Below are 54,522 nucleotides of genomic sequence, written 5' to 3' on the forward strand. Positions count from 1 at the left end.
CCCCCGGCGACAAGGCCTGACCCCCAGGTGCGGGCCCACACCCGCACCCACCCCGGGGACGTAGCTCAATTGGCAGAGCACTGCCTTTGCAAGGCAGGGGTTAGGGGTTCGATTCCCCTCGTCTCCACCTAACCGTGGTTGTGCTTGGTTCGAGACTGCCGTTCCGGGGCGTCTGGTTGACTGGTGGTCGTTATGAGACGAGCTGTGATCTTCGTGGCCCTGGTGGTGGGGTTGGTTGGGTGTGCGGGGCCGCAGGTGGTGGTGGGGACGCCGGGGGCGGTTGCGGGGGACGGGGGGTCCAGCGGGGCGGTGACGCCGACGAGTGTTGGGCCGCCGGCCAGTCCGGAGCCGGTGCGGGATGGTGCCTGTCCGTATCTGGAGAAGGCGTTCGTCGAGGATGCGAACGGGCAGCGGGTGGGGAAGGTGCGGGTGTCGGTGGATGAGCCGAACCCGGCGTGCTTCTTCTATCGGAGTGACGGGCGGGTGCAGCTGACCACCCAGGTGTACGTGGGGGATGAGGGGGTTGCGAAGGCGTTGGTGGACCGCGCGGCACCGGTGGACACCGCGAACCCGGCGGAGCTGCCGGCCGGGTGGACCGGGGGGTCGCAGTCGACCGATGCCGGTGCCGTGTTCGCGGTGGCCAAGGGTGGCGCGGCGGTGGTGATCACGACCAATCAGGCGCAGACCATCAAGGCCAAGCGGGTGGCCGAGAAGACCATCGCCGCGCTCGGGCTATAGGGCGAGACCGGAGCCGTCAGTTGCTCTTGGGGGAGGCCTTCGGTTTGGACTGCCCGTTGCGGTGGCCGTCGCCCGTGTCAGCTTCGGCCGGTTTGTCGGCCTTTTCTGCCGCCTTGGGGGCGGAGGTGGCAGAGGTTCCGGCCGGCTTGGTGGCCGCCGCCGGCTTGGGGGGAGCCGACGGAGTACCGGACGGGGTGGCCGGGCGGGGTGGTGCGGACTGGGGGGCCGGCTCGTGGTGGCGGGCGCGGCGCAGGTAGGCGACGCCGGCGCCGAGGCCGACGACGAGCACCACAAAGGGCCAGCGGCGGCGATGTTTGCGGCCACCGGCCGATTTGAGGTCCTTCTTGGCGGCCTTCAACTCTTTCTTCGCGGCCTGCGCGGCGGCCTTGAGGTCCGCCTTGGTGGCGGCGACGGCCTGGACACCCGCGGCGGTCTTGGCGGCGGTCTTGGCGCGGATCGCCTCGGCCTGCTTGGTCATGCCGCGGCGGGCCCGCTTGGCTTCCTGCTTGGCGCGCTTGAGCTCGGCCTTGGTCACGCGGACCGGCTTGGAGTTCTTGGCCTGCTTGCGGGCCTGCTTGGCCGCCTTGGCCAGTTCCTTGCGGGTGTGCTTGGCCGTGCGGGCGAGCTTGCGCCGGGTCCGCCGGGTGGTCTTGGCCATTTCGTCGCGGGCGACCTGGGTGCCCTCGGCGATCGCCGCGCCCAACTGCTGGGGCCCTACGCCGTGCTCGGTCAGCTTCTGCTCGGCGGCCGCGGCCGCCTTCGCGGTCGCGTCGGCGCCGGCCTGGCCGGCTCGGCGGACCACGTCCAGGCTCGCCACAACGGCCTTTCCGACCGCTTCTCCGGCCCGAGTCATCGCCTTCACCTCGTCCATCGTGTGTGCTCCAGACAACTCAGTGACATATCCATCCTGCCCCCATCGGTCGGATCTTGCCCAAGATGGCACGATGACCTGGTGGCAGAGAGCTTTGTAGGTAAGAAAGTGGTCGCGACCCTGCACACCTCGCAAGGAGACATCAAGGTCAACCTCCTACCGGACCACGCCCCGAAGACCGTGGCCAACTTCGTCGGTCTGGCCGAGGGCACTCAGGAGTACTCCCCGGCCAACGCCAAGGGCGAGCCGACCGGACCGTACTACGACGGATCGATCTTCCATCGAGTGATCGACGGGTTCATGATCCAGGGCGGCGACCCCACCGGGACCGGCCGTGGCGGCCCCGGTTACAACTTCAAGGACGAGTTCCACCCAGAGCTCCAGTTCAATCGTCCTTACCTGCTCGCAATGGCCAACCCGGGCCGGCCGAACATGAACGGCTCGCAGTTCTTCATCACGGTGGCGCCAACGACGTGGCTCAACTTCAAGCACACGATCTTCGGTGAGGTCGCCGACCAGCAGTCCCGTGGCGTGGTGGACGCGATCGCGCGGGCCAAGACGTCGGGTGGTGACCGCCCGGTCGACGACGTGGTGATCGAGCGCGTCACCATCGATCGCGGCCAAGGCTGAGCCCGCGTGGGCACCCCGCCCGAACCGCCGCAACAGTGGGGGACGCAGGCGGCGATGCCCGCCTGCGTCCGCCACCCGGACCGGCCGACCGGCCTGCGCTGTACCCGGTGCGACCGGCCGGCCTGCCCGGAGTGCCTGCGTGAGGCGTCGGTCGGTTACCAGTGCGTCGACTGCGTGAACGAGGGCCGGCGCACCATCCGGCACGGCACCACGATCGCCGGCGCGCCGTCCGCCCAGCGCCCGGTGGTGATGCCGGTCCTGGTCGTGCTCAACCTCGGGGTGTTCGCCATCACCGCGGCGCAGGCCGGCAGCATCGTCCGCAACCAGCTCAGCGAGCTGTTCGTGGACTGGATGCTGGTGCCGGCGCTGGTCTCCCAGGGCGAGTGGTGGCGGCTGATCACCGCCGGGTTCCTGCACTACGGCCCGGTGCACATCGCGCTGAACATGATCGCGCTGTACCTGCTCGGCCGGGACCTGGAGCCGGTGCTCGGCCGGGTCCGGTTCACCGCGGTGTACCTGGTGTCGCTGCTCGGCGGCAGCGTCGCGGTGTTCCTGTTCGGAGGTCTGCTCACCCCGGTCGCCGGGGCGTCCGGCGCGGTGTTCGGCCTGATGGGTGGGCTGGCCGTGGTGGTACTGCGGCTGCGCATCCCGCCCGGCCCGGTGCTCGGCATCATCGCGCTGAACGTGTTCATCAGCGTGACCGTGCCGGGTATCTCGCTGCTCGGGCACCTCGGCGGGCTGGTGGTCGGCGCGATCGCCACGGCCGCGATGGTCTACGCCCCGCGGCAGTCGCGCACCGCCTGGCAGGTGGGCACGATCGCCACGCTGGTGGTCGTGCTGGTCTCGCTGATCTTCATCCGGGACGCCGCGCTCGGCCAGCTGGTCTGCGACTTCCGCAGCGGGGTCTGCTTCGAGGTGGACGGCTGAGTCAGGTCCGTAACGCCCGGATGGCCTCGACCACGTCCTCCGGATCGGCGCCCAGGTCCAGCCGGCCGAGCACGACCAGGTCCTCCTCGGCGTCCACCTCGACCGTGGACACCTCCCGGCCGAACCGGCGGGTGCGCACCAGCCGCACGTTGACCTCGGACCAGGGCCAGTGCCGGCGCCCGGTCAGGCCGCGCACGGTGACCCCGTGGTGGTCGGCGACCAGCCGCGGCCGGGCAACCGTGCCGAACAGCCCGGCAAGGCCCAGCCCGCCGGCGAGCACGACGAGCAGCACCCGGCCGGGCGCGTCGCCGATCAGGAACACCGCGGCCAGCGCGGCGACGGCGGCCACCCAGGCCACGCCGACCAGGGGCGGATCGGGGGCCCAGGAGCGGGTTTCCCGCAGGTCAGGGTTGTCCACAGCAGTTGTCCACACTGGGGATGAGTTACAGCGGTGTGGTTCGGCGACGATCAGCGCAACGGAAGGTGAACGACGGTCAACGCCACCGCATGGTCATCAGCAGACCGCCGATCATGAGCGCGAACCCGATCGCGAAGTTCCAGTTCCCCAGCTCGCTCATGAGCGGGATCTTGTCCCCGGCGATGTAGTTGACCACCAGCCAGGCCAGGCCCAGCAGCATCACGCCGAGCATCACGGCCACGTAGATCGGGTGCGAAGGCCCCGCGGACTTCACCTTCACCGGCGTGCGACGGTCGGCCGGAGCGGTGTACGGAGTCTTCTTCCGGACCTTGGACTTGGGCATCGAGCGTCCTCATCTGATGTGGAGCATTTCTCCTGGGCGGAGGTATGCACTCAGCACCGCCGACCCGACACGTTAACGTAACCGAGCAGCTTGCCGAACCACTAGAGCATAGGGTCAACAATCCGGGGAGGACGCGTGGGCACTGTCGAAGACGCCCGCCGGGGCGCAGGGCGTATCTACGGGGCACTGACCGGCCCCGAGGTGCCTTCGCCGCGCCCGCGGTCCCGTTCGGCCGGACCGGACCGGGTCCGCACGATCGTGCGAACCGCTGGTGAGATCCTCATCACGCTGGGTGTCGTCGTGTTGCTGTTCGTGGTCTACGAGGTCTACGTGACCGACGTGATCTCCGCGGGCAAACAGCAGGACGCCACCGAGGCGCTGGACGACCAGTGGCAGACGACGGAGCCGGACCAGGAGCGGGTGGACCACTTCGATGGCCTCCAGCCGGGCGAGGGCTTCGCCAAGATGTACATCCCGGCGTTCGGCACCGACTTCCACTTCACGATCGTCGAGGGCACCTCGGACAAGGCGCTGGAGATCGGGCCCGGGCACTACCTGGACACCCCGTACCCCGGTCAGCCGGGCAACTTTGCGGTGGCCGGGCACCGGGTGGGCAAGGGCGCGCCGTTCAACGACCTGGACCTGCTCACCTCCTGCGACGCGATCATCGTGGAGAGCAGGAACGCCTGGTACATCTACCGAGTCCTGCCCATGAAGGACGAGGCCGGCCGCTGGGAGCAGGTCAAGCAGGACAAGCCGCGGTGCAACGTCACCGGCTCGCAGGGCCGGGCGCAGCAGGTGGAGCCGCTGAAGGGCGAGTACACGGACACGCACGGCATGGAGATCGTCCGGCCGTCCGAGGGCGCGGTGATCGCCGACGTGCCGCACAAGCCCAACGCCAAGGTGAACAAGGCCGACCAGGTCGCGCTGCTCACGCTGACCACGTGCCACCCCAAGTTCTCCGACCGGCAGCGGCTGATCGTGCACGCCACCCTGGTCGACCAGTGGGCCAAGAACCCGGATCAGCCGGACAGCCGGCCGGCCGAGCTGAAGGAGGGCTGATGTACGCCTGGATCTGGCGGCACCTGCCCGGCCCGGTCGCGGTGCGGGTGGGCATCGCGGCGGTGCTCGTCGCGGGCGCGGTAGCGCTGCTGATGTTCGTGGTCTTCCCCTGGCTGGAGCCGGTGCTGCCGTTCAACAACGTCACCGCCGAGTGAGCGCCACCGCCCGTCCGGCCAGCCCAACGGCGAACACCCCGAGGCCGGCGAGCACGGCCGGCAGCGGCAGCGTGGCGGCCAGCAGCAGGCAGCCGGCCAGCCCCGCGACGTTGAGCCAGCGCGGCCACCGGCGGTCCGCCGCCGGCTGGGTCCAGGCACTGGCGTTGGCGATGGCGTAGTAGACCAGCACGCCGAACGAGGAGAACCCGATCACCTCGCGCAGGTCGGCGACCAGCACCAGCCCGCAGACCAGCGCGGCCACCAGCCATTCGGCCCGGTGCGGTACCGCGAACCGGGGGTGCACGGCGGCCAGCCCGCCGGGCAGGTCGCGGTTGCGGGCCATGGCCAGCGCCGTGCGGCCCACCCCGGCGAGCAGCGCGAGCAGCGCGCCGAGGCTGGCCGCGGCGGCGCCGACCCGGGCCAGCGGCGCCAGGCCGGGCAGCCCGGCCGCGGTGAGCGCGTCGGCGAGCGGCGCACCGGCGGCGGCCAGCCGGTCCGGGCCGAGCACCAGCAGCAGGGCCACACCGACCAGCAGGTAGATCAGCAGCGCGGTGCCGAGCGCGGCGAAGATGGCCCGCGGGATGGTGCGCCGGGGGTCGCGCACCTCCTCGCCGAGGGTGGCGATCCGGGCGTAGCCGGCGAAGGCGAAGAACAGCAACCCGGCCGCCTGGAGCACGCCGAACACGCCGTGCTCCAGCCAGGATTCGGTCAGGCCGGCCGGGTCGGGGTTGGCCAGGCAGACGGCGATCACGATGCCGAGCACGGCGAGCACGGCGGCGAGCAGGATCCGGGTCAGCAGCGCGGTCCGGGTGATCCCCCGGTAGTTCACCGCGGTCAGCGCCAGTACGGCGGCAACGGCGGCGGGCCGCTGGTAGCCGGGGACGGCGTAACCGGCGAACGTCATCGCCATGGCCGCACAGCTTGCGGTCTTGCCGACGACGAAGCCCCACCCGGCGGTGAAGCCCCACCACGGGCCCAGCCGCTTGCGGCCGTAGACGTAGGTGGCGCCGGACTCCGGGTACACCGCGGCGAGCTGCGCCGAGGCGGCGGCGTTGCAGTAGGCCACGAAACCGGCCAGCGCCAAGGCGAGCAGCAGTGCGGAGCCGGCGCTGGCCGCGGCCGGGGCGAACACCGCGAACACCCCGGCGCCGAGCATCGAGCCGAGGCCGAGGAGCGTCGCGTCGAACGGGCCGAGCCGCCGCGCCAGGTCGCCGGTCACCCGGGCCGGATCACCGCCCCGGTCGGTCCACCAGTTTCAGGGCGAGCATCGGGCACAGCGTGACCGCGCGCTTGGCGTGCTTGGTCAGGTGCCGGGGGACGGGGTCCGCCGAGACCACCGGGTAGCCCCACTCGTCCAGTCCAATCAGTTCGGGCACCAGTTCGGCGCACATCCCGTGGCCGTCGCATTCAATCATGTTCACGTGCAAGGTCTGGTTGCTCTGCTGGGTCTTCACTTCCATCCCTCGCTCGGACTCGGCGGCGCCGGCACCGGCAGCATCGGCGGGCGGTACAGGCCGGGGCAGCCCTGGCCGTGCAGGTGCCGGTCGACGCACGCGCCGAACACCCGCAGTGCGGTGCTGGCCAGCTTGACCACGCCGTCCGGATGCGCGCAGGCGCCCCGCCCGTTGACCATGTTCATCCGGAACCGCAGCCGATCCAGCGCGGTCCGGTCCCTGGCCCAGGTCACCCGGGCCAGATCGTCGGCGATCGCCGGCAGGCCGTTGAAACACGGGCCGCACTGCCGGGCGTTCTGCGAGGCGAGCCAGGCGGCCACCCGGACGGTCTCCACCAGCCCGCAGGCGCCGACCGGCAGCGCGACCACCACGCCGGCCCCGGGCGAGGCGGACAACGGGGCCAGCGCCTCGGGGGTGAACGGGGCGGCCAGCGCGCCGGGAGACATCCACGAACCGCCGTAGCCGCCCACCAGTACCGCCTGCAGCGGTTCGGTGGCGCCGCCGGCGACCCGCAGGATCTCGTTGCCGGTCACGCCGACCGGCAACTCGTACACACCGCGCGCGCGGACCGCCCCGCTCACCGTGAACAGGGCCGTGCCGGGGGCCTCACCGGTGCCGGCCATCCGGAACCAGTCCGGCCCGTGCCGGGCGATCAGCCCGAGATGGGCGAGGGTTTCGGTGTTGGACACCAGCGTGGGTTTGCCGCCTACGCCCTCGCGGTAGGCGGACACGTCCCGCGGCTTGCCCTCGCCGCCACCGACGAAGTTGGCCAGTGCCGTCGACTCGCTGGACACGTACCAGCGCGGCGGCTCCAACACCGCCAGCGACAGCCCGATCGAGGCGCCGCCCCAGCCGGCCGCCGCCCGCTCGGCGATGGCCGCCTCGACGGTGCGGGCCAGGCCGGTGCCGCGGTGCACGCAGACGGTGACCTTCGTGGCCCCGACCGCGAGCGCGGCCAGCTCGGCACCGTCCAGCACCAGGTGCGGCGTCGCGCCGAGGAGCAGCTTGTCCTTACCCGCGGCCGGTTCGCTCTCCGCGCCGTTCACGACCACGTGGCTGCCGCCGGCCGCCCGGCCGTTGCGGGCGACGGTCTTCAGCTTGCGGCCGGTGGGAAACCAGGCACCACCTCGCCCGCGCAGCCCGGCGGACGTCACGGTCTCGGGCAGCCGGCGCACCGCGCCGAGCGGCAGCGGTCCGTTGACCCTGGTGTGCTCGGCGAGCGACGCGGCCCGGCCGGTGGCCAGCCAGCCGCCGAGCAGCCGGGGCCGGCCGTCGTAGCGGAGCAGTGGTGGGGCGCTCATATCGGCCTCCTGACCGCGACCCGGCGCCAGCCGGCCACCCGGTACACCCCGGCCGCGATAACCATGAACACGGACAGCGCGACCACCCCGAGCACCCACAGCCGGTCGGTGCCGATGCCGATGGTGTGCGCCAGCGCCACCGGCCAGCAGAGGTAGGCCAGCCAGTGCACGGCCCGCCAGGCGGCGCGGGACAGCCGGGTGCGCAACAGGCTGGTGATGATCAGCGCCAGCAGCACGTCGAACGCGATCGCGCCGAGGCCGAGCCAGAACGGCAGGTATGACGAGACGAACGGGACGACCGCGTCGATCGGGTCGATCTTCACGTAGTCGTCCAGCAGGATCGCCAGCACGTGCACGAACACCAGGCCGACCGCGGTCAGCGACATGCTGCGGTGCAGGCTCTCGGTGACGAACCGCGGCCAGCGCGGGGACCACACCCGGCCGGCGGTGAGCAGGCCGAGCGCGAACGCGACGGAGAGCAGGACGAGGGAGACGAAACCGCTGGCCCTGGTGAGGTACCAGTAGGTGCTCTCGGTGAGCAGCGGGGCGGCCAGGCCGGTCATCACGCAACCTCCATTGTGGACACCATGGCCTCGGCCGGCCAGCCGGCGACCGCGGTCACCGTGCCGTCCGGAGCGACCAGCCGGGCGGCCAGGTCGCGCTCGGCCAGCCAGTCCGGCGCCCGGTCGCCGAGCACCAGTGCGGCGGTGCTGGCGGTGTTGGCGGTGACGCAGTCGGCCGCGGCCACCGAGACGTAGTGCCAGAACCGCTTGGCCGGCAGGCCGGTGGCCGGGTCCAGCACGTGGTGCAGCACCTGGTCGGCCCGCCGCCAGGTGCGCACCGTGGTGCTCGAGGTGGCCAGCCCGCCGCGGCGCAGGGCGATCACCTGTCCGCCGGTGCTCACCGCGTGGTCGGCGGTGACCCGAACCCGCCAGCCGCCGTCCGGGGCGGGGCCGGCGATGGCCAGGTCGCCGCCGAGGTTGACCAGCACGCCGCAGCCGAGCCGCTCGGCGATCTGCGTGGCGGCGACGTCCGCGGCCCAGGCCTTGGCGGTCGCGCCCAGGTCGAGCTGCACGCCCCGGGGCAGGGTGACCGACCGAGTGGCCGGGTCGAGCACGATCTCCCGCCAGGCCGCGCCGGACCGCACCGGGCGCACCCGGGTGGCCGAACTCGGTGGCACGTCGGCGAAACTGCGGTCGTAGCCGATGGCGATCATGGACCGGCCCAGGGTCGGGTCGACCAGGCCACCGGTCTCCTCGGCGGCCCGCACCGCCACCCGCAGCGCGGCGAACAGCACCGGGTCCACATCGGACGCCCGGCCGGAGCTGTTCACAGTGGACAGTGCGGAGTCGGTGCGGAACCGGCTGCACGCCCGGTCCAGATCGGACAGAAAGGCGCGCAACATGGTGTCGGCCTCGGCCAGCGCGGCCGGGTCGGTCACCAGCAGGTGCGCGGTGGTGCCGATGGCGGGAAAGCTGGTGTTCTTCATGATCCACCCGACGTGGTCTCTTCGTCGCCGGTGGAGCTCTCCGGCTTGTCGTCGGCCGGCGGGGGCGGCGGCTGCTCCTGCTGGCGCGGCTGTTCCTGTTGCGGCTGCTGGGGTTGCGCCACGGGTGCGTCGGCAGGCGCCGCCGGTGCCTTGGTCGGGCTGCCGGCCGGCGCCTTCTTGGACTTCTGCCCGTAGTCGGTCTTGTTGTTGGGCTTCGGCGGCGGCGCGGCGTAGGCGATCCCCGCGCCGACCGCCAGCGTCGCGGCCACGCTCGCGGCGATCACGCCGCCGGTGATCCGGTTCACCTTGCGCTGCGCGGCATCGCGGGCGTTCGGATGCAACTGCCTGACCATCACGACCTCCGGTCCAGAGCCGCGCGGGCGCTCCGAGCGGCGGCGATTCCCTCCATGGCGGCCTGCCTCGCGGCCTCGAACTGCGCGTCGGTGGTCGCGCCGAGCAGGATCGCCTCGGCCTCCCCGTGCCGGGCCGCCGCGGTGTTCCGTGCCTCGGCCAGCGCGCCGTCGCCGCCGGCCGGCAGCTCGGCCAACTCCCCGGCGAGCCGGCCGACCAGTGCCGCCGCCTCGTCCCGGTGCGCCGTGGCCGCGCCCCGGGTACGCATCCTGGTCACCAGCACCAGCGCGCCGGCGGCCAGCGCGATCAGGCCGATCCCGCCGAGCACCCAGGGCAGCACGGCGGCGGTGTCGTCGACTCCGGCGATCGCCTCGCGGCCGCCCGGCTCGTCGGCGTAGCGGTCCCCCCGGGTGCCCTCGCTCGGGCAGGCCGGCGCGGCCTTGACCGCGGCCACGAAGTCGGTCAGCGGCCGGGTGATGTCGCTCGGCGAGTCGGCGGCGGGGTTGGCGTCCAGCGCGGCCTCGTTGGCGTTGACCGCGTCGGTCGCCGCCCGGCCGGCATAGCCCTTGCAGATCACCTCGGAGCCGGCATAGAAGTACCGGCCGGAGATCACCGCGATGGTGTTGCCGGGCAGCAGCCCGGCCAGCCGGCGGGGCAATCCCGCCACCTCGGCGACACTGTCGATCCGGGGCAGTACGGCGATCTTGATCGGCGCTTCGCCGATGGCCTGCCGCACCGCGGACTCGTCCAGGTTCCGGTTCGCCCCGGGCGCGAGGTAGAGCGAGTCACCGCGCAGCGCCTCGGCCGCGTCCTCGACCGGCCCGGCGGCCGAGGCCGCCTGGGCCGGCGCGGTACCGAGCAGCAGGCACCCGGCGATCGCGGGCAGCACGAACAGCTTGTGCAACTCGACCCCTCCTGCGATTGTTTGTCAGCCTTCACACGATCGCGGCGCCAACCTGGTTCATTAAGGCCCGGGTAGGTTGGGGCACATGCGCGTTCTCGTGGTCGACAACTACGACAGCTTCGTCTACAACCTGGTCCAGTACCTGGCCCAACTCGACGCCGAGTGCGTGGTGCGGCGCAACGACGACCCGGAGCTGACCGCGCCGGACGCCCTGGCCGGGTTCGGCGGCGTCCTGGTCAGCCCCGGCCCGAGCACCCCCGAGCGGGCCGGCGCCAGCATCGAGGTGATCAAGCGGTGCGCCCGGCAGGAGCTGCCGGTACTCGGCGTCTGCCTCGGCCATCAAGCGATCGGCGTGGCCTGGGGGGCCACCGTGGACCGGGCGCCGGAGCTGCGGCACGGCAAGGTCAGCCAGGTGCACCACGACGGCGCCGGAGTGCTCGCCGGGCTGCCCGACCCGTTCACCGCGACCCGCTACCACTCGCTGACCGTGCTGCCCGAAACCATCCCGACCGATGTGTTCGAGGTCACCGGCCGGACCTCCTCCGGCGTGGTGATGGCCATGCGGCACCGGCAGCTGCCGGTGGAGGGCGTGCAGTTCCACCCGGAGTCGGTGCTCACCGACGGCGGCCACCGGATGCTGGCCAACTGGCTGCGGGTGTGCGGTCACCAGGTCGACGAGCCGAGAGTGGCGGAGCTGGAGTCGGCGATGCGCGCGCTGGCCGAGGCCGCCGCGCACGCCTGACCGGGATCAGCCGCCCTGGGTCACGGTCAGCGTGATGTCCTGGTTGCGGTCGATGTCGGAGTTGGGCTGCGGGTTCTGCCCGACCACGAGGGCGTTGTCCGGCGGATCGTTGAACGGCCGGAAGTTCAGATCGCCGTCCCAGCCGAGGCTCTGCAGGATGTTCCGCGCGTCGGCGACGCTGCGGCCGACCAGATCCGGCATCTTGATCTGCTGCTGATCGCCTCTGGACACGCTGAGGGTGATCGTGGTGCCCTTGCGGGCCTTGCCACTCTTGGGACTCTGGTCGACGACCGTGCCCTCGGGCTCGGCCGACGACACGTCCTTGCGCTCGACCTTGAAGCCCAGCCCTTCCAGGTTGGTCTTCGCCGTGTCGAACTTCTGGCCGGTCAGGTCCGGAACGTTGACCGTGTCCGGGGCCTTGCCGAGGCTCAACGTGACCTGGGTACCGGCCTGGGCGGTCTGCCCGCCCGGCGGGTTCTGCTCGGCCACCTTGCCGACCAGCTTCGGATCCTCGGTCTCGACCTGCCCCGGGTTGGGCGCCACGGTCAGCTGCGCGTCCTGCAGCAGCTTGGTCGCCTCCTCGACGGTCTTGCCGGTCACGTCCGGCACGTTGACCTTCTGCGGCGGCGCGCCGACCGTCAACAGGATCTTGTCGCTCTTCTTGACCTGGGCGTTCGGGCTCGGCTCGGTGCTCAGCACCTTGCCGATGTTGTCCGGCCCGCACGGCCCGACCGACCCGTCCGGGTTGGGCTGGCAGGGCACCGACTCGGTGGAGATGTCGGTGAACCCCTGGTCGCGCAGCACTCGACTGGCCTCGGCCTGGGTCTGGTTGACCACGTTGGGCATGGTGATCGAGTCGTTGGGCGCCTCGGTCTTGCCGAACACCAGCGTGGCCAGCCACGCGATGACCCCGATGAGGGCGAGGGCCAGCACCGTGATCAACGTCACAGTCCAGGCCTTGCGGCGCTTTCGGCGGCGCTCGTCCTCCTCTTCCTCGTACGGGTCGCGGCTGTCGTAGTCGTCGGCCATCACCACCGGGCGGTGCCGGCCGGCCGGTGCCGGATGCCGGTTGGCCATCACGGAGGTGCGGTCGTCCTCGGTCATCACCATCGGGGCCAGCGGCCGCTGCCCCTGCAGCACCCGGACCAGGTCGGTGCGCATCTCGGCGGCGGACTGGTAGCGGTTGGCCGGGCCTTTGGCCATCGCCTTGAGCACCACGGCGTCCAGCGCCGGGCTGACCCGCCCGTTGAGCGCCGACGGCGGCTTGGGGTCCTCCCGGACGTGCTGGTAGGCCACCGCGACCGGGGAGTCGCCGGTGAACGGCGGCTCGCCGGTGAGCAACTCGAACAGCACGCAGCCGGCGGCGTAGACGTCGCTGCGCGCGTCCACCGCCTCGCCGCGGGCCTGCTCGGGGGACAGGTACTGGGCGGTGCCGATCACCGCGGCGGTCTGGGTGACCGCGGCCTGGCCGTCGGCGACCGCACGGGCGATGCCGAAATCCATCACCTTGACCGCACCGTTGCGGGTGATCATGGCGTTGGCCGGCTTCACGTCCCGGTGCACGATGCCGTGCCGGTGGCTGAAGTCCAGCGCGGCGCAGACATCGGCCATGATCTCCATGGCGCGCTGACCGGGCAGCGGACCCTCGGTCTTCACGATGTCACGCAGCGTGCGACCGTCCACGAACTCCATGACGATGTAGGGCAGCGGGCCGTAGTTGGTCCTGGTCTCCCCCGTGTCGTACACCGCGACGATCGCCGGATGGTTCAGCGCGGCGGCGTTCTGCGCCTCGCGGCGGAACCGCTCCTGGAACTGCGGGTCGCGGGCCAGGTCGGCGCGAAGCACCTTCACGGCGACTTCCCGCCCCAGGCGGACGTCGCGGCCCCGGTGAACCTCGGACATGCCGCCGTAGCCGAGCGTTTCGCCCAGCTCGTAGCGATTCGAAAGCAGTCGCGGTGTGGTCATCGGTGGGCCGTCTCAGCTCCTCGTATCGACGTGCGGTCCCATCATGCCTGGTTTCCGGTCCCCATAAGCCCAGGTTCAGCCAGGCGGCGCGTTCGGTCGGCACCAGATCGTCACCTCGGACCCGGCCGGCCTGTCGCCGGTCGGGTCCACCTGCGTGACCATGCACGTCTGCATGTCCTTCGGTGCCTCTCCGATGATCGTCACCACCCGCGTGGTCAACCCGGCTTCATGCAGGTCGGCCACTGCGAACGATGCCGAGCGAGCCAGGTAACGCGCCGGGTCGACGTTGATCAGGCGCGCCGGCTTCGCACCCGGTTCCCGGGGGAATCCGGACCTGCCGGGCGGTCCCCCCGGCTCGGCATCCTGCTCGGCGTCTCGGCCCCCCGGACTGTTCACTGAGGTATCCGGTCCGGGGCTCTGCTGATTATCCGTCTGGCCTCCGGACCGTAACAGTGCGGGGATGCCAAACGCGGCGAGCACTATCAAAGCGGCCAGTAGGACAACGAGCAAGACCCACAGCCAGGTACGGCCGCGACGGGGGCCGGGCGGCCGGCCCATCGGGAACGACCCGCTGCCCGGCACCCCCGGTGGCATGCTCGGCGGGCCGAGCGGCATGACCCGGGGCTGCGTGCCGGTGTGCGGGCCCGGGTTCGCCCTGGCCAGGTTGGCCGGCGCCAGCGCGCGTCCGGTGGGCACCGGCAGCGGCAGGCCGGCCCGCACCGCGGCCACGGCGGCGGCGAACTCGGCACCGCCGCCGTAGCGCTGCCGGGGGTCCTTGACCAGGGTCGCCTCGATCACCGCCCGGGCATACGGCGGCACGTCGGCCGGCAGCGGCGGCGGCAGGTCCCGGATGTGCATCATGGCGACCGTCACCGCGTTCTCGGACAGGAACGGGCGGTGTCCGGCCAGGCACTCGTAGCCCACCACGGCCAGCGAGTACACGTCGCTCGCCGGCTCCGCCTCGTGCCCGAGCGCCTGCTCGGGGGCGATGTAGTGGGCGGTGCCCATCACCATGCCGGACCGGGTGACCGGGGCCGCGTCGGCGGCTTTGGCGATGCCGAAGTCGGTGAGCTTCACGTGGCCGGTCGGGGTGATCAGGATGTTGCCCGGCTTGACGTCGCGGTGCACGAAACCGCGCTCGTGCGCGGCCTGCAGCGCGTTGCCCGCCTGCTCGAGGATGTCCAGCGTGCGATCGGCGGCGATGCGCCGCTCCCGGGCAAGGACCGCAGCCAGCGGCTCGCCCTCGACCAGCTCCATCACCAGGTAGGCGGTGTCCTTGGGCCCGTCGACCACCCCGGCGGTCTCGCCGTAGTCGTGCACCGCCGCGATGCCCGGGTGGTTCAGCGACGCCGTGGTTCTGGCCTCGGTGCGAAACCGGTGCAGGAACTCGGCGTCCCCGCACAGCTCCGGCTTGAGCACCTTCACCGCCACCCGGCGGTCCAGCCGGGTGTCCGCGGCCTCCCAGACCTCACCCATGCCGCCCACGGCGATGCGCCTGGCCAACCGGTACCGGTCGGCCAGGAGCTGCCCCGAGGTCAGCATCGTCAGTTCCCCCCGGCCAGTGCTGCCCGGATCGTGGCCCGGCCGATCGCGGCCGCATCCCGGCCGCCGGTGGCGGCCACGTCCCGGCTCTCCACCAGCACCGCGACTGCGACCTGCGGGTTCTCGGCCGGGGCGAACGCCACGTACCAGGCGAACGGGGGCGTGTTCTTCGGGTCGTTGCCGGTCTCGGCGGTCCCGGTCTTGGAGGCGATGGCCAACCCGGGCTGCTTGCCGGCGCCGCCGGTGTGCTCCTCGGACTTGATCATCATGTCGCGCAACGCCTCGGCACTGCGCCGGGACATGGCCGTGCCCATCCGGTCCGGCTCGAAGTCGGAGATCGTGTCCAGGTCCGGCGCCTGCACCTGCTTGATCAGCTGCGGGCGCATCCGCACGCCGCCGTTGGCGATGGTCGCGGCGATCACGGCGTTCTGCATCGGGGTCAACCGCACGTCCCGCTGGCCGATCCCGCTCTGGTAGAGCGCCGGACCGTCCACGATGTTCATGCAGTTGCCCTCCGACCGCGGCCCGATGCAGGACTGGGCCACCGGCATCGGCACGGTCAGGTCCGCCTCGCCGATGCCGAACAGCGCCGCCTGGCGGGTCAGCTTGTCCTCGCCGAGGTCGTGCGCCAGCTGGGCGAAGGCTGTGTTGCAGGACAGTTCCAGCGCGGTCTCCATGGACGCGGTCTGCCCCGAACCGCAGCTGCGGTTGTTGTAGTTCGACAGGTCCGTGTTGGCGTTGATCTTGATGCTGGACTGCGCCGGAAGCTGGGTGTTCTTGTCCTTGCCGTCCTCGAGCGCGGCCGCGGCCACCACCAGCTTGAACGTCGAGCCGGGGAAGTAGTTCTCGGCCACCGCCCGGTTCAGCAGCGGCTTGCGGGCGTTGTTCTGGTCCCGGATCTGGTTGTACGCCTGCTCCTGGGCCAGGGCGTCGTGCGCGGCGAGCTGGTTCGGGTCGAACGCCGGGGTGCTCACCATCGCCAGGATCTCGCCGGTCTGCGGGCGCAGGGCCACCACCGCGCCGTTGAAGTCCCGCGCGCTCAACCCCTCGAACGCGGCCTGCTGGGCCTCCGGCTTGATCGTCACCACCACGTTGCCGCCGCGCGGGTCCCGGCCGGTGATCAGGTCGGACAGCCTGCGGACGAACAGCCGGTCGTCCGAGCCGTTGAGGATCGCGTCCTCGGTGCGCTCCAACCCGGTGGCGCCGTAGCGAACCGAGTAGAACCCGGTCACCGGGGCGTAGAGCGGGCCGTTCATGTACGTCCGCAGGTAGCGCAGCCGGTCGTTGGTCGGCGTCACCGTGGCCAGGATGACCCCGTCGAACTGGGACTGGATCCGGCCGCGCTGGCGGGCGTACTCGTCGAAGAGCACCCGCCGGTTGCGGCTGTCCGCCCGGTAGTCGTCGGCCTTGACGATCTGGATGTAGGTGGCGTTTGCCAGCAGCAGCACGACCATGGCGAGCATGGCCAATCCGACCCGGCGCAGTGGTGTGTTCATGACTGGGGCCGTTCGACCATGACGGTGTGCGCCTCCGCCAGCGGGGCCTGGGCGGCCGGCTTCGGCCGGGCGCCGGTCTGCGGCCGCCGGGCCGCATCCGATATTCGGAGCAGCAGCGCCACCAGGATGTAGTTGGCCAGCAGCGATGAGCCGCCGGCGGACAGGAACGGCGCGGTGATGCCGGTCAGCGGGATCAGCGCCGTCACCCCGCCGACCACCACGAACACCTGCATGATCAGCGCGAAGGCCAGGCCGCCGCCGAGCAGCTTGCCGAACGTGTCCCGCACCGCGAGCGCGCTGCGCATCCCGCGCATCGCCAGCATCGTGTACACCAGCAGCAGCGCGGCCAGCCCGATCAGGCCCAGCTCCTCGCCGATCGCCGCGGTGATGAAGTCGCTGTTGGCCAGCGGCACCATGTCCGGCCGGCCGGCGCCGAGCCCGGTCCCGCCGACCCCGCCGGTGGCGAACCCGAACAGCGCCTGGGCGATCTGGAAGCCACCCCGGTCGTAGTCGGCGAACGGGTCGAGCCAGGTCTGCACCCGCTGGGCCACGTGGCCGAACACGTTGTAGGCGACCACGCAGCCGGCCACGAACAGGCCGAGCCCGACGACCACCCAGATCAGCCGCTCGGTGGCCACGTACAGCATCACCAGCAGGATGCCGAAGAACAGCAGCGAGGTGCCGAGATCCTTTTCGAAGATCAGTACGCCGACCGAGACCGCCCAGGCCACCAGGATCGGCCCGAGGTCCCGGCCGCGCGGCAGGTCGACCCCGAGCACCCGCCGGCCGGCGGCCATGAACAGGTCCCGTTTGGACACCAGGAACGCGGCGAAGAAGATCAGCAGCAGGATCTTGGCGAACTCGCCCGGCTGGATCGAGAAGACGCCGATCCGCAGCCAGATCTTCGCCCCGTTGATGGTCGGCGCGATCAGGTCGGGCAGCACCGCCGGCAGCGCCAGCAGCACCAGACCGACCAGCCCGAACATGTACCCGTACCGGGTCAGCGTGCGGTGGTCCTTGACCACCTTCAGCACCGCGAGGAACAGCCCGAGCGCGATCACGGTCCACAGGATCTGCTTGGGAACCTGGTTGTTGACCTCAGTGGCGGTCTGCACCGCCCGCTCGGCGTAGGCCAGGTCCAGCCGGTAGATCACCACCAGGCCGATCCCGTTGAGCAGCGCGACGCACGGCAGGATCAGCGGGTCGGCGTAGGGCGCCCAGGCCCGCACCGCGAGGTGCGCCACCGCGAACACGGCCAGGTAGGCCAGGCCGTACCAGAGCAGCCGCAGCGTCAGCTGCTCCTCCTGGTTCACCTCGACCAGCATCAGGGCCCCGGTCACCAGAACGGCCGCGAACGACAGCATGAACAGCTCGGTGCCGCGCCTGGTCGGAGCCGACCTGTCCGGCGCGGCACTGCTCACCTGCCCCGCAACCGCAACCGGTGCCGCCGGCTCTGCCATCAGCCACCACCCTTGTCCCCGGGGTGCGGCTTGCGGCAGTTGAGCCCGGGAACCGGCTCGGCCTTGCCCGGCGGCAGCACGTCGGCGGTGGTGGACGGGGTCTGGCCGGGCGTGGCGCCCTGGCCGGGTGCTGGCACGCCCGTCGGCGGGATGGTCGACGGGGTCGACGACGTCGTCTGGGTGCGCTCCTGCCTGCGGACGAAGTCGTCGCAGCTGGGCAGGCCGTACTTGCTGCGCAGGTCCTGGATGAACTCGCGGGCGTCCTGGATGCTCTCGAAGCTCTCCGTGCCCGAGCGCACCGAGTCCTGGCCGGCCGCCTGCAGGTCCTCGACGTAACGTTTGTCACAGGTCGCGTCCGGGTCGCAGGAGCCCTGCACCTGGTGGTTCAGCGAGATGCCCATGATGCTGCCGCGCACCCCTTGGAAGATCGCGATCTCGCCGCCATCGCCCTCGCCGACGAAGTACTGCCGGTTGACCGCGATGATCCCGGCGATCGCGCCCGCCGCGATCAGCATGACCAGCACCAGCAGGATCACCACGAGCCGGATTCGTTTGCGCCGCTTGATCCGCGGGTCCGGCGGCTCCTCCGGCGGCTCCACCCGCACCGGCTGGATCCGCGGCGAGGTGATCGCCCCGGCCCGCGCGGCCGGCGAGTCCGGCGGCGGCGGCTCGTCGTGGTTGCCGCCCGCGGCTCCGCCCACGATCGGCGCGTCCTCACCGAAGTCGATGTCCACCACGTCGGCGATGATCACCGTGACGTTGTCCGGACCGCCGCCCTTGAGCGCCAGCTCGATCATCCGGTCCGCGCACGACTGCGGATCCGCGATCTGGATCGCCTCGCTGAGCGTCTCGTGGCTGACCACGCTGGACAGGCCGTCCGAGCAGAGCAGGTACCGGTCGCCCGGCCGGGCCTCCCGGATCGTCAGGTTCGGCTCGATCTCGTGCCCGGTCAGCGCCTTGAGCAGCAGCGAGCGCTGCGGGTGGGTGGCCGCCTCGTCGTCGGTGATCCGGCCCTCGTCGATCAGCGACTGGACGAACGTGTCGTCGTGGGTGATCTGCGCGAACGTGCCGTTGCGCCGCAGGTAGGCCCGTGAGTCGCCGATGTGCACCAGGCCGATCCGGCTGCCCGCGAACAGGATCGCGGTGAGCGTGGTGCCCATGCCGTCCAGCTCCGGATCGCTGGCCACCAGCTCGGCGATCGCACTGTTGCCGGCCAGCGTCGCGTCCCGCAGCTGGCTGAGCAGGTCGTCGCTGGGCTCGTCGTCGTCCAGCGGGGCCAGCGCGGCGATGACCACCTTGCTGGCCACCTCGCCGGCGGCGTGCCCGCCCATCCCGTCGGCAAGCGAGAGCAGCCGGGGACCCGCGTACACGGAGTCCTGGTTGTTGGAGCGGACCAGGCCCCGGTCGCTGCGGGCGGCGTAGCGAAGAACGAGGGTCATGAGCGCAGCTCGATCACCGTCTTACCGATTCGGATCGGGGCGCCAAGCGGCACCCGGATGGGTGCCGTGACCTTAGCTCTATCGAGAAACGTGCCGTTCGTCGAGCCCAGATCTTCCACGTACCAATCGGTTCCCCGCAGCGAGATCCGAGCGTGCCTGGTAGACGCGAAGTCGTCGTCCAGTACCAGAGTGGAGTCGTCCGCCCGGCCGATCATGATCGGCCGGCCGTCCAGGGCGATCCGGGTGCCCGCCAGAGCACCGTGCGTCACCACCAGCTGCCGGGGTGTCTTGCCGCGCTTCATCGCCGAGCGCCGGAAACCGGGCACCCCCACGCGCAGCCCCGCGGCCGCGTAGAGGTCCGAGCGGACCACCCGAAGGGCGGCCAGCACGAACAACCAGAGCAGGGCGAGAAACCCTGCTCTGGTCAGCTGCATGATGAGCTCAGGCACTGCTAACGAACGCTCCCAGCCGATGTGTCACCCATTTTAGGATGCGGCCAAGCGGGCGGACCTACTGCCCGCCCGCTCCAGCCGCTATGTCCCCGCCGATCAGCCCTGGGTGCGGAACACCAGCGACGAATGCCCAATCCGCACCACGTCGCCGTCCGCGAGCTGCCAGGTCTGCACCGGCGTCCCGTTCACCGTCGTCCCGTTGGTCGAGCCCAGGTCGGCGAGGGTCGCGCTCTGCCCGTCCCAGGTGATCTCCAGGTGCCGGCGGGAGACCCCGGTGTCCGGCAGCCGGAAGTCCGCGTCCTGACCGCGGCCGACCACGTTCCCACCCTGCTTGAGCGAGTAGGTGCGGTTCGAGCCGTCGTCAAGCTGCAGGCTCGCCTGGAGCTGGCGTGGACCGGTCTGCACCGCCGGCGGCGCGTAGCCCTGCTGGGCGTACGGGTCGCCCCCCGGCGGGGGGTAACCGCCCTGCTGGCCGTAGCCCTGCTGGCCGTAGCCCTGGTCGTAGCCACCGCCCTGCTGGCCGTAACCCTGGTCGTAGCCGGGCTGCGGAGCGTAGCCCTGCTGGCCGTAGCCCTGGTCGTAGCCGGGCTGCGGTGCGTAGCCACCACCGCCACCGGGCTGCGGTGCGTACCCCTGGCCGTAGCCGCCCTGCTGCTGGCCATAGCCCTGGTCGTACCCGCCGCCCTGCTGGCCGTACCCGTAGTTGGGATCGTTGCCGTACTGGCCTTGGCCGTATCCGTACTGCCCGTACGGATCGCCATCTGGCGCGTGGCCTGGAGGCTGGCTCATGGATCGGTCTCCTGCGTTGCGAGGTAGTGCTGACGGCGTGCGCGCCGGTTGGCCCGCACCCCTGGCGCTGGTTGCCTTCACGTCAGGGTCGACGGTCGAGCGGATTCGAAACTGTCCGGTGTGCAGCGCGTCGGAGCGCTCCAGGGAGACTACGACGTCACCATAAGTGTCCCAACCGTGCTCGGCGAGATGCTCCGCCACACAGTCCGCGAGCAGCGCCGTGATGCGGGCCTCGTCGTCGGCGAAGTTCTGGTGGTCGTTCGGCCCCAACTGCACAATGTAGTAGTTCGGGGCCAGCAGCCGACCGCCGGCGAGTTCGCGAACGTTGCCCTCACCCTCGCGCTGCAGCGCCTGTGCCACTTCTTGGGGCACGACGTTGCCACCGAACACACGAGCGAAAGAGTTCCCGACCAGGTTCTCCAGCTTCCGGTTCAACCGTTGGCCGATGCCCATGGGACCTCCCTCCATCGTGTGTTCCTCGGTCGATCGTATCCGGGTGAGGGCCGAGTGACAGAAGGATGTACAAACCGGCCTGATCTGCCCGTGCTACGCTTCCTCGGTCGCTCGGGCGAGTGGCGGAATGGCAGACGCGCACGGTTCAGGTCCGTGTGTCCGTAAGGACGTGGGGGTTCAACTCCCCCCTCGCCCACGATCTCCCCCAACCTTGTGTCCGCGGAAAGCGCGGACCGGTGGTGCGATCGATCATTTTGGGGGGCCGAGCCCCCCAAACCCCCCCACGGTGCTGTTCGTCCGGACCCGGCGCTGGGCCCGTTGGGGGGGTGACCAGCGTGTCTGGGGCGGACGCCTTGGTCTTCGCTCTTCTCTACTCGCCGCTCGGTGTTGCGCGGGGCGGGTTCGTGTGGGCTGTCGCTGGGCCGGGTGGGGTTGACCAGCAGGTCGGAGGGCGGCTTGGACGCTTTGCCTCCTTTCCTTCCTGGGCTGGGTCTTCCTGAGGAGCATCTCCTTTCTTTCCACCCCTCAATGCTGTGTGCGGGGTTGGCTTGTTGGCCGGAGCAGGGTCTTTGGGGGTTGACCGGCGTGTCTGGGGCGGACGCCTTGCTGCTTGGCACCTGCTGTGGTTGGTCTTCTTGGGGATGAACCTCCTTGTCTGCTCATTCCTCCATGTTGGGGCGCAGTGGGTCTTGTGGCGGCTTGGACGCCTGGCTGCTTCCAACGGTGGGTTGGGTCTTCCTGAGCCGGTGGTTGGGTCGGTTGGAGGTTGGTCGGGGTGGGGTGCTTCGGAGTCCTTCTTTTGTTCGGGGTAGCCGCGTTGGTCGGGGGGTTTGGGGGGCTTGGGCGGGGGTTACGGGGGGCTTTGGGGTGGGTACTTTGCGTGATGGGGGTGGGGTTGGAAATGCGTTGGGAGTGGGCGGATCGGGTTTTTGATTGCCCTTGGGGGTGTTTGCGTGGTGGTGGGGTTGGGCTGGGGCGGTGAATGTCATTGTTGTAATTAGGGCGTTTTGGGGAGTGCCGGTCGTCGGGGGGATGGGCTGGATGGCAGCACAGTCGGGGCGAAGTTTTGTGGTTGGTTGTCGACCGGTTATCGACGCCTTCGCGCCGGTGGTCGCAGCGGGGGTGCTCGCGTCTCCGAATGAGACCGGGGTTCCTGGTACGCCGGATACGTAAGGGTTCAAAACCGGGGGCCCGGTCGGTGGGCGCGCGGTGGGCGGTAGACGAGAGGGCAGGTCCGTGAGCGGCACATCTGGGCGCACCGCAGTACCGGAGCACCTCAAGGGACTGCCGGCGCCCCTCGTTCCTCCGGTGGAGCTGCCGGCGCCGATCGACGAGCTGGCGGTGGCCGCCGCCAAGGAGTTGGGCTGGCCGGGCATCGTGCTCCCGGAGATGCGGCTGCTCGGGCGACGGATCTGCCTCGTCGTCGAGCTGATGACCGAGGCGCACGCGGAGCGGATCTGCCTCGGTCAGCTGCCGGTCACCGACCGGGAGAGCGTGGCCACCTGGGTGTGGCCGGAGTTCGCCGGCCGGGTGCCCGAGCCGGCCGTGCGGGTGGTGGGCGCGATCGCGGTGGCCCGGCACTGGCGGACCGGGCTGGCCAACGTCGTTCCGTTCCTGCGCTACGGCGACGCCGCGGTGGTGCTGCCCACCTCCGTCGTGCTCACCAACGACTATCTGGTGAACTGCCTGCCGCGGGCGCGCGGGTACGGCGTCGCCGTTGTGCGCACCGAGCCGGACGCCACCGTCGACCTCGATCTCCCCGGGCGGGCCGAGCGGGCGCACGCCGGAATCGACAGCACCCACCGGTGGATCAGCGAGCTGGCCTACGACAAGGTGCTCAGCTCGGCGACGCGGTAGATCATGCGGGTGGTGACGGCCGGCGGGCACGGACAGATCGCGCTGCTGTTCCAACGGTTGCTGGCCGAACGCGGTGACCAGGCGGTCGGCATCGTGCGCAATCCCGACCACACTGACGACCTCCGGGCGATCGGCGCGGAGCCGGTGTTGCTCGATCTGGAACGGTCCGATGTGGACGCCGTCGCCAACGTCCTTGCCGGCGCGGACGCCGCGGTGTTCGCCGCCGGAGCCGGACCGGGCAGCGGCGCCGCCCGCAAGGACACGGTGGACCGGGCCGCCGCCGTGCGGTTCGCCGCCGCGGCCGAACAGGCCGGAGTGCGCCGGCACATCCAGATCAGCGCGATGGGACTGGACCGCGCCGGTGAGTCCGAAATGGACGACGTGTTCCGCGCCTACCTGGTGGCCAAGGACGCCGCCGAACGCGATCTGCGGACCAGGGATCTGGACTGGACCATCCTGCGGCCGGGGCGGCTCACCGACGAACCGGCCACCGGCCGGGTGCGGCTGGCCGCGTCCGTCCCGTACGGACTCGTCAGCCGGGCCGACGTGGCGGCGACAGTCGTTGCGCTGCTTGATGATCCGTCAACCGTGCGGCAGACTCTCGAACTGGTCTCAGCCGATTGACGGACCGAGAACCCGTTCCGTGTAAGGGTTCGCGAACCGGCCATCCCGATCGACCTCGGCCCGCACCCGGGCGAAGTCGTCGAACTTCGGGTACCGGGACCGCAGCGTCGCCGCGTCGAGGGAGTGCATCTTCCCCCAGTGCGGCCGCCCGCCGACCGCGCCGACGATCGACTCGAACACGTCGAAGTAGGCCCGGAACGGCATCCCCACGTACTGGTGGACGGCGATGTAGGCGGTGTCCCGGCCGTACGCGGTGGACAGCCAGATGTCGTCCGCGGCCGCGACCCGCACCTCGATCGGGAACATCACCGGGTCGGCAAGGGCCGCAATGGCCGGGCGCAACTCGTTGATCACGTCCCGAAGCGATTCCCGTGGGATCGCGTACTCGGACTCCACGAAATGCACCCGGCGGCTGGTCACGAACACCCGGTGCGAAACGTCGCTGTAGGTCCGGGCGGACAGCACCGACGAGGACAACCGGCCGAACGGGCGGACCAGTGCCGGAATCCGGCGACCGAGCTTGCAGGCCGTGCCGAGCGCGTAGTTCTCGATCACCTCGTACTCGTAGAACCGCCGCACCGGGCCGAGCGGCTTGGCCGTCGCGCCGGCCATCAGCCGGTTGTTGCGCTTGGTCAGGGCGTTGCGGCCGTACGGGAACCAGTAGAACTCGAAATGGTCGTTGGCCTCCCAGTGCCGCTCGAGCGCATCCAACACCGAGTCCAGCGGCTCCGGCCGTTCCTCGGCGGCGAGCACGTAGGACGGCTCGGTCCGCAGCGTCACCGTGCTGATCACGCCGAGGGCGCCGAGACCGACCCGGGCCGCGGCGAACAGCTCGGGTCGTTCGGTGGCCGAGCAGGTCACCACCGAACCGTCGGCCAACACCAGCTCCAGCCCGATCACCTGAGTGGCCAGTCCGCCGAACGTGGCGCCGGTGCCGTGGGTGCCGGTGGAGATCGCGCCGGAGATGGTCTGCGCGTCGATGTCACCCAGGTTGATCATGGCCAGCCCGAGCCGGTCCAGCGAGGCGTTCAGCGCGCGCAGCGTGGTTCCGGAGCGGACGGTCACCTCGCGGGTGCCCACGTCCGCGGACACGATGCCGGTCCACCCGGACAGGTCGAGCGCCACCCCGTGGGCCGCCCCGACCGCGGTGAACGAGTGGCCGCTGCCTCTCGCCCGGATCGTGTGGCCGGCCTCGGCCGCGCCGGTGACCGCCTTGCTGATCTCGGTGACGTCCCGTGGCCGCACCACGTCCCTCGCGACCGCGGACTCGGTCCCGGCCCAGTTGCGCCATGCCGTCGACATGTGACCTCCGACGCAGACCATAAGTGAAACAACTTCACATTTCAAGGAAGTTGACGTACCGTTTGACTCGTGTCCCGTTCCGCTCTCCGCTCGCGGCTCGACACGGCCACCAAGGATCTCGATCCGCCGCTGGCCGTGGTCGACCTCGACGCATTCGACCAGAATGCCGCGGATCTCGCGCGCCGGGCGGCCGGACTACCGATCCGGGTGGCCAGCAAGTCGATCCGCTGCCGCCACCTGCTCGAGCGGGTGCTGCGCCGGCCCGGCTACGCGGGCGTGATGAGCTACGCGCTGCCCGAGGCGCTCTGGCTGCACTCCGCCTGGGCCGGCACCGACCTGGCCGGCACCGACATCCTGGTCGCCTACCCGACCGCCGACCACGCCGCGTTGCGCGCGCTGGCCGCGGCCGACGCCGCCCGGGCGGCCGTCTCGGTCGTGATCGACTCCGTCGAACATCTCGACCTGATCGACGCGGCGCTGGGCGCCCACCACCCCGACATCCGGATCTGCCTCGAGCTGGATGTGTCCTGGCGGCCGGTGCGCGGGCGCGACCTGCTGCACGTGGGCACCCGCCGGTCCCCGGTCTTCACCCCGGACCAGGCGGTGGAGCTGACCAGGACGGTGCTGCGCCGGCCCGGCTTCCGGCTGGTCGGCGTCATGGGCTACGAGGGCCAGATCGCCGGCGTCGGCGACGCACCGGCCGGCCGGCCGCTGACCGGCGCCGTCGTGCGCTGGATGCAGGGCCGGTCCGCGGGCGAGCTGGCCGAGCGGCGCGCCGCCGCGGTGCGGGCCGTCACCGCGCACGCCGAGCTCGAGTTCGTCAACGGCGGCGGCACCGGCAGCATCGAGACCACCGGCACCGACCGATCGGTGACCGAGGTGGCCGCCGGCTCCGGCCTGATCGGGCCCACCCTGTTCGACAACTACCGCCGGTTCAGCCCGCGGCCGGCCGTGCTGTTCGCGCTGCCGGTGGTGCGCAGGCCAGGGCGTCGGATGGCCACCGTGTTCAGCGGCGGCTACATCGCGTCCGGCCCGCCCGGCGCCGACCGGGTGCCCAGCCCGTTCCTGCCGGACGGCCTGCGGCTGCGGGCCATGGAGGGCGCCGGCGAGGTGCAGACCCCGGTGGTCGGCCGGGCGGCCGACGAGCTGCGGGTGGGTGACCGGGTCTGGTGGCGGCACACCAAGGCCGGCGAGCTGGCCGAGCGGTTCACCGCGTACCACGTGATCGAGGGCGACCAGGTCGCCCGCACCGTGCCGACCTACCGCGGCGAGGGGCAGTGCTTCGGCTGACCCGTCAGGGCAGCTCCCCGTTCAGCCGGCCGGACAGGTAGGCCCGCACCACCGAGCGGGCCTCGGCGATCACCGTCTCGGTCGGGAACAGCTTGCGGCGGAAGGCCAGGTTGAGGATCCCGTCGGCGATCTCGATGGCCACCGCGATCGGCAGCCGCACCTGCTCGAGCGGCAGACCGAACCGGCTGCCGATCAGCTCGGCCAGCCCGTCGGCGATCACCGTGTTGTTGTCCCGCTCGTCCGCGATCAGTCGCAGGTCGACCACGTCACCGAACCGGATCCGGCTGAACCCGGGCACCTCGCGGTACATCCGCACATAGATGTCGAAGGCGATGTCCGCGCCGTCCCACCAGTGCTCGAGCGGCGACTCGTCGAGCCTGCGCTCCATCTCGGCCATGAAGTGCTCGAGGTTGCGCTGGGTCAGCGCCTGCACCACGGCGCGCTTGTCCGGGAAGAACTGGTAGAGCGAGCCGACCGCGACCTCGGCGCGTTCGGCGATCAGAGTCGTGGTCACACCGTCGTAGCCGAGCTCGTCGATCAGCGCCGCGCACGCCTCGAGCATCTGCTCGACCCGCTTGGCACTGCGCTGCTGCACCGGCCGGCGTCGTAAGGGAACTGGAGTGGCCACCACGATCTCCTAGGGGATTACGTGTCCCAAGCCTAGCGGGGTGCCCGTCCGGGCGGTCTACGCTCCGCACATGAGCCTTCCGTTCCCCACCGGCCCGTCCAGCTCATCGGCCAGCATCGAGAACGGAGCGCTCGGCAGCCCGCTCGGCCGTGCCGCCAGCCTGATGGTGACATTCCTGGCCGTGCTGTGGGCGGTCGAGCTGGTCAACCTGGCCACCGGCCGGGAGCTGGCCCGGGCCGGCGGCATCCGGCCGCGGGACCCGGAGAGCCTGATCGACGTCGCCACCTCGCCGTTCCTGCACGGCAGCCTCGAGCACCTGGCCAGCAACGCCCTCCCGCTGTTCAGCCTGGGGTTCATCGCCGCGCTGACCGGCCTGAAGCGGTTCCTGCTGATGACCCTGACGATCATCGTGGTGAGCGGCGTCGGGGTGTGGCTGTTCTCCCCGGAGAACAGCATCTCGGTCGGCGCCAGCGGCATCGTGTTCGGCTACTTCGGCTACCTGCTGATGCGCGGCCTTGTCGACCGCCGCCCGGTGGACATCGTGGTCTCCCTCGGCGTCGCCCTCGCCTTCGGCTACGTCATGTGGAACTCGATCGGCTTCGGCGCCACCGGCATCTCCTGGCAGGGCCACGTCTGCGGCTTCATCGGCGGCATGGTCGCCGCCCTCCTCTTCCGCGAGCGCCGCCCCCGCCCCCAACCCGGCGACCACGAGCGGATCGAGCCGCAAACCCCGTAAAAGATCACGACCCCTGCTCGCCTCTTCGTCGGGCAGGGGTCGGAGCTGGAGCCGCAGGCCGATACCGGTCGGGGGGAGGGGGAGTGCTGCAGCACCGGCCCGCGGGGTCTGGGATTCAGTTGTGTGGACCGGTGGTCCGATTCGTCGCGCTCGGGGGTACGGGCGAACCGGACCACCGGTCCCTAGTGACGACCTCTCGGCCGGACTCCGTCCGGGGTAACGGGGGCCGAGGTCGTCGGTTTCACCTGGCGCCAGCCAATCGGCTGGTGGGACGGCCGGTGTTGACCGCGTGCCGCGCGGTCGGCTGAGGTGCCAGCCCGCCGGCCACCAGATGTTCGTATGCGGCGCGCCAGACCGAGCAGGGCGCCTTCTGCTGCCGCCAGCGGGACGAGCAGACCCGGCAGTTGCCCCGGTCGTCGGGTTCGTGCGCGGCGAGCAGGGACCGCCAGCCCTCGGTCAGCCGGGGCAGCTCGGAGCGCGCCACCGACAGCAGGGACGGCGCGTCGGCGTGGGTGGCCAGCTCGGAGAGCATGTCTAGGCGCTCCCACACCGCGTCGCGCAGGACCTGTCCGAGTATTTCGTCCACCTGAACGTCACCGTCACCTTTCCGCCTGTTCGGCGGCTTCCCGTAGCGCTGCCCGCAGTTGGCCGAGCTGGCCGGCGGTGAGGACCGCGGTCTCGCCAGGCGGGCCCATGAGCACCACCTGGTTGCGATCGGCGAGCACGGTGAGGCACCGCTCACGGTTGATCACGTCGCCGCAGTTGACCCGCCACACCCGGCGGCCGGCGAACGTACCCTGCAACTCGAGGGGCGCCGCTGCCGAACGGACCAGTTTCACGGCCTCGTTTCCCTCCGTGCTCGTATCCTTACAACCAACTACATTGGTGGGCGAGAAACGAGAATGGACAGGTACAGCGCCGATCGGCGGTTGCCCGACGATAAGCGGTCACCGAAGTTCGGCCGGGCCGATCAGGTTCACCGATCGACCCTTCTCGGGGCTCGTGAAGTGCGCATACTCTGCGGTTGACGCCCAGCGGACTGTGAGGGGGCGGCATGAACTCCACAGGATCTCAGGGCTCTCCAATTCCCCAGGAGGAGTGGGAGAAGCCTGAGATGCGGACCGCGCTCGCCGCGCGGGAGGTCAGCACCGTATATCGGCTGTTGCGGCGCACCGGCGTCTCTCAGCGTCAGATCGCCGCGATGACGGGCCAATCGCAGTCCGAAGTGTCGGAGATCCTCAAGGGACGTCAGGTCATGGCCTACGACGTGCTCGCGAGGATCGCCGACGGCCTGGGTGTCCCAAGGGGATACATGGGCCTCGCTTACGACGAGGTCACGGCGGTACGCGTCGCCGGGACCAAGGAGGCCTCCGGCACGGAGGAGGACGAGTCGGTGAAGCGTCGGAAGTTCCTGGCGCATGCCGCCGCGGTTGCGGTCGGCGCGCATGTGCTCGGCGACGCGGACTCGGGATCATGGGTGTCCAACCCGGTGTTGACCCCCGCGCCTGGACGGATCGGGATGACCGATGTCCGCCAGGTCGAGGCTGCGACGCGAGCACTTCGTTCGCTCGACTACCAGTACGGCGGCGGCTTCTGCCGTGACGCCGTAGTAGCCCAGTTGTCCTGGGGACAGCAGATGCTCGGTGCCTCCGGTGCCGAACATGTCAAGAAGAGACTTCACATCGCCCTCGCCGACCTGCACAACCTCGCCGGATGGACCTCGTTCGACATCGGGCTGGTCGACTCGGCGCGCAACCACTTCGGCCGCGCCCTCGAGCTGGCCAAGGCGGGCGAGAGCGACCAGCTGGTGGCCAACATCCTGTACCGGATGGGCCGGGTCTACCTGCACAACTCCGCGCCGGACGACGCGCTGAAGATGTTCCAGCTCGGCCAGATCGCCGCCCAGGAGTCGGGCTCCGAGCTGGCCGTCGCGGTGATCTGTGCGAACCAGGCCTGGGCCTACGCGATGATGGGCCACGAAGAGCAGACCATGAAGCTGATCGGCCGGACCCGCGACGAGTGGTCCCGGGCGAACATGTCCGAGGCCGAGGATTGGGTCCGGTTCTTCAACGAGACCGACGTCTACTCGATGATCGGCACGGTGCACACGGTGCTGGCCCGCGGCGGCCTGCTCAAGCACACCCAGTTCGCGATTCCGGCCCTGACCAGGGCCATCGAGAACTACGGCGACGACATGGCCAGGAACAAGGCGTTCAACCTGAGCTCGCTGGCCCTCAACCATCTGCTCGACGGCGACATCGACCACGGTTCCAAGGTCGGCAACCAGGCCGTCGACCTCGCCGAGCACCTCAAGTCCTCCCGGGTCCGGGACCGGTTGAACCCGCTCAAGGACGAGGCGGACAAGCGGCGCAACAACACCCACGCCCGGGAGCTTTCGGAAAACATCAGCAGGCTGTACGTCTCCTGATCGGTCATGTCATGAGCGCGGAGCCGACCCAGGGCCTGTCCGCGGTGGGGGATGGGCACTTCACCAGCGACAAGCTGGCGGAGGCGCTGGTTGACGTCTGTGCCACGGTCGGGCTGGACCCGACCGGGGCCGAGCTGCTGCGGGTCACCAACAACGCGGTGTACCGGCTGGCCCGTCACCCGGTCGTGGTGCGCATCGTCGCCTCCCGCGGCCTGCGGCACCGGGTGGCCAAGGTGGTGCAGGTGGCCAGGTGGTTCGCCGAGCACGACGTGCCGGCCGTCCGCCTGCTCGGCGGCGTCGAGCAGCCGGTGCGGGTGGGCCAGCACCTGGCCACGCTGTGGGAGACCGTGCCGGACGGCGGGGTGCGCCCGCGCGGCCGGGACCTGGCCCGGCTGCTGCGCCGGGTGCACGCGCTGCCCGCGCCGCCGTACCCGCTGGCCACCTGGCAGCCGCTGGACGACGTGCGCAGGCGGATCGACGAGGCCGAAGGGCTCGACGACCGCTATCTGGAGTTCCTGCTCCGCCGGTGCGCCGAGGTGGAGGGCCGGGTCCAGGACCTGGACTTCGTGCTGCCGCCCAGCCTGATCCACGGCGACGCGCATCTGGGCAACCTGATCGCGAGTCCGGCCGGCCCGGTGCTGTGCGACTTCGACTCGAGCTGCATCGGGCCGCCGGAGTGGGATCTGACCCCGCTCGCGGTCGGCGTGGTCCGGTTCGGCACGCCGGCCGGCCGGTACCGCGAGCTGGCCCGGACCTACGGCCTTGACGTCACCCGCTGGTCGGGCTTCCCGGTGTTGCGCGAGGTCCGCGAGCTGAAGCTGATCACCAGCGTGCTGCCGATCATGGTCAGCAACCCCGGGGTCCGGCCGGAGCTGCTGCGCCGGCTGGAGGACTCCCGCCGGGGGGACACGTCCGCGCGCTGGGTCCGCTACACCTGACGGTGTAACGGGTTGGGCCGGGCAGACGAATGTCCGGACGATGGAACCCATAGGTGATCGACTCGCCGGGGGTGTCGGCTACCCTCCGTGCGTGATCCCGAAGATCGGCAGGCGCGGCCGGCGGGTCCGGCGTGCGCTCGAGTCGGCGCGGGTCATCGATCAGGTGGTGAACAACCAGCTCGCGCTGGTGCCCCGGTTGACCGAGGAGGGCCGGCGCCGGGCCGCCGAGTACCTCGCCGAGCTGGTCATGCTCGCCCAGGCCTACCGGCACTTCGCCGCGGGTTGGATCACCCGCCGGGAGCTGGAACGGCGCGGGCTGCGGACGGTGCGCCGGCTCGGTGCGCTCCGCCAGCGACGGGGCCGGTCCGCGGCGCATTTCACCGAGCGGGAATGACCGCTCGGCGTTAGGCCGATCCGAGGAGACCGGCCATCCGAACGGGTGAAGGTCGGCGTGGTGTTCGCCGACGAACGGTCGCCCGGCGACGCCGCTACGTCACCGGCGCGCGGGTCAGGATCACCGCGAACCCGAATGCCAGGCCCATCACGCCCAACTCGAGCGTGGCCCAGCCGGCCAACGCGGTGCGCTGGTGGCGCAGCACGCCCGGCAGCAGCCGCCAGCGGATGGTGCCGCCGACCGCCGCGAGCGTCGCCAGGCAGCCGACCTTGAGCAGCACCAGGGTGCCGTACGGGGTGCCGAACAGGGTGCCGAGAAAGCCGTGCGCCGGGCCGAGCGCCAGCTCGACGGCGGCGTTGAGCACCCCGGTGGCGGTGACCACCAGCAGGCAGACGGTGGCCAGCACGGAGAACCGGGGCAGCGCCGTGACCAGCAGCCGCCGGTTGGCCGCGAGCAGCACCGCGACCGCGCCGAGCCCACCGGTCCAGGCCGCGGCCGCCATCACGTGCAGCTCCATCGCGATCATGGTCAGGTCGTGCCAGCGCCAGGTGGTCGAGTGTCCGGTGACCGGCAGCGGGAGCAGCCCGAACAGGGCGACGGCCGTGCACAGCTCCGCCGGCACCGACTCGCCGACCCGCATGCCGGCCAGCGCCAGCCCGAACGACACCAGGGCCAGCGCGGCCACCAACAGCAGGGCCTTGCCGGCGCCGACCGCCGTCACGTAGCCGGCCACCGCGCCGACCGAGACGGTGCCGCCCGGCCGGAGCTCGGCGGTCTGCAGCACCAGCGCGGCCAGCGCGCAGCACAGCCAGACCAGCGAGCTGGCCGCCGCACCGGTGCGGGCGGCGGCCAGCACCGGCCCGGCGGTGCGCCTGCGGTCCGGACCGATCAGGATCGGCAGCAGGCACAACCCGACCGTGGTCACCGCCGCGATGTCGAGCAGCACCCGGACGACCGGCAGCCCGTACCGGACCACCGCCTCCGGCGCGGCCACCCCGGGGATCGGCCCGGTCGCCACGATCGCGAGGCCGGCGAGCACGCCGACGACGGACGCGGCGACCGGGACGGCCACCAGGTGGTACCGGGCCGGTGCGGCGGTGGTCCGGGTCTGGGTCACTTCGCGGCCTTGCCACCCATCCGCACGGCCAGCGTCACGCCGGCGGCGGCCAGCAGCACGGCCGCGCCGATCCACACCCAGACGGGCAGCCCGGAACCGGAGTCCGGTGCGGCCGGGGCCGTCTGGGCCTGTGATGGCGGTGCCGGCGTGCCGGTGCCGGCCGTGGTCAGGGTGAAGGTCAGGTCACCCAGCACCGGATGGCCGTCCGCGGACAGGATCCGATACCCGATCTTGTACAGGCCCGCCGGGCCGAGTGGCCGGACCGGCGCGGTGACCTCGTTGCTGGCCACCGAGGCCGGGCCGGCCTCCCAGTGGTCGTCACCCGGTCCGACCACGGAGACGGTGTTCAGCCCGGCCCCGCTCTGTACCGGCTGGTCGAAGCGCAGCTCGATCTCGGTCGGCCCGACCGAGAGCTGGGCTCCGTTGGCCGGGTTGCTGCCGATCAGCGAGTTGTGCACGGCGCCGGCCGGCGCCGTCGAGCCGAGCAGGGCAAGCAGGACCACGACCAGTAACCCGGTGGTGCGCATGATGATCACGACCCGTCGGTCGGCTTCGCGGCCGGGGTGGTGCGCCGGGTCCGGATCAGCACGCCGGCGGCGACGCCGAGGCCGAGCGCGCCGACCGCGAGGCCGAGGCCGGCCAGCCAGCGGGCCGTGGTGTCGGTCTCGCCGGACGCCGTGCTGGAGCTGCTGGCCGCGTTGGTCACGTCGGTCTGAGCGTTCTGGTCACCCGCCGGGGCAGCGCCATGCTCCGAGCCGCTGGCCGCGGACAGCGCGAGGACCGGGGCCGGGTGCTCCGGCTCCTCGGCGCCCTCGGCCGGCGGCGGGGCATCCCAGCTGACCACCTTGCCGCTGTCGTAGGTCTGCACTGCGGGCATGACCAGCTTGTCCGCGTGGGGCAGCGGACCGCCGGAGACCTCGAACTCCTGGAACTCACCGGGGTTGATCCGCACACCGGGCGCGGCGGTCCAGGTGATCGTGCTGACCGCCTCGGTGATCTCGGCCTCCTCGGTCTTGACCGGGGTGGGCAGCGGGGCCCGGGTGATCACCGCGGTCCAGCCGGGCACCGGTTTGGTGCGCAGCGACGCGATCGGGGTGTCCGGCGGGAACTTCACCGCCAGCATGACCGTGCCGGCGGTGTTGTCCTCGTTGGGCACCCGGAAGGTGATCTTCGTGAAGCCGCCCTGCGCGGCCGGTTCGCCGATCACCCGGGCGGTGACGTGCGCGGCCGCGCTGCCGGTGCCGAGCAGCAGAGCCAGCCCGGCCGCGGTGAGCACGGCGCCTGCCCGGGCGAACCGCCATGAAAGTCGTTTTGTCGACATAGCGTTGTATCTCCTGACATGAACGTGGAACCGGGGCGCCGGAGGGCCGCTCGCCGGTGGAGTGGGTGCGATCGGGTCAGGAGTGCACCGGCGGACCGCGCCGGGCCCGCACCCGGCGCAGCAGCACCTCAAGCAGCGGTCCCGGCCGGGCCGGGACCATGGCCGTGGGGCCGATCGTGGTCGGCGCCGGGACCGGCGGACGGCGCAGCGGGACCAGCTGGCCGCGGAGCCAGTCGATCGCCGAGGTGATCAACGCCAGTGGGCCGGCCGCCCGGGCCAGCAGCGCCGCGGCGAGCAGGGTGGCCACCGCATGACCGGCGAGCATGGCGGCACCGTTCGGCGCGGCCGGGGCGATCCCGGTGTGCGCGTGCGCGCTCTGCCCGAGCAGCAGGTGCAGGCCGAGTTGGAGGACGCCGAGCACCGGGACCAGCACCGCCATCCGGCGCAGCCGGTCCGCCAGCACCCCGGCAGACCAGGCGATCAGCACGGTGACCGGAACGATCAGCAGGCTGCCCGGGATCCCGCCGCCGGCCCAGCCGTGCGCGGTGATCGCGAGCCCGGTCGAGGACAGCGCGAGCAGCCAGCCGCACACCGCCTGATCAGGCGGCCTGACTCGCCGTGTCCTCACGAATTACCAGCGTATTCGGTGCCGCAACCACTAGGTGTTTCACACCCCCAGGCGGCGCAGCAGGTCCTGCTCGATCCGGGTCAGGTCGGCGGCCACCGCGCGATGCGCGGCCCGCCGGCGGGCAGACGGCATCCGCTCGGCCACCCGGACCGCGGCGGTGAGCTGGGCCAGCCGGGCGTCGGTCGCGTCCAGGAACGCGAGGTCCGGATTCGGCCGGCCGCGCTGCTCGGCGAGGGCGACGGCCACCCCGGCCAGCCGGGCGTGCAGCGCCCCGCCCCGGCCGGAGTACCTGGCCAACTCCTCGACGGCGATGCCGAGGCGCCGGGCCCGCCGCCGGTCCCACCGGTCCCGCACCGTGCCCGCGGTCCTGGTCATGATCGGCGCCAGCACCGGCAGCACCGCCGGGGCGAGCACCTTCGCCACCGCGACGGCGTTCTTCGCCTTGGCCGGCGTGATCCGTGCGGCGCCGGCCGCCCCGCTCTTCCGTGTCGCCACCGCGTCCCACCTCCGTGCTCACCCTGGCAAAGAACCTACTGCGCGGGGCGCCGTGCTGTCGGTGCTCCCCTTTAAGCTGCACACTGTGAACAACCTGGTGCTCCTTGACGCCGGCGTGGTCAGCCGCTGCCGGCGTCGAGTGCACCTCGAACATGATCCCACGATGCGAGAGGCCGCGGAGGCGCCCAACGACCCGGCCGGCGAGCAGCGCAAGGCCGACGCCGAGGCGCACCGCCGGTCCATCGCCGAGGAGATGGCCGGCCTGCTCGGGCCGGACTGGACCTGGATCCCCAGCGGTGGCGAGTTGCGCAGCGCCGACCGGGAGGCGGCCACCTCGGCCGCCATGGCCGCAGGCGCGCCCTACATCTGGGGCGCACAGTTCCCCCGCGACCTGGCCGGCGGCCGGCGCGGCAGCATCCACCTGCTGGTCCGCACCCGCACCGGCTACGTGCCGGTGCTGGTGGTGCGGCACAAGGTCTCCGATCCCGGCTCCGGCGCGCGCACCTCGCCGCTGCACCGCCCGGTGCCCGACGCCGGCCAGCCCGACCCGGCCCGCAAGGTCCGGCCGCAGCCCCGCGACCAGCTCCGGCTGGCGCACGCCCGGCGGATGCTGGAGGCCTGCGGGCGGGCCGACGGCGGCCACCCGGTCGGCGGCGTGATCGGGCTGGACGGCGACGTGGTGGTCTGGCACGACCTGGAGGCGCCGACCTGGCCGGGCGGGCGCACCGCGCTGGCCGAGTACGACGCCCGGTTCGCCGACCGGCTGGCGATCGCCACCACCGCCGCCGCCGGCGGTGCGCCGCTGGCCGCGCCGTCCCGGATCGTGGAGTGCCGGACCTGCCCGTGGTGGACCCTGTGCCGGGCCGAGCTGCGCGCCGCCCGCGACGTGAGCCTGGTCGTGCGCGGCGAGGAGGGCGCCATGCTGCGGGCCGCCGGGGTGCGCACGGTGGACGACCTGGCCGCGCTCGACCCGCACGACGAGGACACCCTGCCGCCGGCCGGCATGCCGCTGTCCGACGCGGTCGGTCTGGCCAAGGCGTGGCTGGCCAACCTCACCGTGGTGCGCCGGGAGCGGGAGATCTGGGTGCCGCGCGCCGAGGTCGAGGTCGACGTGGACATGGAGAGCTTCGGCGACGCCGGCGCGTACATGTGGGGGGTGCTGCTGTCCGGAGTGGACATCGGCGAACCGCAGGGCTACCGCGCGTTCGCCACCTGGGAACCGCTGCCCACCGACGACGAGGCCCGCTCGTTCGCCGAGTTCTGGCAATGGTTGTCGATGATCCGGCTGCGGGCCAAGGCGCACGGGCTCAGCTTCCGCGCCTACTGCTACAACGAGCTGGCCGAGAACCGCTGGCTGCTCGCCTCGGCCCGGCGGTTCGCCGGCAAGCCCGGCATCCCCAGCCTCGAAGAGGTGCAGTCGTTCATCGACTCGGACGCCTGGTTCGACCTGTTCGGCAGCGTCCGCGAGTACTTTCTGTGCTCACACGGCAAGGGGCTCAAGACGATCGCCCCGGCGGCCGGGTTCACCTGGCGCGACCCGCACGCCAGCGGGGAGAACTCGATGCGCTGGTACCGCGACGCGGTCGGAATGGACGGCTCCGGTTCGGACCCGAGCCAGCGGGTCCGGCTGCTGCACTACAACGAGGACGACGTGAGCGCCACGAGGGCGCTGCGGCAGTGGATGTCCTCCCCCGCCGTGCACGCCATCCCCTACGTCGGCGATCTCTAGCTACCGCGGTGCCATGCGTAGGGCGCCGTCCAGGCGGATCACCTCGCCGTTGAGGTAGTCCTGCTCGATGATCGACACGGCCAGCCGGGCGTACTCGTCGGGTCGGCCGAGCCGCTTGGGGAACGGCACCCCGCCGGCCAACCCGGCCCGGAACTCGTCGGTGACGCCGGCCAGCATCGGGGTGTCGATGATGCCCGGCGCGATGGTCAGCACCCGGATGCCGAACGAGGCCAGGTCGCGCGCGGCGGACAGGGTCAGGCCGACCACCCCGCCCTTGGACGCGGCGTAGGCCACCTGGCCGATCTGGCCGTCGAACGCGGCGATCGACGCGGTGTTGATCACCACGCCGCGCGCCCCGGCGTCCAGCGGCTCGGTCGCCGCCATCGCGACCGCGGCCAGCCGGATCACGTTGAACGTGCCGATCAGGTTGACCTCGACCACCTTGCGGAACAGCTCGAGGTCGTGCGGTCCCTTCTTGCTGAGCACCCGCCCGGCCCAGCCCACCCCCGCGCAGTTGACCACGATGCGCAGCGGCAGCCCGGAGTCGGCCGCGGTGCCGACCGCCGCCTGCACCTGGTCCGCGTCGGTGACGTCCCCGGCGACGTAGCTGACGCCCTCGACCGGTTCGGCCCGCTCCACCGCGTTCGGCAGATCCAGCGCGAACACCCTGGCGCCGCGGCCGGCAAGGGCCCGCGCGGTGGCGCCGCCCAGCCCGGACGCACCACCGGTGACGAGCGCCGCGGTTGCAGTGATCTCCATGCCGCAGAGGTTAGCCGCGGCCCGGCGCCGGCTCAGCGCCGCCCGGGCGGGCAGATCTCGTCCAGCGTGGCGAGGTCGTCCGGACCGGGCCGCCAGGCCGGCGCGGCGGCGTTCGCGGTCACCTGCTCGGGCGTGGTGGCACCGGCGATCACCGAGCCGACCCCCGGCTGGGCGACCAGCCAGCCGATGGCCAGCGTGGCCATGGTGATCCCGCGCTCGCCGGCGAACGCGCGCAGCTTCTCGATCCGGTCCCAGGGCGCGTCGGCGAGCATCCGGCTCCGCCCGGCCAACCGGCTGCCCTCCGGCGGTTCCGCGCCGCGCAGGTACTTCCCGGTGAGCAGGCCGTTGGCTAACGGGAAGTACGGCAGCAGACACAGCCCGAACCGCCGGCAGGCCGGGAGCACCTCCCGCTCGGCGTCCCGCTCCAGCAGCGAGTACTGCGCCTGCGCGGCGACCGGGGCGGCCAGGTGCGCGGTGCGCGCCTGCCACATCGTGTCGGCCAGCTGCCAGCCGGCCAGGTTGCCGAGCCCGGCGTAGCGCACCTTGCCGGACCGCACCAGATCGTCAAGCGCGGCAAGGGTTTCCTCGATCGGGGTGACCGGATCCGGGCGGTGCAGCTGGAACAGGTCGATCCAGTCGGTGCCCAGCCGGCGCAGCGACGCCTCGGCCGCCCGCCGCACGTAGTGCCGGGCACCGCGGGCGCCGAAGTCCGGCCCGTTGGCGCCCTGCATGTCCACCCCGAACTTGGTGGCGATCACCGCCCGGTCCCGCCGTCCGGCCAGCACGGCGCCGAGCAGCTCCTCGCTGTGCCCGCGTGGCGCGCCGTACACGTCGGCCACGTCGAACAGCGTGATCCCGGCGTCCAGGGCCGCGGTGACCAGCGCTCGCGCCCCGGACAGCGACGCGGCGGCGGTGCCCGGCCGGCCCAGGTTGTTGCCGCCCAGCCCGACCACGCCGACCACGAGGCCGGAGTCGCCGAGATGTCGCATCTCCATGGGCCTGGGCTCCTTAGTGTGTGATCGACCGCGGTAGGGCACGCTATGCCCATGAACGACACACCCGAGGAGGATGCGGGGTCAACCGGTCAGTGGACCGCGGATGACGTACCGAGTCAGATCGGACGCACCGCTGTCGTCACCGGAGCGAACAGCGGCATCGGCTTCGAGACCGCCCGAGCGCTGGCCGGCCGTGGCGCGCAGGTGGTCATGGCGGTGCGCAACGAGGCCAAGGGGACCGAGGCGATCGAGCGGATCCAGGACGAGTACCCGGACGCCACCCTCGAGCTGCGTTACCTGGATCTGGCCGACCTGGACACCGTGCGCGAGTTCGCCGCCACGGTGCGCCGAGTGGACGTGTTGATCAACAACGCCGGCGTGATGATGCCGCCGCACAGCAAGACGGCGCAGGGCTACGAGCTGCAGTTCGGCGTCAACCACCTGGGCCACTTCGCCCTCACCGCGCTGCTGTTCGAGGACCTGCGGAAGGGCAAGGACGCGCGGGTGGTCACGGTCAGCTCCCGGGCCCACCTGAACGGCCGGATGCACTTCGACGACCTGCACGGCGAGCACGAGTACTCGCGGGCCGGGTACTACGCCCAGTCCAAGCTGGCCAACGTGGTGTTCGGGTTGGAACTGCACCGCCGGTTAAAGGCCAGCGGCTCGCCGATCCGCAGCGTGCTGGCCCATCCCGGGGTGGCCGCAACCAACCTGCAGAACACCGGCCCGACCGGCCTGACCAAGGTGGTCGCGCAGCTGGGCAGCCGGCTCAAGGCGCAACCGGCCGAGATGGGGGCCCTGCCGGTGCTCTATGCCGCCACCCATCCCGACGTGGAGAGCGGTCAGTTCATCGGCCCGGACGCGCGCAACGAGCAGAAGGGCTACCCGACGGTCGTCGAACCGCTGGACGCGGCCCGGGACCGCGGGGTGGCCCGGCGGCTCTGGGAGGTCTCCGAGGAACTCACCGGGGTCCGCTTCCCTCTGGATTACTAGATGCGCACCTGGCCGGCGGCGACTCGCTGCGGGTACTCGGGATAGGCGGGCACGTAGCCCTCGTCCCGGCCGGCCAGCACGTAGAGCGGATCGCGCACCCGGTCCGGGTCGTAGCCCTCGTCGCGGAGCCGGCCCTTGCGGCTCTTGAAGGTCGCGGTCTGCTCGACCTCGTCCACCACGCGCAGGAACAGCGGGACGGCGTAGGGCGGCAGCCGGTCCAGCAGGTGTCCGGCCAGCGCCGGACCGTCCACCGTGGCGCCTTCGGCCAGCTTCACCGCGGCCATGCCGGCCCGGCCGTCGGTGCCCGGCACGGCCACGCCGAACGCCACCGCCTGCGCCACGTCCGGGTGTGCCGCGAGCGCGCCCTCCACCTCGGTGGTCGCCACGTTCTCGCCCTTCCACCGGTACGTGTCGCCGAGCCGGTCGACGAACGCGATGTGCCGCCAACCCTGTGCGCGCACCAGGTCGCCGGTGTCGAACCAGCAGTCGCCGGCCCGGAACAGGTCGCGCACCAGCTTGTGCTCGGTGGCGGTCCGGTCGGTGTAGCCGTCGAACGGCGAGTGCTCGGTGACCTTGGTCAGCAGCAGCCCCACGGTGCCGGTGGCCACCCGGGTGCCGCGGCCGCGGCCGTCCCGCCGGGGTCGCTCGGTGGCCGGGTCGTAGGCAACGACGGCGAACGGCATCGGGCACAGCCCGGCGGTCCCGCGCAGGTTGAACGCGTTGACGAAGGCGGTGTTGCCCTCGCTGGAGCCGTAGAACTCCATGACCTTCTCGATGCCGAACCGCTCGGCGAACGCGGCCCAGATCTCCGGGCGCAGGCCGTTGCCGATGGCCAGCCGCACCCGGTGCTCCCGGTCGTCCGGGCGCTCCGGCTGGTTGAGCAGGTACCGGCACAGCTCGCCGATGTAGCAGAACGCGGTGGCCCCGCTGGCCCGCACCTCGTCCCAGAACCGGGAGGCGGAGAACGACCGGCCGAGCGCCAGCGTGGCGCCGCCGGCCAGCACGGTCGCCAGCGACACGGTCAGCGCGTTGTTGTGGTAGAGCGGCAGGCAGCAGTACAGCGTGTCGCGCGGGCCGAGGTGGGCGGCCAGCCGGCCGAGCCCGGACATGCCCTTGAGCCAGCGGCCGTGCGACATCGCGCTGGCCTTGGGCAGCCCGGTGGTGCCCGAGGTGAAGATGTAGAACGCGGTGTCGCCGGCCCGGACGTCGGTGCCCTGCGGTTCTGTCGCCGGCGCGCCGGCGGCCAGTTCGTCGAGGTCGGGGTGACCGGCAAGGACGGTCCCGCGGTCGGCAAGGCCGAGCACCTCGCCGACCGGCGCGCCGGCCGAGTCCAGCGCCGCCCGGCACTCGGCACCCACCACCAGCACGGTGCTGTCCAGCACCTTCTGGCTGTGCTCGAGCACGTCGCCACGCTGGTTGTGGTTGAGCATCCCGGCGACCGCCCCGAGCTTGACCGCGGCCAGCGCGACCAGCAGCGTCTCCGGCCGGTTGGTGGCCAGGACGCCGACCACGGAGCCGGCCCGCACGCCGCGCCCGGACAACGTCGCGGCGTACCGGTTGACCCGCGCGTTCGCCTCGCCGTAGCGCAGCGCGGCGCCCTCGAAGGTGAGGAACACGCGCTCCGGATGCCGGGCCGCGATGCCGGCGAACACCTGCCCGATCGAGGCCCGGGTGGTCGGTTTCAGGGTGAGCAGCTCGAATGCGCCGCGGGCGGCCTGCGGGGTGTGCCGCGCCATCCCGGGCAGGGCCCGGAGCAGGTCGCCGATCCCGATCCGCCGCGTCGCCGTGGGTTCGTCCGAGGTCACCCCGGCTACCTTACTCGCTAGTAGGTTTCGGTCGTTAGGCTGCGGGCATGGCGGTCTACACACACGGACACCACGGCGCGGTGCTCCGCTCGCACCGGTCCCGCACGGCGGCGAACTCGGCCGGCTACCTGCTCGACCGGCTCACCGCCGGACAGTCCCTGCTGGACGTGGGGTGCGGGCCCGGCACGATCACCGCCGACCTCGCCGCGCTGGTCGCCCCCGGCCGGGTGGTCGCGGTGGACCAGGCCGCCGACGTGCTGGACGATGCCCGCGCGGTGGCCGCCGAACGCGGGCTGACCAACGTCGAGTTCCGCACCGGCGACGTGGCCGCGCTGGACTTCCCGGACGGCACGTTCGACGTCGTGCACGCCCACCAGGTGCTGCAACACGTGGCCGACCCGGTCGGCGCGCTGCGCGAGATGCGCCGGGTCTGCCGGCCCGGCGGGGTCATCGCCGCTCGCGACGTCGACTACGCGGCGATGACCTGGTACCCCGAGAACCCCGGGCTGGACCGGTGGCTGGCGATCTACCGCCGCACCGCCCGGCACAACGGCGGCGAGCCCGACGCCGGCCGTCGGCTGCTGTCCTGGGCCCGCGCCGCCGGCTGCACCGGCATCACCTGCACGGCCAGCACCTGGTGCTTCGCCACCCCGGACGAACGCCGGTTCTGGAGCGAGACGTGGGCCGAGCGGATCATGGCGCCCGGCATCGGCGACGCCGCGGTGGCCTACGGCTACGCCACCGAGGCGGACCGGGCGGCCATCGCCGCCGCCTGGCGGGACTGGGGCGCGAACGAGGACGGCTGGTTCGCCATCACCCACGGCGAGATCCTGAGCCGCCTCTCCGGGGATTAACTGCTGTCGTTGCGTTCCAGCAGGTGGTGCGGTTGGCGGGGTTGATGTGGCTGGGTTGCGTCACGGTGCCCCTGAGGTTGCGTTGGGTGGCCCGAGACTTTTCGCAATGATCCATCCACGGGGACAGGCTCTGGTCAGTCTGGGCGGGACTTGGTGCTCTGGGGGGCCACGTGTTCGATCACCCGGGTCGGGGTGAATCGGACCACCACTCGGGTCTCCGCGGGGCGATGTGTCCACGGCCGGTTGTCGTAGGCCCGGCTCAGCTCGTCGATCAGCTCGTCGCCGCCGGCCTCGGTGAGCGTGACCGTGCCGCGCAGCTCGACGTAGGTGTAGGGATCCTCCGGGTCGTAGGCCAGCAACGTCACCCGCGGATCCCGCTCCATGTTCCGGCACTTGCGCCGGCCCCGGATCGTGGACAGCAGCACGTCGGCGCCGTCGGTCCTGGTCCACACCACACTCGACTGCGGCGCCCCGTCCGGGTTGATCGTGGTCAACACCGCGAACACCGGCGCCCGGAACAGTGCCAGGGCGGTCATGACCGGCGCCGGACCAGATAGGTGTAGCTGACCCAGGAGCTGCCCGCGCGGTCGTCCTCGATCGCCCGGACCACCTCGCAGCCGCACCGCTCGAACAGCCTGGTCACCAGGTCCCGGTGGATGGGGTGCATCTCGATCGAGTCGACGATCTCGACCGGTTCCGCCTCGGCGGCCGCCACCGGCAGGTACGAGCCCTCCCGGACCAGCACCGGGGTCCGCGCGGTCAGCCCGCTCACCCCGCCCCACCAGGCGACGAACTCCTGGACGACGTCGAGCTCAAGCTCGTACTCGCCGGCCGTCTCCGGCGCCATCACGGGCAGCGGCACCTCGATCGCCTCGCCCGGCCGGACGTCGTTCGGCAGCGTGGTCCGGCCGTCGTCCTGAACCGCCACCTCGCCCCCGGCCAGCCAGTGGTTGCCCAGCCGAAGCTCCAGCTCCTTCGGCCAGACCTCGGCGCTGAGGTTGGTCACCCGGGCCCGGACGGTGCCGCGCTGGCGGGGCAGCATCGCCGCGGGCGCGGTCAGGATCTCGATCCCGGCCCGCCAGGCCGACTCGGCCAGCTGCGGCGGCGCCTCCGGCCGGGTCTGCGTGACCTCGGCGCGCTGCTCGCTGGGGATCTGCAGCGCCAGGATCCCGCCCGGCCGGATCACCCGGACCAGTTCGAGCAGGCAGCCGAGCTGCACCGGCAGCGGCGCGTGCTGCAGCACGATCATGCTGATCGCGCTGTCGAACGAGGCGTCCTGGAACGGCAGCTCGTGCCCGTCGTAGTGGACGAACTCGACCTGGCCGGGCCGCCGGTTGATCTTCTTGGCGGCCTCGATCATGGACGCCGCGATGTCGATGCCGACCACCTCGGGGGCGTGTTCGGCGAGCGCGTTGCTCAGCCGGCCGACCCCACAGCCGAAGTCGAGCACCCGCTTGCCAAGGGTCAGCCCCGCCTCGGCGAGCCGCTCGGTGATCCACCCGACGTCGCCGGCACCGGTGGCCATGAACTCGTCGACATCCCAGCGCCCGTTGCGCTTGGTGGCGTCGGTGAGCACGGCCCAGAGCGGATCGGTCTCACCCATGCTCTCCCAGACCGACCGCAGCTCCTGAATGCCCATTCCGTTCTCCCTCGAGTGGTTACTGCGGCTGCAGCCACAGGCTGAGAAAACCGCCGGCGGCCGATGTCGCCGCGGCGATCAGATCGTCGTCGCTGTGCCGGCCAGGGCGGGGGCCGTCCGCGCCGAGCGGCACCGGCCGGTAGCCCATGGCCCGGTAGCCGCTCAGCACCGCGTCCGGCGCTTCACCGAGATCGGCGATGCCCTGCGGCCAGAACTCGCACACGATGTGCGGGTGGTGTGCGGCGATCACGCCGGCCAGCCCGGCGATCGCCCGGTGGTCCCGGCCCTGCAGGTCGGTCTTGACCAGGGTCACCGCGCCCGCCGACGTGACGTCCGGGTGCCCGTCCAACCGGATCGCCGGGACGGTCAGCCGGTTGTCGCCGAGCGGCCCGCCGACCCGGTAGTCGCCGCTGTTGCCGGCCTCCCCGGGCACCAGCGAAAGCTGTTCCTCGGCGTCCCAGGCGGCCACCGGCAGCACCACGACCCGCTCGGCCACCCCGGCCGGAAGGTTGACGGCCAGGTTGCGGCGCAGCAGCGCCACCGTGTCCGGGTTGGCCTCAACGGCGATCACCCGCTCGATGCCGGGACACTCCCGGAGCAGCCGCAGGCTGTGGTAGCCGACGTGCGCCCCGACGTCCAGCACCGTGCCGGCGCCGGCGAGCTGCGCGAGCAGCGCCGCCTCCGCGGGCTCCCAGTTCCGGTCCAGCCGAAGCGCCGGCAGAATCACCTTGTCGTGCGGTACCAACAACACCCCGGCGTCGCACACCACGACCTCCGCGGTGGCCGGGACCGGGAGCTGACGCAGCTGCGCGGCATCGTGCAGGGCGTCCACGTCCCGGCGGAGCTGGCCGGCCAGGAACTCGGCGGCGTCGGCCCGGCGATCACGGTCCCGCAGGAACTCCACGGTCCGCTGCTCGGCCGCGTCGATCCGGTCGGTCAGCCCGGTGGACAGCTGGCCGAGCATGTCGGCGTCCACCAGGCGTTCGCGCAGCGCCGCCAGCTGGGCGGTGCGCTGCTGGGTCTCCTGCGCCAACCCGGTCTTCAGGTTCGCCGTCTGCGGCGCCAGCTCGGCGATCCCGGCGGCGAGCGAGGTCAGCTCCCGTTGCAGCTCGTCGACCCGCTCGCCGACGGTGCGCACCTGCGCGGCGGTGGCGTGGTCGGGCGGGCTCGGCCGGTGCCGTGCCTCGACCGCGTCCAGCCGGGTCAGCAGCTGGGCCAGCGTTGTCTCGATCCCGTCGACCAGCTCGGTGAGCATCTGGCGCTGGTGGACGTCGTAGTGGTTGAGCGCGCGCAGCACGGCCCGGCGCAGGGCCGGGGCCAGCGGGACCCGGGACTCGGCGCGCACGTCCGGCTGCCAGTGCAGGGCCTCCCGGGACGCGCGCAGCGGCGCCAGCGCGTCGCCCTGGATCACCGGCCCGCCGCGGGTCCGGGCCGGTGCACCCGGCCGCGACTCCGGCCCGGCCGCCGCCGCGCCGCCCCGCTCCCGCCAGGTCCGGTACGCCTCGTCCAGCTCGGCGCCGATCCAGCCGGCCGCCGCCCGCATCGACCGGGTGGCCAGGATGTGCGCCCGGGCGGCCTTGCCCCGCCGGGCCGCCTCGGCCGGGTTGAACGCCACCTCGCGCATCGCGTACGCGGCGGCCGCCAGGTCCGGATCGGCCCAGGCGGCGCCCTCGTGGTACGGCTGGCTGCCGCCCGGAACCGTGGTCATCCGGTACGGGATGGGCCAGCCGACCCGGGCGTCGAGGAACTCCGCGGTGCCCGAGTAGTCGGTCGAGATGACCGGCATCCCCCTGGCCATCGCCTCCGCCACGGTGAGCCCGAAGCCCTCGCTGCGGTGCAGGGACACGTAGCAGTCGCTGTCGGCGTAGAGCCGGTCCAGCTCGGCGGCGGTCAGGTACTTCTCCAGCAGCTCGACCCTCGGGTCGGCGGCCGCGGCGGCGCGCAGCTGCTCCGCGGCGCCGGGATGCCGGTTGCCGTTGATCGCCTTGATCACCAGCCGGACGTCGGCGCGGTCCGGGAAGGCCTGCCGGAACGCCGTGATCAGGCCGATCGGGTTCTTGCGCTGGATGGTGCTGTTGAAGTCGAAGATGAACAGGAACTGGGTGGGCGTTCCGGCGGCCCTGCTGCGCACCGGCCGCGCGCCGGGATCACGCACCGGCACGGGGATGACCTTGACCGGGATCGGCGAGTGCCGCCCGATAGCCGCCCGGCAGAACTCGCTGATCGTCCAGACCTCGTCGAGCAGCTCGAACGCGTCGTGCTGCCAGGCCGGGAAGTCCTCAAGCTCCCAGGCCCACACGCCGATCCGGTACCGCCCGTCGAACACGTCCGGATGACTCTCCCGAACCACCCGGGTCTGGTCGGCGTTGACGCACACCAGGCTGACCGGGTAGCGCGGCAGGCCGACGGTGTCCGGCTGGTCCGCCCCGGTCCGGCAGTGCAGCGAGCGCTCCTCGACCACCGAGACCACCGGAACCTCGGTGGCGGCGATGACGTCGTGCACGATCCGGCCCATCTCGCCGAGCCCCAGCTCGCCGGTCAGGTAGCCGAGCAGGTTGACCCCCGGCCGGTCTTCCAGGACCCGCGGCGGGTTCAGATCGGCCGGGACCGCCCAGGGCGCCAGCATCCCCTCGGTCACGCCGTAGCTGCGGCACCACTCCCGGAACCCGGCGGCGTCCTCGCCGTACGGCCGCGGAAAGGCCGCCTGGAGGTCCGGCCGCTGCTGCCAGACCCACATCGACCAGCGGTTCAGACCGGCCGCCGCCTCGGTGGGCGTGCCCGGCGCGGCCAGCCAGCGCCGGAACGCCTCGCCGGAGTCCGGGCCGAACGGGTGCGGCGGCACCTCCGGCCGCGGGCCGGCCCGATCGTCGAAGTTGACCCCCTCGGCGGCCACCCAGGCCGACCGGACCAGGTGCCGCAGGCTCGCGGTGAGCACGGTGCCGTCCGGCGTGCGGGCGAACCCGTGCGCGTCCTGGTGCGTCCCGCTGTGCCCGGCCACGCGCAGGTCCTTGCGGTAGCGGTCGCACAGGGCGCGCAGGTCCGGGTGCTCGGAGAGCAGGGCCCGGGGCCGGTGCGGGGTGTCCACGGTCAGCAGCCACGGGGTGTCCGGCCGGTAACCCTGGAACCGGAAGGACCGCAACACGGCGGTGCCGGCCCGCGGCGTGCCGTCCGCCGCGATCCGCACCGGGCGCTCGTGCAGATTCCAGTAGGCGACGCTGTACCCCGGGTCGCGCAGCACGGTGTGCCGGAACAGCGCGGGCACCTGGTCGGCCCAGCGGTGATCGGCGAACAGCTGCTCGGCCGGGGCGATCACGGCGTCGTGCCGCATCCGGGTGGTCCAGTACTCGAGGAACTCCTCCGACCCCGGCCCGACCGCGACGAACCCCAGGTTGAAGATCCCGATGCCCATCAACGCCCGCTCGTCGGGCTCCTTGCCGTCGCGCGGCAGCGGCCGCAGGATGTGCGGCGTGAGCACGATCGAGTGCTCGGCGGCGAGCTCGGCGACGCCGTCGAACGGCGCGTAGACCACGGTGTCGGCCTCGAGGTAGACCGCGACCTCGGCCCGCGTGCGCAGCTTGCGCAGCACCGCCGGCTTGACCGCGGCGACCAGCTCGGCGGCCGAGTAGATCGTGGCCATCCGGAGGATGTCGTCCTCGTCCAGGTCCAGCCAGGCCCGCCCGACCACCTGGTATCTGGCGGTCGTCGACGGTTCGGCCAGCCCGTCCACCACGACCACGACGAACTCGTGCTCCGGATGGTGGTCCAGGTAGGAGTCGGCCAGCACGAAAGCGGCCGGCAGGTGGTTTCCGGTGACGATGGTGCAGGCGACGACGGGACGCGCTTGCGACATACGGGAAGTCCATCAGGTCAGGGCGGCATGGTCCCGCCAGGTGGGGCGAGTCTATGACAGCGGGTACCGGAGCCCGTGCCTACCGCATCGGATGCTGGGACAGCACGGAGAGCATGCCGTCCACCACGTTCGGTTCGAGCAGCAGGCTGTTGCCGGAGGCCAGGGTCCGCTCGACGACCTCGACCGCGACCACCTTGTTCCAGGCCAGCATCTCACCGGCGGACCAGCCGTAGTCCTTGCTGACGCCGCCGTAGTGCAGCACGGTGATGTCGCTGAACGACGCCGCGAGGTAGCGCATGGCCCGGATGGTGAACGAGTCGGCGAGCAGCCCGACCTTCTCCGTCACCTTGCCCGGACCGGTGGCCGAGGTCAGCTGGGTCGGGCGGGTGAAGTCGGTCGGCGGCGAGGTGGCCTGCTCCTGCAGACCGCCCGGCCGGATGGCGTAGTACCGGCCGTCGATCTCGCCGGACCGGCCGATCAGCGGCGGCAGGTCCGCCGACGTCCGCCACGGCTCCCGGGGGCTGACCACCCAGCTTCGGCTGATCCCCGGGTGCAGCTTCTCGGCCAGCGCCCTGGCCATCTCCACGCCGCCCTCGTCGCCCCAGTGCGCGTCCAGCGGCGGGTAGACCGGCCGGCCGAGCCGGTCACCGGCGACCCGGAGCTCGTCGCGCATGTCGACGACGAAGGGCTCGCGGGACAGCAATCGCCACAGCTCGTCGGTCACCTTCCGGGCGCAGTCCTTGCCCACGTAGTTGTCCGGCAGGTGCTGCGGCACCATGGTCGTCTTGTCCGGCGCGACCACCAGCACGAACGTGCGCCCGGACGCCTCGACGCCGTCCCGCAACCGGCGCAGCTGGGCCAGGGTCTCGCTCAGCGCGCGGTTCTGCCGGCACCGGCCGAGCACGTCGTCCCCGAGGTACATCCAGCCGTCCTTGCCCTCGATCACGGCGGGCACGGTGATGTTGTTGCTCTCCTTGGGAACGTTGAAGCTGATCGGCCCGGACGGGCCGGCGGAGGCCTGGCCGCCGCCGAGCGGGGGCGGCTCGCCGAACACCCCACGGCTGACCGAGTCGGCCAGGTCGATCGCGTTCTCCCGGTACACCAGATGGTCGGTGGCCCAGGGCACCAGGCCGGTGAAGAACTCCCAACCCCGGGCCGGACTGGGAAACGACGCCAGCGCGTGGTTCTCGATCTGCGCGGGCCGCACGCCGAGGCCGAGGCTGACCAGCGGCGTGCAGAAGAAGATGGCCGCGCAGGCCAGGGCGAAGCGTTGCCGGCCGCCGTGCCGCGGGCGATGCAGGGCGTGCTCCTTGGGGAGCCACGCCTCGTGGATGGCGGGCAGCGTGGACTCCGCGGGCGGCATCGTCACCGGGGCGACGGGCTCGCTCACCTGCGCGGACTGGTCACTCACCTGCGGCAAGCGCCTTCAACTGTTCGGTCAACACCTGGTCGAACGCCTCGCGGACCTGTTCTATGTCGTCGCCGTACACCTGGATGCGCACGGTCGTGCTTCCGTGTACATAGTGTGCCCGGATGGTGGCCGGGTGGTCGGCGGCCTTCGGAACCTCGGCGGCCAGGACGCCCTGCGGCGACCCGGTCATGGCCTGCAGCCCGTAGTTGAGCTGTAACTGGGCCAGGCTGTCCCGGGCCGTGGTGGCGGCGCCCGGGTTGGCGGCCCGGGAGGTGAAGACGTAGGCGTGGTTCTGGTCGGGCAGCCTGGCCACGGTCAGCCGGGACTTGGTGGCGCCGGCCTCCTCGTAGGCCGCCACCTCCTCGGTGGTCAGGAAGTTCGCCTTGGCCGCGTCGGCGAAGGTCTCGACCGGGGCGGTCTCCTCCCTGGTGCCCGGGAGCTCCGCGACCTCGAGGTCGTCCTTGGGTCGGGTGGAGGTCGTCGTCGGCTGCGTGGTCGTCGTCGTGGTGCCCGGGCCGGCCGTCGGTTGCCCGCTGTCCTTGATGAACAGGAAGTAGGCGCCGACGCCGAGGCCGATCAGTAGCACCACGACCAAGCCGATCAGCAGGTTCCGCCCGGTGTTCGAGCGGTCGCCGGTGTCGAACACCTCCGGGCCCTGGCGGACCCAGTCCGGGCTGCCGCTCGCGGCCAGCGGCGGGAAGTCCGCCCCGGCCCACGGCGGCGCCAGTTCCTCGCCCTGCCAGCCCTGCTGCTGCGGGTAGCCGGGAGGCGGCAGGTAACCCTGCGGCGGCGCCGGCCGGGGCGGCATCCCGCCGGCATAGGCCTGCGGTGGCACGCCGGGCACGGCCGTGGTCCGGTCGACGTCGGCCGGCCGCGCGGTGTGCCAGCTGTCCACGGCCTGGGTGCGGTCGCTGTCGCCGGGCACGATCTGGGTCTTGTCCGCGTCGTCCTTGTCCGCCGGTGGCTGCGCCTGCGTCGGCTGGGGCCGGGGCGTGATCTGGGTGGCCTCCGAAGCGGGGTTCGGCTGACCCGGCTTGCCCGCTGGGTCGGCGGAGACGGCCGAGGAGAGCACCTGGTCCCGCCGCACCCGGTAGTCGTCCGCCGAGATCTGGCCTGCGGCGAGCTCCTCGTCGAGCTTGCGGAGTTCCTCCTGCCAGGACACCCCAGGCCCCCTTTCATTTGTGTGTTGCCCGCGCCCCGAACCGGCAACATTGTGCACGCCAGATGTAGCGAACCGGTTGCCGAGGTCGAACTCGCAACCTTCCTGATGCACATCCTTCCGTAGAGTGGGAGTCATGGTGCTGTTCGGCCGGCAGAAAACGCAGCTGGTGACCGCCGAGGAGGCGCTGCCCGGCCGGGCCGAGCCGCTCGCGGTGCCCACGATGCACGCGGTGTTCCCGGACCGGCGGATCGTTGCGCCGTTCCCCGATGGCATGCGCACCGCCGTGTTCGGCATGGGCTGCTTCTGGGGCGCCGAGCGACTGTTCTGGCGCACCCCCGGCGTGTGGTCGACCGCGGTCGGCTACGCCGGCGGGTACACGCGCAACCCCACCTACGAGGAGGTGTGCACCGGCCGCACCGGGCACACCGAGGTCGTGCTCGTCGTCTACGACCCCGAGGTGATCTCCTACCCCGCGCTGCTTAAGGTCTTCTGGGAAGGCCACGACCCCACCCAGGGCATGCGCCAGGGCAACGACGTCGGTACCCAGTACCGCTCCACGGTCTACCTGACCGATCCCGCCGAGCTCTCCGACGTGGAAACCACCCGGGACGCCTACCAGTCCGCCCTCGCCCGCGGCGGCCACGGCCAGATCACCACCGAAATCGCCCCCCTCGGCGACTTCTACTACGCCGAGGACTACCACCAGCAGTACCTGCACAAGGTCCCCAACGGCTACTGCGGCCTCGGCGGCACCGGCGTCAGCTGTCCCGTGGGACTCACGCCGAGCGAGTAACCGCAGCCAGCGGGTATAGCATTGACGGTATGAATGGGGGTACCGTCGAGCTGGAACCGGAAGTCCGGGAATGGTTCGAAGGGCTGCCGACCGAGGAGTTCGCCAAGGCCGCGTTCTACGTGGATCTGCTTGCGGATCAGGGAGCGTTGCTCGGCGAACCGTATACCCGGCAGCTCGACGGCAAGCTGCGCGAGCTGCGGTTTCACCTGAGCGACGATGCGGTCCGGGTGACGTATTGGATCGCGACGGGCCGGCGAATCGTCCTTCTCACGGTCTTCCGGAAGACCCGGATGCGGGAGGGCCCGGCGGGCCTTGCGGCGTTGTGTGGCGGAAGGGCACTCGGCGGACGAGTACGTCAGGAGTGAACACGATGGCTGACCGGACCAGCTGGCGGGAGCTGCGTGACCGGCGCATGGCAGAGCCCGGCGCGGAGGAGGGCTACGCGGCGGCCCGGCTCGCTTTCGAGCTGGGTGCCGCGGTTCGTTCGATGCGGGAACAGCGCGGTTGGACGCAGGCCCAACTCGCGGAGACCGCCGGCATGACGCAGCCGGCGGTCGCTCGGTTCGAGGCGGGTGGCACCGTGCCGACGATTCCGGTCCTGGAACGTCTGGCCCACGCGCTGGACGCCAGGCTCATCGTGCAGCTCGAACCGGGAACCTCGGCAGCCTGAGCCGGGCCGCCCGGTATCTGGGGCGGTGCGGGGCCGGCGGTCGGATAGACTGGCGGCACCGTGCGGACGTAGCGCAGTTGGTAGCGCATCACCTTGCCAAGGTGAGGGTCGCGGGTTCGAGTCCCGTCGTCCGCTCCAAATTGGTCCGGAATGGCGGCATCCGGGGCAGGGTCGGGGTGCTGTCGGCGCAGGCGCGCAGTGGGCCGGATGGCTCACGACTTTCGTCGGGTTCCCGTTAACGTTCTTCACGTTTGCGGGCACAGCCAATATTCCTGTGGGATGTTGGCTTACCAGTCTGGTCGCCGGGAGGAGGTTCTGGCCGGATGACCGCGCCCAGCGACGACCACGACGCAGCCGACCGCGTGTTGTTGCGGCGGCTGCGGGCGGGGGAGGACGCGGCCTTCGGGGAACTCTTCGCCCGGCACTCGGCGGCGGTGCGGCGCCTGGCGTTCGGCCTGGTGAACGACCGGGTCGAGGCCGAGGACCTGACCGCGGAGGCGTTCTTCCGGGTATTGCTGGCAATTCGGCGCGGCGCCGGGCCGGTCGAGAACGTGCGCGGCTACCTGTTGATCGTGACCCGCCGGGTGGCCTGGGAGTGGCACTCCCGCCGCCGCGACGTGCCGGTGTCCGACGAGGAGCTGCGGTACCGGGTCGGTGCCGGACCGGACACCTCCGGCCAGGCCACCGAGAAAAACCTGATCACCCGCGCGTTCACCAGCCTGCCCGAGCGCTGGCGCAGCGTGCTGTGGAAGGTCGAGGTCGAGGGCGAGCGCCCGGCCGTGGTGGCCACCAACTTCGGCTTGTCCGCCAACGCCACCGCGGCGCTGGCCCGCCGGGCTCGGCAGGGCTTACGCGCCGCCTACCTGCAGGCCCACCTGGCCGTCGACCGCGGCTCCACCGGCTGCCGGTGCGTGCTGGAGAAGCTCGGCGCCTACACCGCCGGCAGCATCAAGGGCTCCGAGCGGCGCCGGATCCGGGCGCACCTGGCCGGCTGCGCGAACTGCGCGGCGATGCACGCCGAGCTGCACGAGGTCTGCTCCGGGCTGCGCTCGCACGCCGCGCTGGTGGCCGTCCCGGTGGCCGCGCTCGCCGGTCTCGGCGCCACCTTCAAGAGCGTGCTGGCCAGCGCCAAGGTGCAGGTCGGGCTGGCCGCGTCGTCCGCAGCCGCGATGGGCGTGCTCGGTGTGGTGGCCGGACCGTGGGGCTTCGGCGAGTACACCACCGCGCCCGACGACCTGGACGGCCGGCGCGGCGTGCAGCTGACCATCGCCGACGCCCCGACCAGCCCGCAGACCATCGCGCTGACCACCGGCGCGCTCAGCACGGCGGCCGTGGTGCCGAGCCGGCGCCGCAACCCGCTGGCCACCCCCGCGGCCCTGCCGGCGTCCTCGACCCCGGTCGCGGTGCCGGCGAAGACCCCAGGCGGCTACGACGAGGGCGCCCGGGTGGTGTACCGGGAGACCGCGGTCGAGGAGCACGTGCAGATCTTCGACGACCACGCGGTCGTGTACGAGACCACGTCGGTGACCGAGGTGAACGCGCTGGACCAGACCCGGGTGGTCACGCACACCACCAGCCGCACCAAGCCGGTCCCGCCGGTGGTCGCGGCGACCAGTCCGGCCGATTCCAAGCCGCCGGCAACCACCACGACGACGCCCGGGCCGCCGAGCGTGCCGAAGGCGGTGCCGGCCGCACCGTCCGGTCCCTGACGGCGTATACCACACGCACCGTGGCGATCAAGATCGCTGACGGTCGCTTTCCGCAGCCGGTAAATGTCAGAATTGACCCCATGTTGCGGGTGGTTCGTGGCGCCGACGACCGGGTGTGGACGCTGCAGGCGGACATGGAGTGGCGGACCCCGGCCTCGGAAATCGAGTTCGAGCACGACATCAGCTCAAGCCGCGGTTCGGCGCTGGTGCTCGCCGTCGTGGTGGTGGTGCTGGCCGTTGCGCTGATCACCTGGACCCCGGCGGACGTGGTCGTGCCGCTCTGGCTGGTGCTCATGCTGGTGCTGCTGATCATGTTCTTCCCGCTGCGCTGGATGTTGCGCCGGCCGTGGGAGATCAGCGCGGCCACCGGCGACGACGGCGACGGCAACCCGACCGAGCAGTGGGTCGGCGCCGTGCGCGGGGTGCTCAACGTGCGGCAGCAGGTGTCCCAGGTAGCCCGTAACATCGCGGACAAGTCGACTCCCGGCGTGGACGGTCCCCTGCGACAGGTCACGCCGGACTAGCGCAGGGCGGTGCGGTGCCGGAACTACCCGAGGTTGAGGCGCTCGCCCATCACCTGCGTGCGCACGCCGCCGGCCGGACGGTCGCGCGGGTGGACGTGGCGTCGCTGGCCGTGCTCAAGACCGCCAGCCCGCCGTGGACCGAGTTGGCTGGCCGGGAGGTGACCGGAGCCGGGCGGCACGGCAAGTTCCTGGACCTGGACTGCTCCGGCCTGCATCTGGTCGTGCACCTGGCAAGGGCCGGCTGGCTGCGCTGGTCGGACACGCTCTCGGCGGCGCCGCCCAAGCCCGGGCGCGGGCCGCTCGCGCTGCGGGTGCACCTGGGCCGGCCGGGTGACGGACCCGGGTTCGACCTCACCGAAGCGGGCACCAAGAAGGGCCTCGCGGTGTGGATCGTGACCGACCCGGCCGAGGTGCCGGGGGTGGCCGGGCTCGGGCCGGACGCCCTTTCGGTCACCCGGGACCAGTTGGCCGGGTTGCTCGCCGGTCGCTCCGAGCGGCTGAAGACCGCGCTGACCACGCAGAAGATCCTGGCCGGGGTGGGCAACGCCTACTCCGACGAGATCATGCACACCGCCCGGCTCTCGCCGTACGCCACCGCCGGAAAGCTGGACGACGACGCGCTCGACCGGCTGCACACCGCGCTGCACGGGGTGCTGTCCGACGCGGTCGCCCGCTCGGTCGGGCAGGAGGCGGCCCGGCTGAAGGGGGAGAAGCGCTCCGGGCTGCGGGTGCACGCCCGGACCGGGTTGCCGTGCCCGGTGTGCGCCGACACGGTGCGCGAGGTTTCCTTCGCGGACAAGGCTTTCCAGTACTGCCCGACCTGCCAGACCGGCGGCAAGCCGCTGGCCGACCGGCGGCTGTCCCGGCTGCTCAAGTGATCAGCTGACCAG

At 71.8% G+C, this 54,522-nt stretch carries 57 protein-coding genes, 3 tRNA genes and 1 pseudogene (2 of these 61 only partly in view); 26 read left to right on the top strand and 35 right to left on the bottom strand.

The features are described from left to right. The 3 genes from VFV67_RS21060 to VFV67_RS21070 all read left to right on the top strand — a co-directional run. Nucleotides 1-20 carry the final stretch of a DLW-39 family protein gene (locus VFV67_RS21060; protein WP_326472295.1) on the top strand. Its footprint begins 106 nt before the window's first position, so only the last 20 of its 126 coding nucleotides appear in the window; its start codon lies off the left edge, out of view; it ends in the stop codon at nt 18-20. Nucleotides 21-54: 34 nt separating this feature from the next. After that, a tRNA-Ala gene (locus VFV67_RS21065) sits at nt 55-127 on the top strand. Between the two features lie 65 nt (nt 128-192). After that, nucleotides 193-738, top strand: a complete 546-nt coding sequence (locus VFV67_RS21070) for a DUF2020 domain-containing protein (RefSeq protein ID WP_326472296.1) — start codon at nt 193-195, stop codon at nt 736-738. Nucleotides 739-754: 16 nt separating this feature from the next. On the opposite strand, the gene VFV67_RS21075 is transcribed toward VFV67_RS21070, so the two are convergent. Then, nucleotides 755-1,609, bottom strand: coding sequence for a hypothetical protein (locus VFV67_RS21075; RefSeq protein ID WP_326472297.1), 855 nt, complete (start codon nt 1,607-1,609; stop codon nt 755-757). An 81-nt stretch (nt 1,610-1,690) separates the two neighbouring features. Here VFV67_RS21075 and VFV67_RS21080 point away from each other — a divergent pair, with 81 nt between their 5' ends. Together VFV67_RS21080 and VFV67_RS21085 are read left to right on the top strand one after the other, a co-directional pair. Continuing rightward, nucleotides 1,691-2,239 (top strand): peptidylprolyl isomerase, encoded by a 549-nt coding sequence (locus tag VFV67_RS21080; protein WP_326472298.1) that lies wholly within the window; start codon nt 1,691-1,693, stop codon nt 2,237-2,239. A 6-nt stretch (nt 2,240-2,245) separates the two neighbouring features. Continuing rightward, nucleotides 2,246-3,166, top strand: a complete 921-nt coding sequence (locus VFV67_RS21085; RefSeq protein WP_326472299.1) for a rhomboid family intramembrane serine protease — start codon at nt 2,246-2,248, stop codon at nt 3,164-3,166. Between the two features lies 1 nt (nt 3,167). Here the strand turns inward: VFV67_RS21085 and VFV67_RS21090 are convergent, their stop codons facing one another. Further along, nucleotides 3,168-3,584, bottom strand: a complete 417-nt coding sequence (locus tag VFV67_RS21090) for a PH domain-containing protein (protein ID WP_326472300.1) — start codon at nt 3,582-3,584, stop codon at nt 3,168-3,170. Nucleotides 3,585-3,660: 76 nt separating this feature from the next. Then, on the bottom strand, nt 3,661-3,927 hold the full coding sequence (gene crgA, locus VFV67_RS21095) for a cell division protein CrgA (RefSeq protein ID WP_326472301.1): 267 nt from the start codon (nt 3,925-3,927) through the stop codon (nt 3,661-3,663). A gap of 135 nt (nt 3,928-4,062) precedes the next feature. Between crgA and VFV67_RS21100 the strand changes: the two genes are divergently transcribed. Both VFV67_RS21100 and VFV67_RS21105 read left to right on the top strand, forming a co-directional pair. Next, nucleotides 4,063-4,989, top strand: coding sequence for a class E sortase (locus VFV67_RS21100; protein ID WP_326472302.1), 927 nt, complete (start codon nt 4,063-4,065; stop codon nt 4,987-4,989). After that, nucleotides 4,989-5,144, top strand: coding sequence for a hypothetical protein (locus VFV67_RS21105; protein ID WP_326472303.1), 156 nt, complete (start codon nt 4,989-4,991; stop codon nt 5,142-5,144). Before VFV67_RS21100 ends, VFV67_RS21105 begins: the two co-directional genes overlap by 1 nt. Here VFV67_RS21105 and VFV67_RS21110 read toward each other — a convergent pair. From VFV67_RS21110 to VFV67_RS21140, 7 genes are all read right to left on the bottom strand, one after another. Continuing rightward, on the bottom strand, nt 5,131-6,300 hold the full coding sequence (locus VFV67_RS21110; RefSeq protein WP_414636320.1) for an APC family permease: 1,170 nt from the start codon (nt 6,298-6,300) through the stop codon (nt 5,131-5,133). The genes VFV67_RS21105 and VFV67_RS21110 overlap by 14 nt on opposite strands. A 73-nt stretch (nt 6,301-6,373) precedes the next feature. Beyond that, entirely contained in the window at nt 6,374-6,598 is a 225-nt protein-coding gene (locus VFV67_RS21115) for a ferredoxin (protein WP_326472305.1), read from the bottom strand. After that, entirely contained in the window at nt 6,595-7,899 is a 1,305-nt protein-coding gene (locus tag VFV67_RS21120) for an NADH-ubiquinone oxidoreductase-F iron-sulfur binding region domain-containing protein (protein ID WP_326472306.1), read from the bottom strand. Before VFV67_RS21120 ends, VFV67_RS21115 begins: the two co-directional genes overlap by 4 nt. Further along, nucleotides 7,896-8,462 carry a ferric reductase-like transmembrane domain-containing protein gene (locus VFV67_RS21125; RefSeq protein ID WP_326472307.1) on the bottom strand — a complete coding sequence of 189 codons (567 nt, stop codon included), beginning with the start codon at nt 8,460-8,462 and terminating at the stop codon, nt 7,896-7,898. The genes VFV67_RS21120 and VFV67_RS21125 overlap by 4 nt, the downstream gene beginning before the upstream one ends. Then, nucleotides 8,462-9,388 (bottom strand): FAD:protein FMN transferase, encoded by a 927-nt coding sequence (locus VFV67_RS21130; RefSeq protein WP_326472308.1) that lies wholly within the window; start codon nt 9,386-9,388, stop codon nt 8,462-8,464. The genes VFV67_RS21125 and VFV67_RS21130 overlap by 1 nt, the downstream gene beginning before the upstream one ends. Next, nucleotides 9,385-9,741 carry a hypothetical protein gene (locus VFV67_RS21135; protein WP_326472309.1) on the bottom strand — a complete coding sequence of 119 codons (357 nt, stop codon included), beginning with the start codon at nt 9,739-9,741 and terminating at the stop codon, nt 9,385-9,387. Before VFV67_RS21135 ends, VFV67_RS21130 begins: the two co-directional genes overlap by 4 nt. Then, nucleotides 9,741-10,643, bottom strand: a complete 903-nt coding sequence (locus VFV67_RS21140) for a hypothetical protein (protein WP_326472310.1) — start codon at nt 10,641-10,643, stop codon at nt 9,741-9,743. Before VFV67_RS21140 ends, VFV67_RS21135 begins: the two co-directional genes overlap by 1 nt. An 85-nt stretch (nt 10,644-10,728) precedes the next feature. Between VFV67_RS21140 and VFV67_RS21145 the strand changes: the two genes are divergently transcribed. Beyond that, nucleotides 10,729-11,385: an aminodeoxychorismate/anthranilate synthase component II gene (locus VFV67_RS21145; RefSeq protein ID WP_326472311.1), complete on the top strand. Its 657-nt coding sequence runs from the start codon at nt 10,729-10,731 to the stop codon at nt 11,383-11,385. Nucleotides 11,386-11,391: 6 nt separating this feature from the next. Here VFV67_RS21145 and pknB read toward each other — a convergent pair whose 3' ends face one another. From pknB to VFV67_RS21180, 7 genes are all read right to left on the bottom strand, one after another. After that, complete coding sequence (gene pknB, locus VFV67_RS21150; RefSeq protein ID WP_326472312.1) at nt 11,392-13,350, bottom strand: Stk1 family PASTA domain-containing Ser/Thr kinase; 1,959 nt, start codon at nt 13,348-13,350, stop codon at nt 11,392-11,394. Between the two features lie 75 nt (nt 13,351-13,425). Continuing rightward, entirely contained in the window at nt 13,426-14,892 is a 1,467-nt protein-coding gene (locus tag VFV67_RS21155) for a serine/threonine-protein kinase (RefSeq protein ID WP_326472313.1), read from the bottom strand. Nucleotides 14,893-14,894: 2 nt separating this feature from the next. Then, complete coding sequence (locus tag VFV67_RS21160) at nt 14,895-16,388, bottom strand: penicillin-binding protein 2 (RefSeq protein ID WP_326472314.1); 1,494 nt, start codon at nt 16,386-16,388, stop codon at nt 14,895-14,897. Continuing rightward, nucleotides 16,385-17,848 carry an FtsW/RodA/SpoVE family cell cycle protein gene (locus tag VFV67_RS21165; protein ID WP_326472315.1) on the bottom strand — a complete coding sequence of 488 codons (1,464 nt, stop codon included), beginning with the start codon at nt 17,846-17,848 and terminating at the stop codon, nt 16,385-16,387. The genes VFV67_RS21160 and VFV67_RS21165 overlap by 4 nt, the downstream gene beginning before the upstream one ends. After that, nucleotides 17,848-19,287, bottom strand: a complete 1,440-nt coding sequence (locus VFV67_RS21170; RefSeq protein ID WP_326472316.1) for a PP2C family protein-serine/threonine phosphatase — start codon at nt 19,285-19,287, stop codon at nt 17,848-17,850. Before VFV67_RS21170 ends, VFV67_RS21165 begins: the two co-directional genes overlap by 1 nt. Beyond that, nucleotides 19,284-19,736 (bottom strand): FHA domain-containing protein FhaB/FipA, encoded by a 453-nt coding sequence (locus VFV67_RS21175; RefSeq protein WP_326472317.1) that lies wholly within the window; start codon nt 19,734-19,736, stop codon nt 19,284-19,286. The genes VFV67_RS21170 and VFV67_RS21175 overlap by 4 nt, the downstream gene beginning before the upstream one ends. A 99-nt stretch (nt 19,737-19,835) precedes the next feature. Then, nucleotides 19,836-20,981 carry a DUF3662 and FHA domain-containing protein gene (locus tag VFV67_RS21180; RefSeq protein WP_326472318.1) on the bottom strand — a complete coding sequence of 382 codons (1,146 nt, stop codon included), beginning with the start codon at nt 20,979-20,981 and terminating at the stop codon, nt 19,836-19,838. A 113-nt stretch (nt 20,982-21,094) separates the two neighbouring features. On the opposite strand from VFV67_RS21180, the gene VFV67_RS21185 reads away from it, so the two are divergent. From VFV67_RS21185 to VFV67_RS21195, 3 genes are all read left to right on the top strand, one after another. Beyond that, a tRNA-Leu gene (locus tag VFV67_RS21185) sits at nt 21,095-21,177 on the top strand. 1,040 nt (nt 21,178-22,217) lie between these two features. Further along, nucleotides 22,218-22,838 (top strand): hypothetical protein, encoded by a 621-nt coding sequence (locus VFV67_RS21190; protein ID WP_326472319.1) that lies wholly within the window; start codon nt 22,218-22,220, stop codon nt 22,836-22,838. Between the two features lie 3 nt (nt 22,839-22,841). Beyond that, nucleotides 22,842-23,462, top strand: a complete 621-nt coding sequence (locus VFV67_RS21195; protein WP_326472320.1) for an NAD(P)H-binding protein — start codon at nt 22,842-22,844, stop codon at nt 23,460-23,462. On the opposite strand, the gene VFV67_RS21200 is transcribed toward VFV67_RS21195, so the two are convergent. After that, a complete protein-coding gene (locus tag VFV67_RS21200) occupies nt 23,451-24,764 on the bottom strand; it encodes a D-arabinono-1,4-lactone oxidase (protein ID WP_326472321.1) in 1,314 nt (437 codons plus the stop codon). The two genes, VFV67_RS21195 and VFV67_RS21200, sit on opposite strands and share 12 nt — an antisense overlap. Before the next feature lie 69 nt (nt 24,765-24,833). On the opposite strand from VFV67_RS21200, the gene VFV67_RS21205 reads away from it, so the two are divergent. After that, nucleotides 24,834-26,054, top strand: coding sequence for an alanine racemase (locus tag VFV67_RS21205; protein ID WP_326472322.1), 1,221 nt, complete (start codon nt 24,834-24,836; stop codon nt 26,052-26,054). Between the two features lie 4 nt (nt 26,055-26,058). Here VFV67_RS21205 and VFV67_RS21210 read toward each other — a convergent pair whose 3' ends face one another. Further along, on the bottom strand, nt 26,059-26,616 hold the full coding sequence (locus tag VFV67_RS21210; RefSeq protein WP_326472459.1) for a TetR/AcrR family transcriptional regulator: 558 nt from the start codon (nt 26,614-26,616) through the stop codon (nt 26,059-26,061). Nucleotides 26,617-26,752: 136 nt separating this feature from the next. Between VFV67_RS21210 and VFV67_RS21215 the strand changes: the two genes are divergently transcribed. Next, on the top strand, nt 26,753-27,418 hold the full coding sequence (locus VFV67_RS21215; RefSeq protein WP_326472323.1) for a rhomboid family intramembrane serine protease: 666 nt from the start codon (nt 26,753-26,755) through the stop codon (nt 27,416-27,418). Between the two features lie 241 nt (nt 27,419-27,659). Here the strand turns inward: VFV67_RS21215 and VFV67_RS21220 are convergent, their stop codons facing one another. Together VFV67_RS21220 and VFV67_RS21225 are read right to left on the bottom strand one after the other, a co-directional pair. Beyond that, nucleotides 27,660-28,004, bottom strand: a complete 345-nt coding sequence (locus VFV67_RS21220; protein ID WP_326472324.1) for a hypothetical protein — start codon at nt 28,002-28,004, stop codon at nt 27,660-27,662. Nucleotides 28,005-28,017: 13 nt separating this feature from the next. Next, a pseudogene (locus VFV67_RS21225) lies at nt 28,018-28,203 on the bottom strand (hypothetical protein); the annotation flags it as partial. Nucleotides 28,204-28,472: 269 nt separating this feature from the next. On the opposite strand from VFV67_RS21225, the gene VFV67_RS21230 reads away from it, so the two are divergent. The 3 genes from VFV67_RS21230 (at nt 28,473) to VFV67_RS21240 (ending at nt 31,178) form a co-directional block, all read left to right on the top strand. Further along, a complete protein-coding gene (locus tag VFV67_RS21230) occupies nt 28,473-29,846 on the top strand; it encodes a helix-turn-helix domain-containing protein (RefSeq protein WP_414636307.1) in 1,374 nt (457 codons plus the stop codon). 11 nt (nt 29,847-29,857) lie between these two features. Further along, nucleotides 29,858-30,784 carry an aminoglycoside phosphotransferase family protein gene (locus VFV67_RS21235; protein WP_326472326.1) on the top strand — a complete coding sequence of 309 codons (927 nt, stop codon included), beginning with the start codon at nt 29,858-29,860 and terminating at the stop codon, nt 30,782-30,784. Between the two features lie 91 nt (nt 30,785-30,875). Further along, nucleotides 30,876-31,178, top strand: a complete 303-nt coding sequence (locus tag VFV67_RS21240; protein ID WP_326472327.1) for a hypothetical protein — start codon at nt 30,876-30,878, stop codon at nt 31,176-31,178. Nucleotides 31,179-31,272: 94 nt separating this feature from the next. Here VFV67_RS21240 and VFV67_RS21245 read toward each other — a convergent pair whose 3' ends face one another. From VFV67_RS21245 to VFV67_RS21265, 5 genes are all read right to left on the bottom strand, one after another. Then, nucleotides 31,273-32,295, bottom strand: a complete 1,023-nt coding sequence (locus VFV67_RS21245; RefSeq protein WP_326472328.1) for a copper resistance D family protein — start codon at nt 32,293-32,295, stop codon at nt 31,273-31,275. Then, nucleotides 32,292-32,822 (bottom strand): copper resistance CopC family protein, encoded by a 531-nt coding sequence (locus VFV67_RS21250; RefSeq protein ID WP_326472460.1) that lies wholly within the window; start codon nt 32,820-32,822, stop codon nt 32,292-32,294. Before VFV67_RS21250 ends, VFV67_RS21245 begins: the two co-directional genes overlap by 4 nt. Nucleotides 32,823-32,827: 5 nt before the next feature. After that, entirely contained in the window at nt 32,828-33,616 is a 789-nt protein-coding gene (locus VFV67_RS21255) for a YcnI family protein (RefSeq protein ID WP_326472329.1), read from the bottom strand. A gap of 76 nt (nt 33,617-33,692) precedes the next feature. Beyond that, entirely contained in the window at nt 33,693-34,244 is a 552-nt protein-coding gene (locus tag VFV67_RS21260) for a hypothetical protein (protein ID WP_326472330.1), read from the bottom strand. A 39-nt stretch (nt 34,245-34,283) separates the two neighbouring features. Then, nucleotides 34,284-34,739, bottom strand: a complete 456-nt coding sequence (locus VFV67_RS21265) for a DUF6474 family protein (protein ID WP_326472331.1) — start codon at nt 34,737-34,739, stop codon at nt 34,284-34,286. 163 nt (nt 34,740-34,902) lie between these two features. Here VFV67_RS21265 and VFV67_RS21270 point away from each other — a divergent pair, with 163 nt between their 5' ends. Continuing rightward, nucleotides 34,903-36,468 carry a TM0106 family RecB-like putative nuclease gene (locus VFV67_RS21270; RefSeq protein WP_414636308.1) on the top strand — a complete coding sequence of 522 codons (1,566 nt, stop codon included), beginning with the start codon at nt 34,903-34,905 and terminating at the stop codon, nt 36,466-36,468. Here VFV67_RS21270 and VFV67_RS21275 read toward each other — a convergent pair whose 3' ends face one another. Continuing rightward, nucleotides 36,469-37,227 carry an SDR family NAD(P)-dependent oxidoreductase gene (locus VFV67_RS21275; protein ID WP_326472333.1) on the bottom strand — a complete coding sequence of 253 codons (759 nt, stop codon included), beginning with the start codon at nt 37,225-37,227 and terminating at the stop codon, nt 36,469-36,471. Between the two features lie 32 nt (nt 37,228-37,259). Beyond that, nucleotides 37,260-38,222: an aldo/keto reductase gene (locus tag VFV67_RS21280; RefSeq protein WP_326472334.1), complete on the bottom strand. Its 963-nt coding sequence runs from the start codon at nt 38,220-38,222 to the stop codon at nt 37,260-37,262. Between the two features lie 51 nt (nt 38,223-38,273). On the opposite strand from VFV67_RS21280, the gene VFV67_RS21285 reads away from it, so the two are divergent. Beyond that, entirely contained in the window at nt 38,274-39,215 is a 942-nt protein-coding gene (locus tag VFV67_RS21285; protein ID WP_326472335.1) for an oxidoreductase, read from the top strand. Here the strand turns inward: VFV67_RS21285 and VFV67_RS21290 are convergent. Beyond that, on the bottom strand, nt 39,212-41,020 hold the full coding sequence (locus tag VFV67_RS21290) for a long-chain-acyl-CoA synthetase (protein WP_326472336.1): 1,809 nt from the start codon (nt 41,018-41,020) through the stop codon (nt 39,212-39,214). The two genes, VFV67_RS21285 and VFV67_RS21290, sit on opposite strands and share 4 nt — an antisense overlap. A gap of 47 nt (nt 41,021-41,067) precedes the next feature. Between VFV67_RS21290 and VFV67_RS21295 the strand changes: the two genes are divergently transcribed. Then, nucleotides 41,068-41,874 carry a methyltransferase domain-containing protein gene (locus tag VFV67_RS21295; protein ID WP_326472337.1) on the top strand — a complete coding sequence of 269 codons (807 nt, stop codon included), beginning with the start codon at nt 41,068-41,070 and terminating at the stop codon, nt 41,872-41,874. Between the two features lie 134 nt (nt 41,875-42,008). On the opposite strand, the gene VFV67_RS21300 is transcribed toward VFV67_RS21295, so the two are convergent. The 5 genes from VFV67_RS21300 to VFV67_RS21320 form a co-directional block, all read right to left on the bottom strand. Then, a complete protein-coding gene (locus tag VFV67_RS21300; RefSeq protein WP_326472338.1) occupies nt 42,009-42,410 on the bottom strand; it encodes a PPOX class F420-dependent oxidoreductase in 402 nt (133 codons plus the stop codon). Then, nucleotides 42,407-43,513, bottom strand: a complete 1,107-nt coding sequence (locus VFV67_RS21305; protein ID WP_326472339.1) for a class I SAM-dependent methyltransferase — start codon at nt 43,511-43,513, stop codon at nt 42,407-42,409. Before VFV67_RS21305 ends, VFV67_RS21300 begins: the two co-directional genes overlap by 4 nt. 19 nt (nt 43,514-43,532) lie before the next feature. After that, a complete protein-coding gene (locus tag VFV67_RS21310; protein ID WP_326472340.1) occupies nt 43,533-47,363 on the bottom strand; it encodes an FkbM family methyltransferase in 3,831 nt (1,276 codons plus the stop codon). A gap of 79 nt (nt 47,364-47,442) precedes the next feature. Further along, on the bottom strand, nt 47,443-48,774 hold the full coding sequence (locus tag VFV67_RS21315; protein WP_326472341.1) for an alginate O-acetyltransferase AlgX-related protein: 1,332 nt from the start codon (nt 48,772-48,774) through the stop codon (nt 47,443-47,445). Continuing rightward, the gene (locus tag VFV67_RS21320; RefSeq protein WP_326472342.1) at nt 48,767-49,936 is read right to left on the bottom strand and encodes a hypothetical protein; all 1,170 of its coding nucleotides are present in this window, start codon (nt 49,934-49,936) and stop codon (nt 48,767-48,769) included. Before VFV67_RS21320 ends, VFV67_RS21315 begins: the two co-directional genes overlap by 8 nt. Nucleotides 49,937-50,069: 133 nt before the next feature. Here VFV67_RS21320 and msrA point away from each other — a divergent pair, with 133 nt between their 5' ends. From msrA to VFV67_RS21355, 7 genes are all read left to right on the top strand, one after another. After that, entirely contained in the window at nt 50,070-50,729 is a 660-nt protein-coding gene (msrA, locus tag VFV67_RS21325) for a peptide-methionine (S)-S-oxide reductase MsrA (RefSeq protein WP_326472343.1), read from the top strand. Between the two features lie 29 nt (nt 50,730-50,758). Beyond that, nucleotides 50,759-51,094, top strand: a complete 336-nt coding sequence (locus tag VFV67_RS21330) for a type II toxin-antitoxin system RelE/ParE family toxin (RefSeq protein ID WP_326472344.1) — start codon at nt 50,759-50,761, stop codon at nt 51,092-51,094. Nucleotides 51,095-51,099: 5 nt separating this feature from the next. Further along, a complete protein-coding gene (locus tag VFV67_RS21335; RefSeq protein WP_326472345.1) occupies nt 51,100-51,399 on the top strand; it encodes a helix-turn-helix transcriptional regulator in 300 nt (99 codons plus the stop codon). Between the two features lie 62 nt (nt 51,400-51,461). Beyond that, nucleotides 51,462-51,537: transfer RNA gene (locus VFV67_RS21340), tRNA-Gly, on the top strand. 185 nt (nt 51,538-51,722) lie between these two features. Continuing rightward, nucleotides 51,723-53,108, top strand: coding sequence for a sigma-70 family RNA polymerase sigma factor (locus VFV67_RS21345; protein WP_326472346.1), 1,386 nt, complete (start codon nt 51,723-51,725; stop codon nt 53,106-53,108). An 80-nt stretch (nt 53,109-53,188) separates the two neighbouring features. After that, nucleotides 53,189-53,632 carry a DUF983 domain-containing protein gene (locus VFV67_RS21350; RefSeq protein ID WP_326472347.1) on the top strand — a complete coding sequence of 148 codons (444 nt, stop codon included), beginning with the start codon at nt 53,189-53,191 and terminating at the stop codon, nt 53,630-53,632. A 14-nt stretch (nt 53,633-53,646) separates the two neighbouring features. Continuing rightward, nucleotides 53,647-54,510: a DNA-formamidopyrimidine glycosylase family protein gene (locus VFV67_RS21355; protein WP_326472348.1), complete on the top strand. Its 864-nt coding sequence runs from the start codon at nt 53,647-53,649 to the stop codon at nt 54,508-54,510. Here the strand turns inward: VFV67_RS21355 and VFV67_RS21360 are convergent, their stop codons facing one another. Further along, a protein-coding gene (locus VFV67_RS21360; RefSeq protein ID WP_326472349.1) for a lactate utilization protein C crosses the window boundary here: on the bottom strand, nt 54,511-54,522 show its 3' portion. The gene runs 606 nt beyond the window's last position; only the last 12 of its 618 coding nucleotides appear in the window; its start codon lies beyond the right edge, outside the window — the gene reads right to left on this strand; the stop codon is at nt 54,511-54,513. It lies immediately after the preceding gene.

Origin of the sequence: Actinophytocola sp. (assembly GCF_035762905.1) — a bacterium.
GTDB lineage: Bacteria > Actinomycetota > Actinomycetes > Mycobacteriales > Pseudonocardiaceae > DASYTH01.

Excerpts from the sequence above, each read along its gene's own strand:
- VFV67_RS21230 (WP_414636307.1), top strand. The coding sequence starts at position 28,473 with ATGAACTCCACAGGATCTCAGGGCTCTCCAATTCCCCAGGAGGAGTGG.
- VFV67_RS21160 (WP_326472314.1), bottom strand. The coding sequence starts at position 16,388 with ATGAACACACCACTGCGCCGGGTCGGATTGGCCATGCTCGCCATGGTC.
- VFV67_RS21130 (WP_326472308.1), bottom strand. The coding sequence starts at position 9,388 with ATGAAGAACACCAGCTTTCCCGCCATCGGCACCACCGCGCACCTGCTG.
- VFV67_RS21145 (WP_326472311.1), top strand. The coding sequence starts at position 10,729 with ATGCGCGTTCTCGTGGTCGACAACTACGACAGCTTCGTCTACAACCTG.
- VFV67_RS21250 (WP_326472460.1), bottom strand. The coding sequence starts at position 32,822 with ATGCGCACCACCGGGTTACTGGTCGTGGTCCTGCTTGCCCTGCTCGGC.
- VFV67_RS21210 (WP_326472459.1), bottom strand. The coding sequence starts at position 26,616 with ATGCTCGAGGCGTGCGCGGCGCTGATCGACGAGCTCGGCTACGACGGT.
- VFV67_RS21345 (WP_326472346.1), top strand. The coding sequence starts at position 51,723 with ATGACCGCGCCCAGCGACGACCACGACGCAGCCGACCGCGTGTTGTTG.
- VFV67_RS21215 (WP_326472323.1), top strand. The coding sequence starts at position 26,753 with ATGAGCCTTCCGTTCCCCACCGGCCCGTCCAGCTCATCGGCCAGCATC.
- VFV67_RS21180 (WP_326472318.1), bottom strand. The coding sequence starts at position 20,981 with ATGGGCATCGGCCAACGGTTGAACCGGAAGCTGGAGAACCTGGTCGGG.
- pknB (WP_326472312.1), bottom strand. The coding sequence starts at position 13,350 with ATGACCACACCGCGACTGCTTTCGAATCGCTACGAGCTGGGCGAAACG.
- msrA (WP_326472343.1), top strand. The coding sequence starts at position 50,070 with ATGGTGCTGTTCGGCCGGCAGAAAACGCAGCTGGTGACCGCCGAGGAG.
- VFV67_RS21165 (WP_326472315.1), bottom strand. The coding sequence starts at position 17,848 with ATGGCAGAGCCGGCGGCACCGGTTGCGGTTGCGGGGCAGGTGAGCAGT.
- VFV67_RS21155 (WP_326472313.1), bottom strand. The coding sequence starts at position 14,892 with ATGCTGACCTCGGGGCAGCTCCTGGCCGACCGGTACCGGTTGGCCAGG.
- VFV67_RS21075 (WP_326472297.1), bottom strand. The coding sequence starts at position 1,609 with ATGGACGAGGTGAAGGCGATGACTCGGGCCGGAGAAGCGGTCGGAAAG.
- VFV67_RS21305 (WP_326472339.1), bottom strand. The coding sequence starts at position 43,513 with ATGGGCATTCAGGAGCTGCGGTCGGTCTGGGAGAGCATGGGTGAGACC.
- VFV67_RS21105 (WP_326472303.1), top strand. The coding sequence starts at position 4,989 with ATGTACGCCTGGATCTGGCGGCACCTGCCCGGCCCGGTCGCGGTGCGG.
- VFV67_RS21200 (WP_326472321.1), bottom strand. The coding sequence starts at position 24,764 with ATGTCGACGGCATGGCGCAACTGGGCCGGGACCGAGTCCGCGGTCGCG.
- VFV67_RS21120 (WP_326472306.1), bottom strand. The coding sequence starts at position 7,899 with ATGAGCGCCCCACCACTGCTCCGCTACGACGGCCGGCCCCGGCTGCTC.
- VFV67_RS21285 (WP_326472335.1), top strand. The coding sequence starts at position 38,274 with ATGAACGACACACCCGAGGAGGATGCGGGGTCAACCGGTCAGTGGACC.
- VFV67_RS21280 (WP_326472334.1), bottom strand. The coding sequence starts at position 38,222 with ATGGAGATGCGACATCTCGGCGACTCCGGCCTCGTGGTCGGCGTGGTC.
- VFV67_RS21170 (WP_326472316.1), bottom strand. The coding sequence starts at position 19,287 with ATGACCCTCGTTCTTCGCTACGCCGCCCGCAGCGACCGGGGCCTGGTC.
- VFV67_RS21255 (WP_326472329.1), bottom strand. The coding sequence starts at position 33,616 with ATGTCGACAAAACGACTTTCATGGCGGTTCGCCCGGGCAGGCGCCGTG.
- VFV67_RS21310 (WP_326472340.1), bottom strand. The coding sequence starts at position 47,363 with ATGTCGCAAGCGCGTCCCGTCGTCGCCTGCACCATCGTCACCGGAAAC.
- VFV67_RS21300 (WP_326472338.1), bottom strand. The coding sequence starts at position 42,410 with ATGACCGCCCTGGCACTGTTCCGGGCGCCGGTGTTCGCGGTGTTGACC.
- VFV67_RS21295 (WP_326472337.1), top strand. The coding sequence starts at position 41,068 with ATGGCGGTCTACACACACGGACACCACGGCGCGGTGCTCCGCTCGCAC.
- VFV67_RS21125 (WP_326472307.1), bottom strand. The coding sequence starts at position 8,462 with ATGACCGGCCTGGCCGCCCCGCTGCTCACCGAGAGCACCTACTGGTAC.
- VFV67_RS21135 (WP_326472309.1), bottom strand. The coding sequence starts at position 9,741 with ATGGTCAGGCAGTTGCATCCGAACGCCCGCGATGCCGCGCAGCGCAAG.
- VFV67_RS21350 (WP_326472347.1), top strand. The coding sequence starts at position 53,189 with ATGTTGCGGGTGGTTCGTGGCGCCGACGACCGGGTGTGGACGCTGCAG.
- VFV67_RS21235 (WP_326472326.1), top strand. The coding sequence starts at position 29,858 with ATGAGCGCGGAGCCGACCCAGGGCCTGTCCGCGGTGGGGGATGGGCAC.
- VFV67_RS21195 (WP_326472320.1), top strand. The coding sequence starts at position 22,842 with ATGCGGGTGGTGACGGCCGGCGGGCACGGACAGATCGCGCTGCTGTTC.
- VFV67_RS21275 (WP_326472333.1), bottom strand. The coding sequence starts at position 37,227 with ATGGAGATCACTGCAACCGCGGCGCTCGTCACCGGTGGTGCGTCCGGG.
- VFV67_RS21335 (WP_326472345.1), top strand. The coding sequence starts at position 51,100 with ATGGCTGACCGGACCAGCTGGCGGGAGCTGCGTGACCGGCGCATGGCA.
- crgA (WP_326472301.1), bottom strand. The coding sequence starts at position 3,927 with ATGCCCAAGTCCAAGGTCCGGAAGAAGACTCCGTACACCGCTCCGGCC.
- VFV67_RS21070 (WP_326472296.1), top strand. The coding sequence starts at position 193 with ATGAGACGAGCTGTGATCTTCGTGGCCCTGGTGGTGGGGTTGGTTGGG.
- VFV67_RS21270 (WP_414636308.1), top strand. The coding sequence starts at position 34,903 with ATGCGAGAGGCCGCGGAGGCGCCCAACGACCCGGCCGGCGAGCAGCGC.
- VFV67_RS21330 (WP_326472344.1), top strand. The coding sequence starts at position 50,759 with ATGAATGGGGGTACCGTCGAGCTGGAACCGGAAGTCCGGGAATGGTTC.
- VFV67_RS21110 (WP_414636320.1), bottom strand. The coding sequence starts at position 6,300 with ATGCTCGGCGCCGGGGTGTTCGCGGTGTTCGCCCCGGCCGCGGCCAGC.